Source organism: Coralloluteibacterium stylophorae (genome assembly GCF_018122625.2).
In the GTDB taxonomy this organism is placed as follows: domain Bacteria; phylum Pseudomonadota; class Gammaproteobacteria; order Xanthomonadales; family Xanthomonadaceae; genus Coralloluteibacterium; species Coralloluteibacterium stylophorae.
Genome location: NZ_JAGQFT020000004.1, coordinates 221,980 through 279,650, shown reverse-complemented (window position 1 = coordinate 279,650; position 57,671 = coordinate 221,980). Strand labels below are relative to the sequence as shown.

At 72.5% G+C, this 57,671-nt stretch carries 41 protein-coding genes and 1 pseudogene (2 of these 42 only partly in view); 28 read left to right on the top strand and 14 right to left on the bottom strand.

Annotation, left to right across the window (positions count from 1 at the left end):
* The 3 genes in view from KB893_RS07960 to KB893_RS07950 are tightly spaced (at most 10 nt apart) and all read left to right on the top strand, a layout consistent with a single transcriptional unit that may run on beyond the window.
* Positions 1 to 1,389, top strand: partial view of a DUF1800 domain-containing protein gene (locus tag KB893_RS07960; protein ID WP_213173600.1) — the 3' portion only. 360 nt of this gene lie to the left of the window's left edge; the window shows 1,389 of its 1,749 coding nt (coding positions 361-1,749); its start codon lies off the left edge, out of view; the stop codon is at positions 1,387 to 1,389.
* 10 nt (positions 1,390 to 1,399) lie between these two features.
* Positions 1,400 to 2,707, top strand: coding sequence for a DUF1501 domain-containing protein (locus KB893_RS07955; RefSeq protein WP_211925763.1), 1,308 nt, complete (start codon positions 1,400 to 1,402; stop codon positions 2,705 to 2,707).
* On the top strand, positions 2,707 to 2,976 hold the full coding sequence (locus KB893_RS07950; protein WP_211925738.1) for a YkgJ family cysteine cluster protein: 270 nt from the start codon (positions 2,707 to 2,709) through the stop codon (positions 2,974 to 2,976). Before KB893_RS07955 ends, KB893_RS07950 begins: the two co-directional genes overlap by 1 nt.
* Here the strand turns inward: KB893_RS07950 and KB893_RS07945 are convergent.
* Positions 2,925 to 3,497, bottom strand: a complete 573-nt coding sequence (locus KB893_RS07945) for a gamma carbonic anhydrase family protein (RefSeq protein ID WP_211925737.1) — start codon at positions 3,495 to 3,497, stop codon at positions 2,925 to 2,927. The genes KB893_RS07950 and KB893_RS07945 overlap by 52 nt on opposite strands.
* Before the next feature lie 193 nt (positions 3,498 to 3,690).
* Between KB893_RS07945 and KB893_RS07940 the strand changes: the two genes are divergently transcribed.
* The 3 genes and pseudogenes from KB893_RS07940 to KB893_RS07930 all read left to right on the top strand — a co-directional run.
* Entirely contained in the window at positions 3,691 to 5,769 is a 2,079-nt protein-coding gene (locus tag KB893_RS07940) for a M3 family metallopeptidase (RefSeq protein ID WP_213173599.1), read from the top strand.
* A 206-nt stretch (positions 5,770 to 5,975) separates the two neighbouring features.
* The gene (locus KB893_RS07935) at positions 5,976 to 7,406 is read left to right on the top strand and encodes an MFS transporter (RefSeq protein ID WP_211925625.1); all 1,431 of its coding nucleotides are present in this window, start codon (positions 5,976 to 5,978) and stop codon (positions 7,404 to 7,406) included.
* Between the two features lie 106 nt (positions 7,407 to 7,512).
* Positions 7,513 to 8,004: pseudogene (locus KB893_RS07930) on the top strand (DUF6496 domain-containing protein); the annotation flags it as partial.
* Between the two features lie 381 nt (positions 8,005 to 8,385).
* On the opposite strand, the gene KB893_RS07925 reads toward KB893_RS07930, so the two are convergent.
* The 5 genes from KB893_RS07925 to ltaE form a co-directional block, all read right to left on the bottom strand.
* Complete coding sequence (locus KB893_RS07925) at positions 8,386 to 9,060, bottom strand: SDR family oxidoreductase (protein ID WP_211925624.1); 675 nt, start codon at positions 9,058 to 9,060, stop codon at positions 8,386 to 8,388.
* Between the two features lie 68 nt (positions 9,061 to 9,128).
* Entirely contained in the window at positions 9,129 to 9,731 is a 603-nt protein-coding gene (locus tag KB893_RS07920; protein ID WP_211925623.1) for a DedA family protein, read from the bottom strand.
* A 23-nt stretch (positions 9,732 to 9,754) separates the two neighbouring features.
* Entirely contained in the window at positions 9,755 to 10,309 is a 555-nt protein-coding gene (locus KB893_RS07915; RefSeq protein WP_211925622.1) for a GNAT family N-acetyltransferase, read from the bottom strand.
* A gap of 7 nt (positions 10,310 to 10,316) precedes the next feature.
* Positions 10,317 to 11,777 (bottom strand): phospholipase D-like domain-containing protein, encoded by a 1,461-nt coding sequence (locus KB893_RS07910; RefSeq protein ID WP_211925621.1) that lies wholly within the window; start codon positions 11,775 to 11,777, stop codon positions 10,317 to 10,319.
* A 107-nt stretch (positions 11,778 to 11,884) separates the two neighbouring features.
* Positions 11,885 to 12,892 (bottom strand): low-specificity L-threonine aldolase, encoded by a 1,008-nt coding sequence (gene ltaE, locus KB893_RS07905; protein ID WP_211925620.1) that lies wholly within the window; start codon positions 12,890 to 12,892, stop codon positions 11,885 to 11,887.
* 210 nt (positions 12,893 to 13,102) lie between these two features.
* On the opposite strand from ltaE, the gene xth reads away from it, so the two are divergent.
* The 5 genes from xth to mdoH all read left to right on the top strand — a co-directional run bounded on the left by xth (position 13,103) and on the right by mdoH (position 21,102).
* Complete coding sequence (gene xth, locus KB893_RS07900) at positions 13,103 to 13,870, top strand: exodeoxyribonuclease III (protein WP_211925619.1); 768 nt, start codon at positions 13,103 to 13,105, stop codon at positions 13,868 to 13,870.
* A gap of 158 nt (positions 13,871 to 14,028) precedes the next feature.
* On the top strand, positions 14,029 to 14,598 hold the full coding sequence (locus KB893_RS07895; protein ID WP_211925618.1) for a biliverdin-producing heme oxygenase: 570 nt from the start codon (positions 14,029 to 14,031) through the stop codon (positions 14,596 to 14,598).
* Complete coding sequence (locus KB893_RS07890) at positions 14,595 to 17,168, top strand: HWE histidine kinase domain-containing protein (RefSeq protein WP_211925617.1); 2,574 nt, start codon at positions 14,595 to 14,597, stop codon at positions 17,166 to 17,168. The genes KB893_RS07895 and KB893_RS07890 overlap by 4 nt, the downstream gene beginning before the upstream one ends.
* 77 nt (positions 17,169 to 17,245) lie before the next feature.
* The gene (locus tag KB893_RS07885) at positions 17,246 to 18,784 is read left to right on the top strand and encodes a glucan biosynthesis protein G (RefSeq protein WP_211925616.1); all 1,539 of its coding nucleotides are present in this window, start codon (positions 17,246 to 17,248) and stop codon (positions 18,782 to 18,784) included.
* Between the two features lie 74 nt (positions 18,785 to 18,858).
* Positions 18,859 to 21,102 (top strand): glucans biosynthesis glucosyltransferase MdoH, encoded by a 2,244-nt coding sequence (gene mdoH, locus KB893_RS07880; RefSeq protein WP_211925615.1) that lies wholly within the window; start codon positions 18,859 to 18,861, stop codon positions 21,100 to 21,102.
* A 21-nt stretch (positions 21,103 to 21,123) separates the two neighbouring features.
* On the opposite strand, the gene KB893_RS07875 is transcribed toward mdoH, so the two are convergent.
* Together KB893_RS07875 and KB893_RS07870 are read right to left on the bottom strand one after the other, a co-directional pair.
* Entirely contained in the window at positions 21,124 to 23,370 is a 2,247-nt protein-coding gene (locus KB893_RS07875; protein WP_211925614.1) for a S9 family peptidase, read from the bottom strand.
* A 29-nt stretch (positions 23,371 to 23,399) separates the two neighbouring features.
* Positions 23,400 to 24,095 (bottom strand): glutathione binding-like protein, encoded by a 696-nt coding sequence (locus KB893_RS07870; RefSeq protein ID WP_211925613.1) that lies wholly within the window; start codon positions 24,093 to 24,095, stop codon positions 23,400 to 23,402.
* Positions 24,096 to 24,261: 166 nt separating this feature from the next.
* Here KB893_RS07870 and KB893_RS07865 point away from each other — a divergent pair, with 166 nt between their 5' ends.
* The 5 genes from KB893_RS07865 (at position 24,262) to KB893_RS07845 (ending at position 32,430) form a co-directional block, all read left to right on the top strand.
* A complete protein-coding gene (locus tag KB893_RS07865; protein ID WP_211925612.1) occupies positions 24,262 to 25,323 on the top strand; it encodes a saccharopine dehydrogenase family protein in 1,062 nt (353 codons plus the stop codon).
* 64 nt (positions 25,324 to 25,387) lie between these two features.
* Entirely contained in the window at positions 25,388 to 25,609 is a 222-nt protein-coding gene (locus KB893_RS07860) for a hypothetical protein (protein ID WP_211925611.1), read from the top strand.
* A 176-nt stretch (positions 25,610 to 25,785) separates the two neighbouring features.
* Positions 25,786 to 29,091 (top strand): EAL domain-containing protein, encoded by a 3,306-nt coding sequence (locus KB893_RS07855; protein WP_211925610.1) that lies wholly within the window; start codon positions 25,786 to 25,788, stop codon positions 29,089 to 29,091.
* 43 nt (positions 29,092 to 29,134) lie between these two features.
* A complete protein-coding gene (gene uvrD / locus KB893_RS07850) occupies positions 29,135 to 31,309 on the top strand; it encodes a DNA helicase II (protein ID WP_211925609.1) in 2,175 nt (724 codons plus the stop codon).
* Complete coding sequence (locus KB893_RS07845; RefSeq protein ID WP_211925608.1) at positions 31,306 to 32,430, top strand: TRAP transporter substrate-binding protein; 1,125 nt, start codon at positions 31,306 to 31,308, stop codon at positions 32,428 to 32,430. The genes uvrD and KB893_RS07845 overlap by 4 nt, the downstream gene beginning before the upstream one ends.
* Before the next feature lie 13 nt (positions 32,431 to 32,443).
* Here the strand turns inward: KB893_RS07845 and KB893_RS07840 are convergent, their stop codons facing one another.
* Positions 32,444 to 32,899 carry a DUF2782 domain-containing protein gene (locus KB893_RS07840; protein ID WP_246505500.1) on the bottom strand — a complete coding sequence of 152 codons (456 nt, stop codon included), beginning with the start codon at positions 32,897 to 32,899 and terminating at the stop codon, positions 32,444 to 32,446.
* Positions 32,900 to 33,001: 102 nt separating this feature from the next.
* Here KB893_RS07840 and polA point away from each other — a divergent pair, with 102 nt between their 5' ends.
* Together polA and KB893_RS07830 are read left to right on the top strand one after the other, a co-directional pair.
* Entirely contained in the window at positions 33,002 to 35,761 is a 2,760-nt protein-coding gene (polA, locus tag KB893_RS07835; RefSeq protein WP_211925607.1) for a DNA polymerase I, read from the top strand.
* A 424-nt stretch (positions 35,762 to 36,185) separates the two neighbouring features.
* Entirely contained in the window at positions 36,186 to 36,359 is a 174-nt protein-coding gene (locus KB893_RS07830) for a DUF1328 domain-containing protein (RefSeq protein ID WP_211925606.1), read from the top strand.
* Positions 36,360 to 36,366: 7 nt separating this feature from the next.
* Here KB893_RS07830 and hemF read toward each other — a convergent pair whose 3' ends face one another.
* On the bottom strand, positions 36,367 to 37,278 hold the full coding sequence (gene hemF, locus KB893_RS07825) for an oxygen-dependent coproporphyrinogen oxidase (RefSeq protein ID WP_211925605.1): 912 nt from the start codon (positions 37,276 to 37,278) through the stop codon (positions 36,367 to 36,369).
* A gap of 218 nt (positions 37,279 to 37,496) precedes the next feature.
* The gene (locus tag KB893_RS07820; protein WP_213173598.1) at positions 37,497 to 39,854 is read right to left on the bottom strand and encodes a S9 family peptidase; all 2,358 of its coding nucleotides are present in this window, start codon (positions 39,852 to 39,854) and stop codon (positions 37,497 to 37,499) included.
* A 189-nt stretch (positions 39,855 to 40,043) separates the two neighbouring features.
* On the opposite strand from KB893_RS07820, the gene KB893_RS07815 reads away from it, so the two are divergent.
* The 5 genes from KB893_RS07815 to KB893_RS07795 all read left to right on the top strand — a co-directional run bounded on the left by KB893_RS07815 (position 40,044) and on the right by KB893_RS07795 (position 47,106).
* A complete protein-coding gene (locus KB893_RS07815; protein ID WP_338026901.1) occupies positions 40,044 to 41,450 on the top strand; it encodes a cytochrome ubiquinol oxidase subunit I in 1,407 nt (468 codons plus the stop codon).
* 2 nt (positions 41,451 to 41,452) lie between these two features.
* Positions 41,453 to 42,463, top strand: a complete 1,011-nt coding sequence (gene cydB / locus KB893_RS07810; RefSeq protein ID WP_211926472.1) for a cytochrome d ubiquinol oxidase subunit II — start codon at positions 41,453 to 41,455, stop codon at positions 42,461 to 42,463.
* Positions 42,464 to 42,721: 258 nt separating this feature from the next.
* Complete coding sequence (locus KB893_RS07805) at positions 42,722 to 42,976, top strand: YcgL domain-containing protein (RefSeq protein ID WP_211926463.1); 255 nt, start codon at positions 42,722 to 42,724, stop codon at positions 42,974 to 42,976.
* Positions 42,963 to 46,244, top strand: a complete 3,282-nt coding sequence (locus KB893_RS07800) for an ankyrin repeat domain-containing protein (RefSeq protein ID WP_211926464.1) — start codon at positions 42,963 to 42,965, stop codon at positions 46,242 to 46,244. The genes KB893_RS07805 and KB893_RS07800 overlap by 14 nt, the downstream gene beginning before the upstream one ends.
* A gap of 223 nt (positions 46,245 to 46,467) precedes the next feature.
* Complete coding sequence (locus KB893_RS07795) at positions 46,468 to 47,106, top strand: DedA family protein (protein WP_211926465.1); 639 nt, start codon at positions 46,468 to 46,470, stop codon at positions 47,104 to 47,106.
* Here the strand turns inward: KB893_RS07795 and KB893_RS07790 are convergent.
* The 3 genes from KB893_RS07790 to trxA form a co-directional block, all read right to left on the bottom strand.
* Positions 47,097 to 48,911 (bottom strand): monovalent cation:proton antiporter-2 (CPA2) family protein, encoded by a 1,815-nt coding sequence (locus tag KB893_RS07790; RefSeq protein WP_211926466.1) that lies wholly within the window; start codon positions 48,909 to 48,911, stop codon positions 47,097 to 47,099. The genes KB893_RS07795 and KB893_RS07790 overlap by 10 nt on opposite strands.
* 89 nt (positions 48,912 to 49,000) lie before the next feature.
* Entirely contained in the window at positions 49,001 to 50,827 is a 1,827-nt protein-coding gene (gene rho / locus KB893_RS07785; protein WP_425491139.1) for a transcription termination factor Rho, read from the bottom strand.
* A gap of 222 nt (positions 50,828 to 51,049) precedes the next feature.
* Positions 51,050 to 51,376: a thioredoxin TrxA gene (gene trxA, locus KB893_RS07780; protein ID WP_211926468.1), complete on the bottom strand. Its 327-nt coding sequence runs from the start codon at positions 51,374 to 51,376 to the stop codon at positions 51,050 to 51,052.
* A 310-nt stretch (positions 51,377 to 51,686) separates the two neighbouring features.
* On the opposite strand from trxA, the gene rhlB reads away from it, so the two are divergent.
* From rhlB to KB893_RS07755, 5 genes are all read left to right on the top strand, one after another.
* Entirely contained in the window at positions 51,687 to 53,507 is a 1,821-nt protein-coding gene (gene rhlB / locus KB893_RS07775; protein WP_211926469.1) for an ATP-dependent RNA helicase RhlB, read from the top strand.
* Positions 53,508 to 53,562: 55 nt separating this feature from the next.
* Complete coding sequence (locus tag KB893_RS07770) at positions 53,563 to 55,458, top strand: M61 family metallopeptidase (RefSeq protein ID WP_211926470.1); 1,896 nt, start codon at positions 53,563 to 53,565, stop codon at positions 55,456 to 55,458.
* Positions 55,459 to 55,555: 97 nt separating this feature from the next.
* Positions 55,556 to 56,242 (top strand): cell division ATP-binding protein FtsE, encoded by a 687-nt coding sequence (ftsE, locus tag KB893_RS07765; RefSeq protein WP_211926471.1) that lies wholly within the window; start codon positions 55,556 to 55,558, stop codon positions 56,240 to 56,242.
* A 5-nt stretch (positions 56,243 to 56,247) separates the two neighbouring features.
* Positions 56,248 to 57,231: a permease-like cell division protein FtsX gene (gene ftsX / locus KB893_RS07760; RefSeq protein ID WP_213173610.1), complete on the top strand. Its 984-nt coding sequence runs from the start codon at positions 56,248 to 56,250 to the stop codon at positions 57,229 to 57,231.
* A 42-nt stretch (positions 57,232 to 57,273) separates the two neighbouring features.
* Positions 57,274 to 57,671, top strand: partial view of a response regulator gene (locus KB893_RS07755; RefSeq protein ID WP_211926077.1) — the beginning only. 448 nt of this gene lie beyond the right edge of the window; the window shows 398 of its 846 coding nt (coding positions 1-398); it begins with the start codon at positions 57,274 to 57,276; the stop codon falls past the right edge of the window.

Genomic DNA, 57,671 nt, shown 5'->3' with positions numbered 1-57,671 from the left:
GGCTACGTCACCCTCGACAAGTCGCGGAGCGCGCTGTGGACGGAGCACCTGCGCTCTTCCGACTATAACACGCGGATGCGCCCCGGGTGGGAGGTGCAGCGTGCCAAGTTCGTGCGTGCGACCTTCTCGGAGCGTCAGCTGCTGGAGGTCATGACCGACTTCTGGCACGACCACTTCAACGTGTACGGCAGCTCCTACGACTACGCCCCCATGTTCCCCCGCTACGACCGCATCATGCGGAAGTACGCGCTGGGAAATTTCAAGCAGATGCTCGAATCCGTCGCGACCAGCAACGCGATGCTCTACTACCTGGACAACGTCTACAACAGCAGGTCCGGGCCGAACGAGAACTGGGCCCGGGAACTGCTCGAGCTTCATACGCTCGGCTCGGCGAACTACTACGGCTTCATGAACCCGTTCGAGGTGCCGCCGGATGCCGACGATCCGTCCTTTCCGGCCGGCTATACCGACATCGACGTCTACGAAACGGCTTCTGCCTTCACCGGATGGACTGTGAAGAACGGCCACTGGCAGTACCCGGCGGAAGACGACGGCAACTTCGTCTACCGCGCCGCCTGGCATGACACCGGTCCGAAGTTCGTACTCGGCATGTTGCTCAATCCGGAGCAGCCGGCGATGGCGGATGGGCGGCAGATCATTTCTCGCCTCGCACAGCATCCTGCGACTGCCCGCTCGATCTGCAGGAAGCTCATCAGTCGTCTCGTGGGCGGGGCCGCCCCGGGCTCGCTGGTGACGAGCGCGGCGCGGGTATTCCGCGCCAACGTGTCCTCGTCAACCCAGTTGGCGAAGGTCGTCCGCCACATCGTCCTGTCCACGCACTTCCGCAACACCTGGAGCGAGAGCGTTCGACGGCCGTTCGAGAGCGTCGTCGCGGCGATGCGCGCGATATCGCCAGGCTTCACCATCCGCCTCGACCACGCCCGCAGCAACGACCTCATGTGGCGCATGGGCTTCACCGGGAACGTCCCCTTCGCCTGGCCGGCTCCCGACGGATGTCCGGACGAGAAGGAGGCGTGGCTGGGGTCGAACTCGCTCGCGATGAGCTGGAAGCTCCTGAACTGGATGACGGAGGCAGCGGACGGAAGCACTGCCCTGCTCCCCATCGTCCAGATCTCGCGATCCAAGGTCGCCAAGTGGACCGCGCCCGCGCTCGTGGATTACTGGTCGAAACGCCTGCTGGGCTTCACCCTGACCTCATCGCGCCGCTCGGCACTGATCCAGTTCATGGCGCAGAACGGGTCATCGTCGTACGTGATCGAAGACACCGACGCCTGGTCCGGCAACGACCTCAAGCGCCACTACAACCACCAGAGGCTCAAGAGCATGGTCTCCCTGATCATGATGAGCGTCGACTTCATCCGCCGCTAGGAGCCCAACCATGTCGACCGTCTCGCGCCGGGACTTCCTCAAGGGCTGCGGCGCCGCGTTCGCGCTTGGCTCCATCAGCCCAGGCATGCTGATCGCGGCACCGTCCTCGGATCAGCACGACACGCTCATCCACGTCTTCCTGCGCGGTGGATTCGATGGGCTGAATCTGGTTCTGCCCGTGAGCGGGGATGATCGGGTGCATTACGAACAGGCGCGGCCGTCGCTGTCGATCGCGACCTCGGGCGCATACGGGGCCCTCGCGCTGACGACCTCCAGCGGACAGGCCACGGGATTCGGGCTGCATCCCTCCGCGCAGGGCCTGCATGACATCTGGAACGACGGCAAGCTGGCTATCGTGCACGCTGCGGGGCTGCGGACCGTCGAGTCCCGCAGTCACTTCGACACCCAGGCCTATCTCGACCTCGGCACGCCCGGCAGCAAGACGACCGCCTCGGGGTGGATCACGCGGGCCTGGGCGAATTCCACGGAAAACAAGGCGGCGGCCGATCTGCCGCTGTTGGCGGTGATGAACGGCCTCCCGCAGAACCTGATGGGGGCCACCAACGCGGTCAGTCTGTCGAGCCCCTCGGACTTCCAGCTCAACGCCGGGCCGTGGCAGTGGCAGCAGACGCGGAGCAACTCGCCTGCGGGGCTGGTGGGCGTCAACGAGACGCTGATCAAGCTCTGGCAGGGCAGCGGTCCGCTGGCGCGTGCGGGCCAGGCCGCGGATCACGCGCTCAAGGTCGTACAGGCGGCGGCGATCCCATCGGCACCATCGGGCTGGCCGACGTCGACGTTCGCGAAGCAGCTCTGGACGGTCGCAGAAGGTATCCGCACCGGGCTCGGTGTCCGCTTCGCGACCATCGACCTCGGCGGCTGGGATACGCACGAGGGGCAGGGTACGGCTGGCAGCGGCTACCACTACTGGCAGAACAAGATCGCCGAGCTGTCGGCCGGTCTGTACGCCTTCTACGAGGAGCTCGAGCGCGACGGACGTCTCGGAAGGGTGACCGTCGTGGTGCAGTCCGAGTTCGGTCGACGTGTCCGCCAGAACGCTAACGGCGGCACCGACCATGGCTACGGCAATCCGTTGCTGGTGATCGGTGGCAATGTCAACGGCAGGCGCTTCTTCGGCCGCTGGCCGGGGCTGGATCCGGAGATCCTCTCGCCCTACTACGGGGACGTGCCGGTGACCACCGATTACCGACAGGTGATGGCGGAGATCCTGGCGCGACGCCTCGGGGTGCACAGCTCGCGATTCCCGGCGATCTTTCCTGGCTATACCAGCCACACGGCGATCAACGTCATCAATCGCTGATGGACTGCCGTTCCGGCTGCGCTGCGTGCTGCATCGCGCCGTCGATCTCCACGCCCATTCCCGGCATGCCGGAGGGCAAGCCGGCGGGGGTGCCCTGCGTGCAGCTGGATGCGGCCGGGCGCTGCCGCCTGTTCGGCCATCCGGAGCGGCCGGCGGTGTGCGGGTCGCTGCGGCCGCAGCCGTCGATGTGCGGACGCTCGCGCAGGCAGGCGCTGGACTACCTCGGCGCGCTCGAGGCGGCCACTGCGCCCACGCCCATGCCGAGGTAGCGGTCCTTCAGCCGCGCGTAGTGGGCGGCCGAGTAGTGCAGGTTCTCGATCTCGCGGTCGGAGAGCAGGCGCACCTTCCTGGCGGGATTGCCGAGCCACAGCTCGCCCTCGCCGACCGTCTTGCCCGGCGGCACCAGGGCGCCGGCGCCGACGAAGGCGTGCCGCTTCACCGTGACCCCGTCGAGCAGGCTGGCGCGCATGCCGATGAGGCAGGCGTCCTCGATGGTGCAGGCGTGCAGGATCACGCCGTGCCCGACGGTGACGTCGGTGCCGACGATCGTCGGGATGCCACCCGGGCGCGTGTACGGTCCCTCGTGGGTGACGTGCACGATGCTGCCGTCCTGGATGTTGGTGCGTGCCCCGATCTCGATGCGGTTGACGTCGCCGCGCAGTACGCAGCCCGGCCACACCGAGACGTCGTCGGCCAGCTTCACCCGGCCGATCACGGCCGCCATCGGATCGACGTAGACCCGCTCGCCGCACTGCGGCAGGTGCTCGAGGAAGGGGCGGATGGGTGGCATGGCGGGCTCGGCGGTGACGGTGCGGGCGATGCTACCGGGTCCAAACGGGGCGGGCGGGGCTCGGGGCTCGGGAATCGGAGATGGCGACGCACCCGTGTGCGTGCCCGCTTCCCATGCGCCATGCCCGGCCGGATGCCCCTCGCCCGGTGCCTCCACCCTTGAATTGCCCCGCCTTCCCCGCCACCTTCGGGCGATGACGACCCCAACGCCCAACCCGCTCCTCGCCGCCGGCGCACTTCCCGCCTTCTCCGCGATCACCCCGGCGCATGTGCGGCCGGCGGTGGATGCGGTCCTCGCCGACTACCGCTCGGCGGTCGAACGGCTCGTTGCCGACCCGCAGGCGCGCAGCTTCGAGACCCTGATGGCGCCGCTCGAGCGCTGGGATGCACGACTGGAGCACGTGTGGTCGCCGGTCGGCCACCTGCACGGGGTCAAGGATTCGCCCGAGCTGCGCGAGGTCCATGCCGATGCCGAGGAGGCGCTGACCGACTTCGCCACCGAGCTGGGCCAGAACCGGGCGCTGTTCGAGGCGGTGCAGGCGCTGCGCGGGAGCGGGAGTTTCGCCGCGCTCGACCGCGCCCAGCAGACCCTGGTCGAGGACAGCCTGCGCGATTTCCGTCTCTCCGGCGTCGCCCTCGAAGGCGACGCGCGCGCGCGCTTCGCCGAGATCGAGAACCGGCTGTCGAAGCTGTCCACCGAGTTCGGCGAGGCGGTGCTCGACGCCACCGACGCCTGGACGCGGCCGGTGACCGCGGCCGAGCTCGCCGGGCTGCCGGACTCGGCGCGCGCCATCCTCGCGCAGGCGGCGAAGGACAAGGGCAGCGACGGGCATCTGGCGACACTCAAGGGCCCGGCGGTGCAGGCGGTGATGACCTATGCCGACGACCGCGACCTGCGCCGCGAGGTCTACACCGCCTCGGCCACGCGCGCCTCCGACCAGGGGCCGCACGACGCGAAGTACGACAACTCGCAGCGTATCGAGGAGATCCTCGCCCTGCGCCACGAGTCCGCTCGGCTGCTCGGCTTCGAATCCGCCGCGCACCTCTCGCTCGCCGACAAGATGGCGGTGATGCCCGAGCGCGTGCTCGGCTTCCTGCGCGAACTGGCGGCGAAGGCGAAGCCGGTGGCCGAACGCGAGCTGGCCGAACTCGCGCAGTTCGCGAAGGACGAGCTCGGCCTGGACCGGCTGGAGCCATGGGACGTGGCCTGGGCGTCGGAGAAGCTTCGCGCCAGGCGCTTCGACTTCAGCGACGAGGACATCAAGCCCTACTTCCCGCTCGACGCCGCCATCGCGGGACTGTTCACCGTCGCCGAGCGCGCCTTCGGGGTGCGCCTGCGCGAGCGCGAGGGCGTCGACCGCTGGCATCCCGACGCGCGCTACTACGACGTGCTCGACGCCGACGGCAGCGTGCGCGCCGGCTTCTACGTCGACGTCTACGCGCGCGACGGCAAGCGCGGCGGCGCCTGGATGGACGTGTGCCGCGGCCGCATCCGCGGCGACGTCGAGGATCCGCAGGGGCCCGAGCAGAAGCCGGTTGCCTACCTGGTGTGCAACTTCGCGCCGCCGTCGGGCGGGCGCCCGGCGCTGCTGACCCACGACGACGTGCTGACCCTGTTCCACGAGTTCGGCCACGGCCTGCATCACCTGCTGACCGAGGTGAGCTGGCCGAGCGTAGGCGGCATCGGTGGCGTCGAGTGGGATGCCGTCGAACTGCCGAGCCAGTTCCTGGAGAACTTCGCCTGGGCACGCGAGACGCTCGACCTGTTCGCGCGCCACCACGAGACCAACGAGCCGCTGCCGCAGGCGCTGTACGACAAGATGCTGGCGGCGCGGCACTTCCACGCCGGCCTGTTCCTGGTGCGCCAGCTCGAGTTCGCGCTGTTCGACTTCCGCGTGCACCTGGAGTTCGACCCGGCGCGCGGCGCGCGTGCGCTGGAGATCCTGGATGCGGTGCGCGAGGAGGTGGCGGTGATCCGGCCGCCGGCGTGGCACCGCTTCCCGCACGCGTTCACCCACGTTTTCGCCGGCGGCTACGCGGCGGGCTACTACAGCTACCTGTGGGCCGAGGTGCTGTCGGCGGACGCGTTCGCCGCGTTCGAGGAGGCCGCGGCCGCGGGCGGGCAGGTGCTGGACGCCGAGACCGGCGCGCGCTTCCGTCGCGAGATCCTCGCCGTCGGCGGCTCGCGGCCGGCGCTGGAGAGCTTCGTCGCCTTCCGCGGCCGTGAGCCGGAGCCCGGGGCGCTGCTGCGCAGCTACGGTCTGGCCGCCTAGCCCGCGGAGCCGGCGCCTTCCGTAGGAGCGGCTTCAGCCGCGACCGCGCCCGGTAATCCAAACGACGAGGTCGCGGCTGAAGCCGCTCCTACCAACAGCCGCGCGCATGCCGGTTCCGTCGGTCCAAGGGCGGCTGCAGCGGCGACATCCTGCGTGCACGCCGGCCCTGGGATGATGCGCGGCCCCCTGCCGAGGATCGAGTATCGATGAGGCCCGCACGGCTGCTGCCCCTGATCGTCGCCTGCGCGCTGTTCATCGAGAACATGGACTCGACGTCGATCGCGACGTCGCTGCCGGTGATCGCCGCGGACCTCGGCACCGAGCCGGTCGCGCTCAAGCTCGCGCTCACCACCTACCTGCTCGCGCTGGCGGTGTTCATTCCCGCCAGCGGCTGGGTCGCCGACCGCTTCGGCGCGCGCACCACCTTCATGCTCGCCATCGGCACCTATCTCGCCGGCTCGCTGTGCTGCGCGGCGAGCGGCACGCTGCCGGAGCTGGTCGCCGCGCGCTTCCTGCAGGGCAGCGGTGGCGCGCTGATGGTGCCGGTCGGGCGCCTGGTGCTGCTGCGCACGGTGCCCAAGAGCGAACTGGTGCAGGCGCTGAGCTGGCTGACCGTGCCGGCCCTGGTCGGGCCGATGCTGGGGCCGGTGCTCGGCGGCTTCATCTCGACCTACGCGCACTGGCGCTGGATCTTCCTGATCAACCTGCCGATCGGCATCGCCGGCATCTGGCTGGCGCGCCGCTACATCCCCGACCTCCGCCAGCCGCCGCCGCCGCTGGACTGGCTCGGCTTCGCCCTCTCCGGCGGCGGCCTGGGCCTGGCGATCTTCGGCTTCTCCACCCTCGGCCAGCACCTGGTGCCGACGACGCTGGCCGCCGGCTGCCTCGGCGTCGGCCTGGTCGCGCTCGCGGGCTACTTCGTGCACGCGCGCCGGCATGCACATCCACTGATCGACCTCGGCCTGTTCCGCCTGCCGACGCTGCGCGCGGGCGTGCTCGGCGGTTCGCTGTTCCGCATCGGCATCGGCGCAACGCCGTTCCTGCTGCCCCTGATGCTGCAGCTCGGCTTCGGCCTGAGCCCGTTCGAGGCCGGCCTGCTGACCTTCGCCTCGGCGGCCGGCGCGCTGTTCATGAAGACCATCGCCGCGCGCGTGCTGCGCACCTTCGGCTTCCGCCGCATCCTGGTGGCCAACGCGATCGTCGCCTCGGCGATGCTGGCCGGCTACGGCCTGTTCCGGCCGGACACGCCGCATGCGCTGATCATCGCGGTGCTGCTGGTCACCGGCTGTTTCCGCTCGCTGCAGTTCACCAGCTTGAACGCCATCGCCTACGCCGAGGTCGATCCGCCGCGGATGAGCCAGGCCTCCAGCCTGGCCGGGATGCTGCAGCAGGTCTCGCTGGCCACCGGTGTGGCGCTCGGCGGTTTCGCGCTGCAGACGGCCGGCGCCGTGACCGGCACGCCGGCGCACGCGCTGGTCAATTTCGAGATCGCGTTCGCGGTGGTCGGGCTGGTGTCGGCGACGTCGGTGCTGATCCTGTGGCGGCTGCCCGCGGATGCCGGTGCGGAGATGGCCGGGCGCGGCGAGGCGGGCAGGGAGATCGCGCCGCAGAAGGCCGAACAGCGCTCCGCGACCTGAGCGCGATCACGTCATGGTGATGGCGCGCGTCCTGCAATGGGCCGCGGTGCATCCGCATGCGATGCGTGCACCGACCAATCCGAACACGAGACGGAGGGCTCACCAGATGCCGGAGAAACGCACCCGCGAGCGCGCGGCCAAGGACAAGCGCGAGGGCAAGTCCGCCAGCACCCAGGCGGGCGAGTACGTGCGCGAGCAGATCGATCACGTGCGCGAGGGCAAGCACGGCGCGCGCAGCAGCAAGCAGGCCATCGCGATCGGCCTGTCGGAAGCGCGGCGCGACGGCGTCGACCTGCCGCCGCCGAAGAAGGGCGCGTCCAAGAGCACCCGCAAGAAGGCGACCCAGGATCGGGCGGCGAGCAGGAAGAGCAGCAAGACCTCCGCCAAGCGCTCGCGCGCGACCACCAAGGCGCTCAAGCGCGAGGGGCATTCCGCGGCGTCGAAGAAGTCGCTGTCGAAGCAGGCGCGGAGCGCGGCCGCCAAGCGTTCCGCATCGAGCCGCTCCGCCGCCGCGAAGAAGGCAGCGAAGACGAAGGGCGCCGGCACGCGTTCGGCGGCGGCGAAGAAAGCGGCCACGACGCGCGCAGCCAAGAGTGCCGGCACGCGCAGCACGGCGAAGAAGAGCGCGGCAAAGAAGGCGACTGCGAAGAAGGGTGCGGCCAGCAAGAGCGCCGCGAAGAAGGGCACGGCGAAGAAGAGCGCCAGCCGCAAGAGCGCGGCGAAGAAGGCGACTGCGAAGAAGGGCGCGGCCAGGAAGAGCGCCGCGAAGAAGAGCGCGGCGAAGAAGGGCGCCGCGAAGAAGAGCGGCAGGACCGCCGCGCGCACGTCGTCTGCGAAGAAGACAGCGAAGTCGGGTACGAAGACGTCGACGGCGAAGAAGTCGACGGCGAAGAAGTCGGCATCCGGGCGCTCGACCGGCACCGCGACGGCCAGGAAGCGCTCGCGCTGACGCGGACGCCGCGGCACCGGTCGCCTGCGATCAGTGCCGCGGCGAGCTGAAGGCCCAGTGCGAGCGGGTGGCCTCGCCGATCGCCGCCTTGATGGCGAGGCCACCGAAGGTCACGTCCCACTGCCGGCAAACCGTCTCCGGACGGTCCAGCGTCTCCGCCAGCGTGGCCGCGAGGTCGGCCCGACCGAGCGGCGCGCGCGGCAGCTGCGCCGACAGCGCGATGCGGCCCACCGCCGGAGTGTCGGTCAGGGGGCCGGCGCGGAGGATGGTGTAGTCCAGGCCGCTGGCGCGCAACGCGGCATCGGCCTCGGCGCGGGCGCGAAGGTAGGCGGCGGCGACGCCGTGGCCGTGCCCGTGCCTGTCGGCCCCCAATGCGCCGACCAGCACGAAACGGCGGATGCCGGTGCGGCGCACGGCGGCGATGAGCCGAAGCACGCAGTCGCGGTCCATCGCGTGCCGCTCGAGGCGATGGTCGTCGGGCCCTGCGCCGGCCGCGCAGACCACCGCCTCGCAGCCGGCGGCGGCCCCGTCGATCCCATCGCCGGCGTCGAGGTCGACCACCACCGGCTCGACTCCGAGCGCCTGCAGCGCAGCCGACTGGCGTGGATCGCGGACCAGGCCGCGTACCGCGTGGCCACGCGCAAGCAGGAGCGGGTGCAGCAGTCGCGCAGTCCGGCCGTGCGCGCCGGCGACGAGGACGTGCATGCGGACCTCCGGACGGGCGGGAGGATCGAGGCTAGCCGCTCCTCCGGCGCGGCGCGTGAAGCGCGCTGCTAGTGCGCCTTGCGACGGAAGGTCACGACCCGGTAGACGTAGGCCAGGACGATCAGCACCAGCACGCCCTTGGACACCGGGTCCATGTAGTCGGCGACCTTCTCGTACTGGCTCTGCAGGAAATAGCCCGCGAGCGCGAGGGCGGTAGCCCACAGGGCGCTGCCGAGCGTGGTCCAGAACAGGAACTTCGCCAGCGGCATCTTCGCCACGCCCGCCGGCGCCGAGATCACGGTCCGGATCGCCGGCACGAGCCGGCCGAGGAACACCGCCAGTACGCCATGCCGGCGGAAGCTCTGCACCGCACGGTCGGCGTCGTCCTCCGACAGTGTCAGCCAGCGGCCGTGGCGCCGTGCCATCCAGTGCAGGCCCTTCTCGCCGAAGCGGTGGCCCAGCCAGTACCAGGGCAGGGTGCCGGCGACGGTGCCGGCGACGCCGGCGACCACCACGCCGACGATGTTGAGATCGCCGCGGGCGGCGACGAAGCCGGCGAGCGGCATGATCACCTCCGACGGCACCGGCGGGAACAGGTTCTCCAGCAGCATCAGCAGGGCGATGCCGATGTAGCCGAGATTGGCGATGACGTCGGTGATCCAGTCGAACATGGGGCGGCTCCGGCAGGTGCCGGTCACGCTAGCCGCGCGAGTGCGCGCAGGCCGTGAGCGGCCGTCCACTCCAGCCGATGCAGCAGGTCGCCCCCCGCGGGCGCGCGCCAGACGCCGGCGGCGGCGAAGCCCAGCCGCGCGAGCAGGGCGAGCGAGGCGACATTGCCCGGCGCCACGACCGCGAGCACCCGGTCGAGTCCGAGCCGCCGGTGCGCGTCGCGCAACACGGCCGCCGCGCATTCGCGGCCAAAGCCCCGGCCCTGCCAGGGTTCGAGGAAGGCGAAGCCGAGATCCGGCGCGTCCAGGCCGTCGCGCCGCAGCAGTCCGCAGATGCCGATCGGGGTGCCGTCGTCGCGCAGGGCGACGCGGTCCAGGCCGAAGCCGTGGCGCGCGTGGCTGGCCATCGGACCCTGCGCGATCCAGCGCAGCGCGTCGGCGCGGTCGCGGACGCCGCGGTCGCCGATGAAGCGCAGGAACGAGGGCGCGTTGAGCAGGGCGACGACGAAGTCCGCATCCGTCGGCCGCAGCGGCGCGATCCGCGTGCGCGGGGTGTCGATGCCGTCGGCGGCGCTGCCCATGCCTGGCTCAGAAGGTCGACAGGCCGGTCGCCTCGGCGAGCCGGTACCACGCTCGTCTCAGCCAGGACTCGTCGGCGTAGGCCGCGTACGGCAGGCTCAGCCGACGCCCGTCGGCATTGCTCCAGGCCTGGTCGAACCAGGCTGCAGCGTCCACGAACGCGGGCGTGTTCGCGTCGCCGATCAGGCGCACCGAGGTTTCCAGGTTGAGGTCGTCGAGGTTGCGGCGCGTGTAGTTCGCCGAGCCCAGCAGCAGCACGTCCACGCCGTCGTCGCGGTGCTTGAGCAGGAACTTGGCATGGCACTGCTCTCCATGCGTATCGCACCAGCGCACGGGGACCCCGGCGGCGTGCAGCTCCGCAGCGACCTGGCGGTTGGGGATGCCGTTCTTGCTGCGCCCGAAGGCGTCGCGGTTCGGATCGAGCAGGACGCGCAGGGCGACGCCGCGGCGCTGTGCGGCGAGGAGCTCGCGCACGAGGTCCCGGTGCGCGATGTAGAACACGCCGACGTCGATCCGGTCGCCGGCCTGCGCGCGGCGCAGGCTGTCGAGCAGCGCCTCGCGGATGCCCGACTCGGTGAGCACCTGCAGGCGCACCGCGGCGTCGGCGTCCGCCGCGTCCGCAGGCTGCGGACCGGGAATGGCCACGCCCGCCCAGTGCGCGACGGTGCGCTCGGTGGCGAGCAGGTCGATCGCGGCCGCGCCGCTGAAGCGCAGGGCGACGTTGCCGTGCGCGGCGCTGGCGCCGTGGGGATTGGCCGAGGTGACCAGCGCGGCCCAGCCCTCGCCGTCGTCGGCGACGAGGGTCTTGCGGTGGTTGGCGCGAAAGTTCGCCAGCGCCAGCCAGCTGCGCAGGGTGACCTCGCCGGCGCCGAAGGGGTTCGGCAGCCAGCCGCCGCGGGTATCGTTGCCGAGCCAGCTGCAGCAGGGATGCCACAGCCCCGACCACAGCGGGTTCGATGCGCGCAGGCGGTCGAGGTCGGTGGTCACCACGCGCACGCCGACCGCCTCCAGGTCGGCCAGGTGCCTGGCCTCGACGCCGCCGTACACCGTGTTCACCGGGTCGGTGATCAGCACGATCTCGATGTCGGGCAGCGCCTGCCGGCGACGGATCAGGGCGTCGGTCAGCTCCCGGGCGAGTGGCCGCAGCGGCCGCGTGTCGGCACCGGCGAAGGTGTTGAACAGGAACATGTCCACCACGATCAGCCGCTGCGCGTGGTCGATCATCGCCAGCGCCTCGTCGAAGATCGCCTGCTCGCTGTGGCGGTTGCCGTCGGGGTCGGTCCAGGTGGTGTCGGCGAGGAAGCGGACATCGCCGACGGCGCGCAGCGGCGCAGTCACGGCGAGGCCGTCGGGAAGGGGCTTGAACGCCTGCCACAGCGCCGAGGCCAGCCACAGCAGGGCGAGGACGGCGACGAGGCGCCACAGCCAGCGCCGGCGCGGCGGTCGGTGCAGCGATCCGCGGTAGTGCAAGGCGTGCGTCTCCGGATGCAGGCGGGCCTGCGGGATCGGCGATTCTGGCCCAGGCGGGGGGCGCGATGCGCGCGCCGGTCGGGCCCGCGCATCCGGCCGTCGCCGGCTCAGCCCGCGTCGAAGGCGCGCAGCACGGCGACCGAGCGCTCGACCGCGGCGTCGTCGATGTCCAGGTGGGTGACCAGCCGGATCTGCGGCAGGGTGCCGACCGACAGGCGCAGGCCGTGCGCCTCGACGTGCGCGCGGAAGGCCTCGAGCCGCTCCGCCGGCAGCTCGATGAACACCATGTTGGTGTGCTGCGCGGTCACCGCCAGGCCGGGCGCATCGCGCAGCCCGGCGGCCAGCCACGCGGCGCGGCGATGGTCGTCGGCCAGGCGCGCTACGTGGTGGTCGAGCGCGTGCAGCCCGGCGGCGGCGAGCAGTCCCGCCTGGCGCCAGCCGCCGCCGGCGACCTTGCGCCAGCGCCGGGCGCGCTCGATGAAGCCGGCCGCGCCGAGCAGGACCGAACCCACCGGTGCGCCCAGGCCTTTCGACAGGCAGATCGAGACGCTGTCGACGTGCCGGGTGATCTCGCGCAGCGGCACCCCGAGCGCGACCGCGGCGTTGAACACGCGCGCCCCGTCCAGGTGCAGCGCGAGCCGGTGCCGCGTGCGGAAGCCTGCAGCCTCGGCGAGGTAGTCGAGCGGCAGCACGCGGCCGTGCCAGGTGTTCTCCAGGCACAACAGTCGCGTGCGTGCGAAGTGCGGGTCGAGCGGCTTGATCATCGCCGCCGCGACATCGAGCGGGATGCGGCCGTCGGTGCCCTGCGGGATCGGCTGCGGCTGGATCGCGCCCAGCACCGCCGCGCCGCCGCCCTCGTACCGGTAGGCGTGCGCGTCCATGCCCACGAGGTACTCGTCGCCGCGCTCGCAGTGGCTCATCAGCGCCAGCAGGTTGGACTGCGTGCCGCTCGGTACGAACAGGCCCGCCTCCAGCCCGGCCTCCGCCGCCAGCCGTCGCTCGAGCGCGGCCACGGTCGGATCCTCGCGGTACACGTCGTCGCCGACCTCGGCCGCGGACATGGCCTCGCGCATGGCGCGGGTGGGACGGGTGACGGTGTCGGAGCGGAAGTCCATGGGCGAGCCGGGAATCGGGAAGCGGGAATGGGGACCTGCACCGCGGCATGGTAGCGGCGGCCGGTGCACCGAACGCGGCCTTCGAGGGATGCGAGCCCTGCGACTCGCGGCAACCCTCCATTCCCGATTTCCCATTCCCGAATCCCGCCTTCGCGAACGCAGGGATCGCCACCTTTCCGACCTCGCCCTCCGCCCGCCACAATCCCGGCCATGAAAATCGCCACCTGGAACGTCAACTCCCTCAACGTGCGCATGCCGCACCTCAAGCAGTGGCTGGTCGAGGCGCAGCCGGACGTGGTCGGGCTGCAGGAGACCAAGCTCGACGATCCGCGCTTCCCCGATGCCGACATCGCCGCGCTCGGCTACCGCAGCGTGTTCTGCGGGCAGAAGACCTACAACGGGGTGGCGCTGCTGTCGCGGGTGCCCGCCGGCGAGTGCGTGGTCGCCATCCCTGGCTTCGAGGACGAGCAGAAGCGCGTGATCGCGGCCACCATCGACGGCGTGCGCGTGGTCAACCTGTACGTGGTCAACGGCAAGGCGGTCGGCGATCCCAAGTACGACTACAAGCTGCGCTGGCTCGCCGCGGTGCGGGACTGGCTCGCGGAGGAGATCCGGGCGCATCCGGAACTGGTGGTGCTCGGCGACTTCAACATCGCCCCCGACGACCGCGACGTGCACGACCCGGCGGCCTGGCACGGGAAGATCCTGTGCTCGACGCCCGAACGCGACGCGCTGCGGGCGCTCCTCGACCTCGGCCTGCACGACAGCTTCCGCCTGCACCAGCAGGAGGCGGGGCATTTCTCGTGGTGGGACTACCGGCTCGGCGGCCTGCGCCGCAACCTCGGCCTGCGCATCGACCTGGTGCTGGTATCGGAGGCGCTGCGCGCGCGCTGCGCGGCGGCGGGCATCGACCGCGAGCCGCGGACCTGGGAGCGGCCGTCCGACCATGCGCCGGCGTGGGTGACGCTCGCCCGCTGACGGGCGCGAGCCCGGGGCGCCGTGAAGGATCGCGTGAAGACCTGTGCCCGGATGCGCCGGCGAGCCGGGTACCATTCGCAGTCATTTCCGCGTCGGAGCGCGCCACGTCTCCCAGCCCCCAACAGCGCCATGTCGCCACGCCCGCAGCCGGAGACGGCGTGCGGCACGCGCGGCTGCGTGCGCAGACGCAGGCGCCGCACGAACGGGCGGAGGCGCTGGCCGACGCCCTCGGCGCCACGACCACGCTCGACGGTTACCGCGCCTTCCTGCGGGCGATGCATCGCTTCCACCGCCGCGCCGAGGCCGGACTCGATCGCGCGGAGGCCGAACGTCTGCTTCCGGGTTGGGCGCCGCAGCGGCGTGCGTCGCTGATCGCCGCGGACCTGCGTGCGCTGGGCGACGCCGATGACGACGCGCCGCTGCCGGCGCTCGCGATCGACGGCGCGGGCGCTGCGCTGGGCCTGCTGTACGTGGTCGAGGGCTCGGCCCTGGGCGCGCGCATGCTGCTGCCGCAGGTGCGCGCGCTGGGCGCGCCCGCGGACCGCGCGACGTCCTTCCTGGAGCGCCATGCCGCCGCGCCCGAGCGCTGGCGCGCCTTCCTCTCGCGCCTGGACGCGGCGGCGCTCGATGCGACCCAGGAGCATGCGCTGACGGCCTCGGCACGGGGCGCGTTCGCGGCGGTGATCGAGCATCTGCAGGAACAACAGGAACGGCGGGACGCGCGATGAACAGCGACCAGACGACGATGAACCTCGAAGCGGAGCTGCGGGCCTGCGCCCGCGCCCCGATCCATCTTTCGGGTGCGATCCAGCCGCACGGCTGGCTGGTCGCGGTGTCCATGCCCGAGTGGACGATCCGGCACGTCTCGCTGAATGCGACCGAGCTGTTCGGCGTGCCGCTGGACGAACTGGTCGGCAGCTCGCTGGCGAGCTGGCTGCCGCGCGAAGTGCTGCACTCGCTGGGCAACGCGGTGACCGCCGGCGGCGGCGAGCAGGCCGGGCAGCAGCGCGCCGCGCAGGCGAACTTCGGCCCCAGCGCGCGGCTGTGCGACATCTCGGTGCACCGCGCCGGTCCGCACCTGCACGTGGAGATCGAACCGGCCGAGCATTCGCACCTGCGCACGCAGTCGCCGCTGGTGCTGGCGCAGGCCATGATCGGACGCCTCGCCGGCACCCGGAACATGACCGAGTTCCATGCCCGCGCCGCGCAGCAGATGCGCGCGCTGCTGGGCTTCGACCGGGTCATGATCTACCGCTTCCTGCACGACGGCTCGGGCAAGGTCATTGCCGAGTCCAGGCGTGCCGGGCTCGACAGCTACCTCGACCTGCACTACCCGGCGTCGGACATCCCGCCGCAGGCGCGCGAGCTCTACCGCCGCAACCGCGTGCGCCTGATCCCGGACGCGACCTACGAGCCGGTGCCGATCGTGCCCGCGCGCGACCACGAGGACCGCCCGCTGGACCTCAGCTTTACCGCGCTGCGCAGCGTCGCGCCGGTGCACCTGGAATACCTGAAGAACATGGGCGTGACCGGCTCGATGTCGGTGTCGGTGCTGTGCGACGGCGAGCTGTGGGGCCTCATCGCCTGCCACCACGCCACGCCGCGGCGCCTGCCGATGGACGTGCGCGCGGCGGCGGACCTGTTCGGCATGTTCTATTCGATGCAGGTCGCCTCGCGCGAGCGCGCGGCCGACTTCGACTACGAATCGCGCGCGCGCATCGTCCACGACGAGGCGATGGTGGGGCTGAACGCGGCCGAGGACCCCTTCGGCGTGCTCGCCGAGCACCTGGACCTGCTGCAGCGGCTGGTGCCCTGCGACGGTGCCGGGCTGTGGCTCGGCGGCCGCTGGCACGGCAGCGGCAGCATGCCGCCGGAGGCGGCGATCCCGGGGATCGTGCGCGCGCTCGCGCAGGGTGGCGGCGACGAACTGCCGGCTTCGCACCGGCTCGCCGACCTGCTCGACGAGGCCCATGGCTGGGCGCACGCCGCCGCCGGCGCCCTCGCGATTCCGCTCGGCGCCGCGCCCGGCGACTGCCTGCTGCTGTTCCGCCGCGAGCTGGTGGAGACGGTGACCTGGGCCGGCGACCCGAACCGGCCCTACCAGACCGACAGCAGCGGCAAGCTGTCGCCGCGCGCGAGCTTCGGCGCCTGGAAGGAGACGGTGCGCGGCCAGAGCGCGCCGTGGACCGCGGCGGAGCGTCGCGTGGCCGAGCGCCTGCGCAGCGCCCTGGTCGCATTGCGCTCGCTGCGCTCGGACGAGGCGAGTTCGGCGCGCGTCGCCGCCGGCGAGAGCCAGAAACTCGTCATCGCCGAACTCAACCACCGGGTCAAGAACCTGCTGGCGCTGATGCAGTCGATGATCCTGCACAGCGCCGACACCGCCGGCGACGTGCAGGAGTTCGTGGAGACGCTCGAGGGCCGCATCCGCGCGCTGGCCTTCGCGCACGACCAGTTCGACCAGCGCGCCCAGGTCGGCGAGCTGCGCACCCTGGTCGAGGCCGAGCTGCGCCCCTACCACGGGCGTCCGGGTCGGTTCGAGATCGAGGGACCGACGGTGCTGCTCGATGCCAAGGCGCGCTCGGCGCTGGCGCTGGTGCTGCACGAGATGGCGACCAATGCGGCCAAGTCCGGCTCGCTGTCGCGGCCGGAAGGCCGGCTGCGCGTGAGCTGGGCGCTCACCGCGGGCGGCGACTGCCGCATCGCCTGGCAGGAGAGCGGCGGACCGGCGGTGTCGCCGCCGGCGGCGGAAGGCTTCGGCTCGACCCTGATCCGGCGCGCGATCCCGCACGAGCTGCAGGGCGAGGCCGAGGTGCGCTACCTGGCGGACGGCGTCGAGGGCGAGTTCGTGGTGCCGGCGCGCTACCTGCGCCAGCAGGCGCCCGCCGCCGCCGCGCCCGCACCGGAGCGTGCGCTGCCGGCGGTGGTCGAGGGCCTGTCGGTCCTGGTGGTCGAGGACAACATGCTGATCGCGCTCGACACCGAGCATGCGCTGCGCAGGCTCGGCGCGCGCAACGTCGAGATCGCCGGCAGCGTCGAGGAGGCGATGCGGATCCTCGACGCCGGCGGCATGCAGGCGGCGGTGATCGACGTGCACCTGGGTACGGAGAGCTCGAAGGAGGTCGCCGAGCGGCTGGCGCGCGAAGGGCTGCCGTTCGCCTTCGCCACCGGCTACCACGACCGGGTCATGATCCCGCCCGAGCACCGCGAGGTGCCGGTGATCCGCAAGCCGGGCACGGTCGAGAAGCTGGCGGAGGTCCTGGGCGACCTGCTGGAGGGGGCGGGCCGCACGCGCGGCTGAGCAGGCCGGCGACTTCATGATGCGTTGCCGCAACGCCCCGCTATAGTCTGGCGCTTCTCCGCCCGACGAGTCGCCGCATGCCAAGCCCCGCCCGCGTCCGTGCCGTCGCGCACCTCCTGATCGCCCTCGCGGTCTGCGCGGGCGCCGCCGGGCCGGCGGCCGCGTTCGGCCTGCAGGATGTCACCGAGCGCGCCCGCGAGCTGGCGGCCGAGCCCTACGCGGCGCCCGAGGCGACCATCAGCGACGCCCTGGCCGGCCTCGACTACGACCAGCTCCGCGACATCCGCTACCGCCCGGAGTCGATGCTGTGGCGGGCCACCGGCCTGCCGTTCGAGGTCGCCTTCTTCCACGCCGGTTCGCAGTACCGCGCGCCGATCCGGATCAACGAGGTCAGCGCCTCGGGCGTGCGCGAGATCCGCTACGCGCCGTCGCTGTTCGACTACGGCCGCAACCGCCTCGCGCCGGAAGCCCTCGAGGGCGCGGGCTTCTCCGGTTTCCGCGTGCACGCGGCGATGAACACGCCGGACTACAAGGACGAGGTCTTCAGCTTCCTCGGCGCCACCTACTTCCGCGGGATCGGCAGGGACCAGCGCTACGGCCTCTCCGCCCGCGGCCTGGCGCTCGATACCGCCGAACCCAGCGGGGAGGAGTTCCCGCAGTTCCGCGAGTTCTGGCTCGAGCACCCGGCCCGCGAGTCGGAGGCGATCACGGTGTATGCGCTGATGGACTCGCGCCGGGTCACCGGCGCCTACCGTTTCGTCGTGCGCCCGGGCGCCTCCACGGTGATGGAGGTCAGCGCGCGGCTGTTCCTGCGCGAGCCGGTCAGGGTGCTGGGCATCGCGCCGCTGACCAGCATGTTCTTCTTCGGCGACAACCAGCCGCCGCCGCGCGAGGACTACCGGCCCGCCGTGCACGATTCCGAGGGCCTGTCGGTCCACGCCGGCAGCGACGAATGGCTGTGGCGGCCGCTGGTCGACCCGGTGCACCTGCAGGTCTCGAGCTTCAGCACCACCAACCCGCGCGGCTTCGGCCTGATGCAGCGCGACCGCGCGTTCTCGCACTACCAGGATCTCGAGGCGCGCTACGAACTGCGCCCCAGCGCCTGGGTCGAGCCCAGGGGCGACTGGGGCGAGGGCGTGGTGCGGCTGGTGGAGATCCCCTCGCCCGACGAGACCAACGACAACGTGGTCGTGTTCTGGATGCCGCGCGCGCTTCCCGATGCGGGCGCCGAGGAGCCGCTGGCGCTGGACTACAGCATCAGCTGGCAGATGCAGGAGGAGGCGCGCCCGCCGGATGCCTGGGTGCTGCAGACCCGCCGCGGCACCGGGTACGGCCCGGTCGGCGAGAACGAGCATGCCTTCACGGTCGATTTCGTCGGCCCGGCGCTGGAGCCGCTCGATGCCGAGGCGCACGTCAGCGCCGACCTGTGGACCAACGACAACGGCCAGATCGTGGCGCAGAACGTGTACCGCAACGAGGTCACCGGCGGCTGGCGCCTGCATCTGCGCGTGCGTCACCTCGACCTCGCCCGCCCGGTCGAGATGCGCGGCCTGCTGCGCCTGGACGGCGAGCAGGTGTCGGAAACCTGGAGCTACCTGCTGCCGCGGCAGCAGTGAGCCGCCTCGCCCCATCCCGATCCGTCCGAACGAGGCCCGCCCTGAGCACCCCCGCCCCCCACGAGAGCGACGCCGTGCGCGACATCCGCGCCCGCCTGGACGCCGCGGCCGACCTTGCGCCGGTGCGGGACGAGGACGCGGCCGGGCGCCCGCTGCTGCGACTCGGACCGCGCCTCAACCGCGGCACGATGGTGGCGCGGACGTGGCCGCTGCGCACGATCTGGACCAGCCCGTTCAGCCGCCGCGGCGATCCGGTCGTGGATTCGCCCGACCCGCGCGGGCCCTGGCAGACCCAGGCGCGGCTGCGGCGCACCGTGCTGACCATCCTGACCCTGCTGGTGACCGCCTGGGGCGTGGTGGCCATGGCGCAGGCACTGCCCTACGGCGGCCGCCAGCCGCTGGAGATGGCGACGCTGGCCATGTTCGCGGTGCTGTTCCTGTGGCTGTCGGCGGGCTTCTGGAGCGCGGTGGCGGGCTTCGTCCTGGCCCTGATCCGCGGCGACGGCCTGTCGATGTCGAAGCAGGGCCACGAGGCGGGGGCGATCGCCGCCGACGCGCGCTGCGCGATCGTCATGCCGATCGCCAACGAGGACGTGGCGCGGGTGTTCGCCGGCCTGCGCGCGACCTACCGCTCGGTCGTCGAGGCCGGCGTGCTCGCGCACTTCGACTTCTACGTGCTCTCGGATTCCGGCGACCCCGACACCCGCGTCGCCGAGATCGACGCCTGGCGCCGCGCCTGCGCCGACCTCGACGCGCACGGCCGCCTGCACTACCGCTGGCGCCGGCACCGGGTGAAGAAGAAGAGCGGCAACATCGCCGACTTCTGCCGGCGCTGGGGCCGCGACTACCGCTACATGGTGGTGCTCGACGCCGACAGCATCATGACCGGCGACTGCCTGGCGACCCTGGTGCGGATGATGGAGGCCAGGCCCAACGCCGGCATCATCCAGACCGTGCCGCACCCGATGGGGCGCGAGACCTTCTATGCGCGCGCGCAACAGTTCGCTTCGCGCGTGTACGGGCCGCTGTTCACCGCCGGCCTGTGCTTCTGGCAGCTCGGCGAATCGCACTTCTGGGGCCACAACGCGATCATCCGGGTCAGGCCCTTCATGGACCACTGCGCGCTCGGGCGCCTGCCGGGCCGCGGCTTCCTGTCCGGCGAGGTGATGTCGCACGACTTCTGCGAGGCCGCGCTGATCCGCCGCGCCGGCTGGGCGGTGTGGATCGCCTACGACCTGGAGGGCAGCTACGAGGAGCTGCCGCCGAACCTGCTCGACGAGCTCGGCCGCGACAAGCGCTGGGCCGGCGGCAACCTCAAGAACATGCGCTTGCTGTTCGCGCGCGGCATCTATTCGGCGCACCGGGTGATGTTCGTGATCGGCGCGCTCGCCTACGTGTCGTCGCCGCTGTGGCTGCTGTTCCTGGCGATCTCCACCGGTCTGCTCGCGCACCAGGTCAACACCACGCCGGTGTACTTCACCGAGCCCAACCAGCTCTATCCGGACTGGCCGCACTGGGATGCGACCGCCGCCATCTCGCTGTTCACCGCGACGATGGTGCTGCTGTTCGCGCCCAAGGTGCTGGCGCTGCTGATGGTGGTGTTCCGGCGCTCGAAGGAGTTCGGCGGGCGCATGCGGCTGGCGCTGTCGATCGTGCTGGAGACGGTGTTCGCCGCGCTGCTGGCGCCGGTGCGGATGCTGTTCCATACCCAGTTCGTGATCGCCACGATCCTCGGCATCAAGGGCAAGTGGACCTCGCCCTCGCGCGACGACGCGGCCACGCCGTGGGGCCTGGCGATCCGCCAGCACTTGCCGCAGACGGTGATCGGCATCGCCTGGCTGGCCTACGCCATCCACCTCAATCCAGCGCTGGCGCTGTGGCTGCTGCCGGTGGCCGGCGCGATGGCGCTGTCGATCCCGCTGTCGGTGGTGTCGAGCAGCGTCACGCTCGGCCGCGTCACCCGCCGCTTCGGCCTGTTCCTGGTGCCCGAGGAGACCCGGCCGCCGAAGGAGCTGGGCTGGATGCGCGAGGAGCTCGCGCGCGCGCAGGCGCGGCCGGAGCCGGCGTTCGAGGACGCGGTCGGCGACGCCACCCTCAACGCCATGCTCTGCGCCGGGGCCAACGGGCGCCGACGTGGGCTGGACGCCCCGCACACGCGGCTGCCGGCGCTGGTCCAGACCGGCCGCGGCGACGGCCTGGGCGCACTCGATGCCGGCGCGCGCGGCGCCCTGCTCGGCGACCCGGGGGCGTTGTGGCGCCTGCACGCGCTGCAGTCCAGCCACCGCCCGCAGGCGGCCGCGGCGCCGGCGGAAGGCTGAACCCGCCGCCGGCGCGCCGCATCACTGCGGCGTCAGGCAGCGGTCGAAGAAATCCGCGGTCAAGCGCAGCCGGTGCAGGCTGTCGCTGCCGCGCAGGCCGTGCTTGGCGCCGGGATAGGTCATCAGCTCGAACGCGGTGCCCTGCTTCTGCAGCGCGCTCATCAGCTGGGTGGAGTTGGTGAACAGCACGTTGTCGTCGGCCATGCCGTGGATCAGCAGCAGCCGCGAGGTCAGGCCCGGCAGGTGCTCGAGCACGCGCGCCTCGCGGTAGCCGTCCGGATTGGCGTCCGGAAGGTCCATGTAGCGCTCGGTGTAGTGCGTGTCGTAGAGCGCCCAGTCGGTGACCGGCGCGCCGGCCACGCCGCAGGCGTAGTCGTCGGACGCGCGGGCCAGCAGCATCAGGGTCATGTAGCCGCCGTTGGACCAGCCGTAGACGCCGATGTGGGCGTCGTCGACCCAGGGCTGCGCGCGCAGCCAGGCCACGCCCGCGCGCTGGTCGTCGACCTCGACCGTGCCCTGGCGCCGGTGCAGCGCCGACAGGAAGGCCTGGCCGCGCCGTGGCGTACCGCGGTTGTCCAGCGAGAACACCACGTAGCCGTGCTGGGCCAGGTACTGGTTGAAGTCCGGCGCCCAGGTCCGGCGCACCGTCTGCGCGGCCGGGCCACCGTAGACCAGCACCACCACCGGGTACTGCCCGGCCGGGTCGAAGCCGGTCGGGCGGATCAGGCTGTAGTGCAGCGGCGTCTCGCCATCGGCCGCGGTGATCGTGCCGAACTCGACCGGCCGGTGCGCGGCGCGGAAGCGCGCGTAGGGATGCTCGGGGTCGTCCAGATCGTTGTCGACCAGGGTGTCGATCACGCGGCCGTCGGCGCGGTGGAGCACGGTCTGCGGCGGGGTCTGCGGATTCGACCAGCTGTCGACGTAGACGCTGGCGTTGTCGGCAAACTCGATCTCGTGCCAGCCCGGCTCCTCCGTGAGCCTCCGCGGTTCGCCGCCGGCCAGCGGCAGCGAATACGCGTGGCGCTCCAGCGGCGAGGCGCGGGTCGCGCTGAAGAACACGGTGCCGGCCTCGGCGTCGATGCCGAGCACGTCCTCGACCATCCACTCGCCCTCGGTGAGCTGGCGGCGCAGGCGGCCGTCGAGGCCGTAGACGTAGAGGTGCTGGAAGCCGTCGCGCTCCGAGCCCCACAGGAAGGTCTCGCCGCCGGCGAGCATGCGGAAGATGCCGTTGAGGTTGATCCAGGTGTCGCTGGTCTCGCTCAGCAGGGTGCGCTGGGTGCCGGCGTCGAGGTCGGCGAGCACGAGGTCGAGCCGGCGCTGGTCGCGGCTCTGGCGCTGGAAGGCGAGGCGGTCGCCGTCGATCCAGTCGACGCGGGCGAGGTAGATGTCCGGGTCCGGACCGAGGTCGACCGGGCGGATCGCGGCGGTGTCGCCGGCGTCGACCATGGCGATCACGTTCAGGCCGATCGCCACGTTCGGATCGCCCGCCGCCGGATAGCGCTGCTCCACGACCTCGGTGCGGTCGGGATAGATCTCGTAGCGCTTCTGCACCGGCACGCCGGACTCGTCGATGCGGGCGAAGGCGATGGCCGAATCGTCCGGAGCCCACCAGTAGCCGGTGTGGCGGTCCATCTCCTCGTCGGCGACGAACTCGGCCACGCCGTTGCCGACGGTCTCGCTGCCGTCCGTGGTGAGGCGGATCTCGCGGCCGGAGGCCAGCTCGATCACCCACAGGTCGCGGTCGCGCACGAAGCTCACCCAGCCGCCCTGCGGCGAGACCTTCGGGTCGGTGGCGAAGCCCTCGCCGTGGGTGAGCCGGCGCACCGCGCCGTCGCCGCGCGTGGCGAGATCGTAGAGGTAGAGCTCGCCGCCGAGCGGGAACAGCAGCCGGCGCGCGTCGGGCGCCCACTGGTATTCGACGATGCCGGAGTAGGCGGCGATGCGCTGGCGCTCGCGGCGCGCCTTCTCGGCATCCGAGAGCACTTCCTCGCCGGGCAGCACGACCTTGGAATCGACCAGCATCCGGGTCTGGCCGGAGGCGATGTCGTACTCCCACAGGTCGAGCCGGTTGCGGTCGTCGTCGCGGCCGCGCAGGAAGGTCACGCGCGAGCCGTCGGGCGCGATCCTCGGCTTCATCAGCGACGGGCCCGACAGCGAGGCGTCGCCGGTGATCGCCTCCAGCGTGAGGCGCTCGGGTTCGGCGGCGGGCGGGGCGGCGAGGGCGGAGGCGGCGAGGGTCATGCAGAGCAGCGGAAGGGCGAAGCGCATGCGGGGTGGAGTCTCCGGTCGATGGGCGGTCAGGGCCTGGGCGCGTTGCCGAACATCGCCTTCTGCGCCTCGGGGCTGCTGCTGGCGTGGCGGGGCGCGAGGCCCTCGCCGCGGGCGTAGGCGCGCTGCGTCGCCGGACGCGCGGCGATGGCCTCGAACCAGCGCTTCACCTCCGGGAAGTCGGCCAGGTCCTGCGCCTGCTTCTCGTGCGACACCACCCACGGGTAGGCGGCCATGTCGGCGATGGTGTAGTCGTCGCCGGCGATGAAGGCGCGGCCGGCGAGGCGGCGGTCGAGCACGCCGTACAGGCGCGCGGTCTCGCGCACGTAGCGGTCGATCGCGTACGGGATCTTCTCCGGCGCGTACTGGGTGAAATGGTGGTTCTGGCCGGCCATCGGCCCCAGCCCGCCCATCTGCCAGAACAGCCACTCCAGGGCCTGCACCCGCGTACGCAGGTCGCGCGGCAGGAAGCGTCCGGTCTTCTCCGCCAGGTAGAGCAGGATCGCGCCGGATTCGAACACGCTCACCGGCGCGCCGCCGCCGGGCGGGTCATGGTCGACGATGGCGGGCATCCGGTTGTTCGGCGCGATCTTCAGGAACTCCGGCCGGAACTGCTCGCCGGCGCTGATGTCGACCGGGTGGATCGCGTACTCGAGGGCGGTCTCCTCGAGCATCAGCGTGATCTTGTGGCCGTTGGGCGTCGGCCAGTAGTGCAGGTCGATCATGGTCGGCATCCGGAAGGGCGGCCTGCGACTTTACACCCCGCCGCCCGGGCCGCTGCCGGCGCGCTGCGGTCCGGAGCGCCGACGCTGCAGTGCACCATCGGCGCGCGGCGCGGCTATGCTCGATGCGCGCGCAGGGGGCGCGCCGGTTCGCCCGACGGAGAACCATATGGACTGGATGATCTATGGCGCCAACGGCTACGCGGGGCGCCTCGTCGCGGCGCAGGCGGTGCGGCGCGGCCTGCGCCCGGTGCTCGCCGGGCGCGGCGACGCGGTGCGGACGATGGCGCGCACGCTGTCGCAGCGCGACCGCGTGTTCGCGCTCGACGATGCGCCCGGGATGGCGCACGCCCTCGACGGGATCGGCCTGGTGCTCAACTGCGCCGGTCCCTTCGCCCGCACCTGCCCGCCGCTGCTGCGCGCCTGCCTCGAGCGCGGCGTGCACTACCTCGATCTCAGCGGCGAGATCGACGTCTTCGCCCATTGCCATGCGCTGGACGCGGAAGCCCGTGCCCGCGGCGTGGTGGTGCTGCCGGGGGTGGGATTCGACGTCACCGCCACCGACGGCGTCGGCGCCCGGCTGCACCGGGCGGTGCCGGCGGCGACGTCGCTGGTGCTCGCCTTCGAGACGCGCGGCCGGCCGAGCCCGGGCACCGTCGGCACCCTGATCGAGGGCCTCGCCGCGGGCGGACGGGTGCGGCGCGCCGGAGCGCTGTGCGAGGTGCCGCTGGCGGCGACGCTGCGCGAGTTCGCCTGTCCGCCGCAGGCGCAGGGGGAACCGGAGCGGCGTCGCTGCGCGATCAGCGTGCCCTGGGGAGACCTCTACACCGCCGGGGTATCCACCGGGATTCCCGACGTCGAGGTGTTCATGGCGACGCCGCCGCGGCGCGCGCGCTGGATCCGGCGGCTGCGGCCGCTGGCCGTGCTCGCGCGCGTGCCGGCCCTGCGCCGGATGCTGCACCGCCATCTCCTCGCGCGGCTGCGCGGGCCGGACGCGGAGGCCCGGCGCCGGCACGGCGCCATGGTCTGGGGCGAGATCCGCGACGCCGGCGGCAATGCCGCCAGCCTGCGCCTGCGCCTGCCCAACGCCTACGACTTCACCGTCGAGGCGGCCCTGGCCGCAGTCGGCCGCCTGCGCTGCGGCCTCGCGCACGGGACCGGCTTCCATACCCCGACGACGCTGTTCGGCGTGGACTTCGTGTTCGGACTGCCCGGCGTCGAGGCGGTCTGAGCGGCCGCTGGCAATGGCGCCGCACCCTGCCTAGGCTTCGCCGACCTTTCCCTCGGATCCTTCCATGCGCACCCTCGCACTCGTCCTCGGCGTCCTTCTCCTGGTGGCCGGAGGCCTGATCTCGGCCGGCATCGTCAACGTCCAGATGCAGGAGCAGGTGGCCAAGCTGGGTCCGCTGGAGATCAACCGGACGAAGACGGAGACGCCGGAACCTGCCATTGGCTGGGTGCTGCTCGGCGCCGGCGCGCTCTCGCTGGTGGTCGGGCTGGCGATGCGCAGGCGCTGAGCGCGATCCGTTACCGCCCGGGGCGTAGCCGGCGCGTCACGGCTATCCACGCCGGCGTCGCTTGACGTGTCCGCGCGCGAGCGGAGTAAATGGCGTGGATGGAAACCGATGCCGTCACAGGGGGGGTGACCGGCGGGGCGGGCACGGGCGGCCACCCACGACAGGGCGGCCACGTCGTGATCGTCCTCGCCGTGGTCGCGAGCGTGCTGGTCGCGCTCGCCCTGCTGCTGTGGCACACGCGCGCCGCGCGGCTCGAAGCCGGCGCGCACGAGGCCATGGCCGTGGCCGCGGGGCTGGAGCGCCAGATCGACCTCCAGGTCCGCAACCTCGACCGCGCGATGCGCGGCCTGCGCGCCGACGCGCTGCGCTTCGAGGCACTGCGGCCGGACGCGGCCGCGGAACTGACCGCGCATTCGGCCGGCGAGGTGGTGGCCCGCAACGACGAGCTCGCCGAGCTCCGGGTCGCCGGCGGCGCGGACTGCGCTGGCGCCCAGCGGCAGGAAGGGCTGGCGATCGGGCCGCCGGAGCGGCATGCCGTGGGCGCCGTCCTCCCGCTGGCGCTGGCCATGCCGGGCGGCCGCTGCGTGCTCGGCCTGCTGCGGGTGGCGCGGCTGGACGAGGCCCTGCGCACGGCGGAGCTGTCGGGCGGGCTGGCCACGCTGATGCTGGAGGGCGGCACCGTCGTCGCCCGCTCCGTGGAATCGTCGCGCTATCTCGGCGCCGATCTCTCCGCAACGCCGCTGTTCACCGAGCAGCTTCCGGCGGCCGGGCGGGGCAGCGGCGAGATCACCAGCAGCCTCGACGGCGTGGAGCGCGTGTTCGCCTACGTGCACATGCCCGAGTACCCGTTCGTGGTCGCCGCGGGCCTGCCGCGCTCCGCCCTGCTCGCGCAGTGGTGGACCTTCGCTCTGGCCGCGGCGGTGCTCAGCGCGCTGATGCTGGCGGGCTGGGGCCTGCTGGCGGCCAGCCTCAGGCGCGGCGCCCGGCGCCGGCGCGCGCACGAGGCGCAGTCGCTGGCGCAGTCGCAGCGGGTCGCGGACGCCGAGGCCGGCGAGCGCGCCGCGCAGGCGCAGTACCGCTTCCTGTTCGAGCGCCATCCGCTGCCGGTGCTGGTGTTCGACCGCGAGGACCTGCGCATCCTCGAAGTCAACGATTCCGCGGCCGTGCACTACGGGCACGGCCGCGAGGCCATGCGCACGCTGAGCCTGCTCGACCTGCTCCCTGGCAAGGAGCGGGAGCCGGCGCGGCGGGCCATGGCCGCGCCCGTCGACGATGCGATCTGGCGCGGCTCGCTGCGCCGGCACCTGCGTGCCGACGGCAGCGTGGTGGTCAACGAGGTCTACGGCAGCGACCTCGACTTCGACGGCCGGCCGGCGCGCCTGCTGCTGATGATCGACGTCACCGACCGCCTGCGCGCCGAGGCGGAGCTCGCGCTCAGCGAGGAGCGCTTCCGCCTCGTCGCGCGCGCCACCAGCGATGCGATCTGGGACCTCGACGTGGACTCCGGCGCACTGTGGTGGAGCGAGAGCTTCTTCCAGCTGTTCGAGCATGCGCCGCAGAGCGTGGCGCGGAACCTCGACGGCTGGGAGGCGCTGGTGCACGCGGACGACCGTGCGCGCGTGGCCGCCAGCCTGGAGGCGGCGATCGCGGATCCGCAGGTGAGCAACTGGGAAGCCCGCTACCGTCTGCGCTGCGGCACCGACGGCTATGCGCAGGTGGTCGACCGCGGCTTCATCCTGCGCGAGGCGGGCGGCCGCGCGGTGCGCGCGGTGGGCAGCGTGTCCGACATCAGCCAGCGCCTGCGCGACGAGGCCGACCTGCGGGTCCTGCGCAACGCGGTGCATTCGGCGGAGGACGGCATCGCCATCGCCGACGCGGCCGCGCCGGACCTGCCGCTGGTCTACGTCAACCCGGCCTTCGAGCGCATCACCGGCTATGGCGCGGCGGAGGTGCTGGGCCGCAACTGCCGCTTCCTGCAGGGCGCCGATACCGAGCAGCCGGCGCGCGACGCACTGGCGCATGCGGTGGCCTCGCAGCGCGAGGCGCGGGTGCTGCTGCGCAACTACCGCAAGAACGGCGAGATGTTCTGGAACGAGCTGCTGGTCGCGCCGGTGCGCGACGAGTCGGGCGCGATCACCCATTTCCTGGGCATCCAGAACGACGTGACCGAGCGCCAGCGCATCCAGGAGCAGATCGCGCACCGCGCGACCCACGACGAACTCACCGGCGTGCCGAACCGGCAGCTGCTCATCGACCGGCTGGAGCAGGCGATCCGCCTGGGCGAGGCGCAGGCGCATGCGGTGGGCGTGGCCTTCGTCGACCTCGACGACTTCAAGCTGATCAACGACAGCCTCGGGCATGCGGTCGGGGACGAGGTGCTGCGCACGGTGGCGGCGCGGCTGCTGGCCAGCGTCGGCCCCACCGATACCGTCGCCCGCTTCGGCGGCGACGAGTTCGTGCTGCTGGCGTCCGACCAGCCGCAGGGCGCGCTGGGCGAGGCGCTGGAGCGCGCCTACGCGGCGCTGGCCCAGCCGATCGAGGTGCAGGGCGCGCAGCTCTACGTCACCCCCAGCATCGGCTACGCCCGCTATCCGGACCATGGCGCCGCCGCCGACCTGCTGCTGCGGCGGGCGGATCTGGCCATGTACCAGGCCAAGCAGCGCGGACGGAACTGCATCGTCGCCTACGAGCAGGCGTTCGACCGCGGCGCCGGCGAGCGCCTGCAGCTGGTCCTGCAGCTGCGCGAGGCGCTGCGCCAGGAGCAGTTCGTGCTCGCGTTCCAGCTGCAGTTCGACCGCAGCGGCACGCCGGTGGGCGTGGAGTCGCTGCTGCGTTGGAAGCACCCGGAGCGCGGCCTGCTGGCGCCGGGCCATTTCATCGGCGTCTGCGAGGAGAGCGGCCTGATCGTGCCGATCGGGCGCTGGGTGCTGCGCGAGGCGGCGCGGCGCTGGCGGATGCTGGCCGATGCCGGCTTCGGCGACCTGCGCGTCGCGGTCAACGTCTCGGCGATGCAGTTCCAGCAGGGCATCGCCGACGACGTCGCCGCGGTGGTGCGCGAGTTCGAGCTGCCGCGCGGCGTGCTGGAGATCGAGCTCACCGAGAGCGTGGTGATGTCCAATCCCGAGGCCGCCGTCGCCAGCATGCAGCGCATCCGCGGCGACGGCGTGTGCATCGCCATCGACGACTTCGGCACCGGCTATTCGAGCCTGGCCTACCTCAAGCGCCTGCCGCTGCACCGGCTGAAGATCGACCGCGCCTTCGTCCGCGACCTCGGCACCGGCGCCGACGACGAGACCATCTGCAGCGCGATCATCCGCCTCGCCCAGAGCCTGGGCCTGAAGGCGATCGCCGAAGGCGTGGAGACCGAGGCGCAGTGGCGCTGGCTGCAGGACTGGGGCTGCGACGAGGTGCAGGGTTTCCTGTTCGCGCGGCCGATGGGCTTCGACGACCTCCTGCGCCAGCTGCGCCTGCGCGGCGGCTGAAGGCGCCGCGGCCGCCCGCGGGAGGGGCGGGTAGAATCGGCGGATGGATGTCTCCCACCTGCTCGACGCGCTGAACCCCGCGCAGCGCGAGGCCGTCAGCGCCGAACCGGGCCACGCCCTGGTGCTCGCCGGCGCCGGCTCCGGCAAGACCCGGGTCCTGACCCACCGCATCGCCTGGCTGACCGAGGTCGTCGGCGTCCCGCCGCACGGGATCCTGGCGGTGACCTTCACCAACAAGGCCGCGGCCGAGATGCGCCAGCGCGTCGAGGCGCAGATGGACGCCGGCCCGCTCGGCCTGCGCCGCGGCATGTGGATCGGCACCTTCCACGGCATCGCCCATCGCCTGCTGCGCCTGCACTGGCAGGAGGCGAAGCTGCCGGAAGGTTTCCAGGTCATGGATTCCGACGACCAGCTGCGCCTGGTCAAGCGCGTGGCCGCCGACCTCGACATCGCCGAGGACCGCCACCCGCCGCGGCAGATCATGTGGTGGATCAACGCGCAGAAGGACGAGGGCAAGCGTCCGCAGCACATCCAGCCGGCCGGCGGCGACCTCTACGGCCAGACCCTGCTGCGCGCCTACGCCGCCTACCAGGAGCGCTGCGACCGCGCCGGCCTGGTCGACTTCGCCGAACTGCTGCTGCGCGCGCACGAGCTGCTGCGCGACAGCGAGGCGCTGCTGGTCCACTACCGGCGCCGCTTCCGCGAGATCCTGGTCGACGAGTTCCAGGACACCAACGCGGTCCAGTACGCCTTCGTGCGGCTCCTGGCCGGGGACGGCGGGCATGTGATGGTGGTCGGCGACGACGACCAGTCGATCTACGGCTGGCGCGGCGCGCGCGTCGAGAACGTGCAGCAGTTCCTCGAGGACTTCGCGGGCGCACGCACCATCCGCCTCGAGCAGAACTACCGCTCCACCGCCAACATCCTCGGCGCCGCCAACGCGGTCATCGCCCACAACCCCTCGCGCCTGGGCAAGAAACTGTGGACCGACAGCGGCCAGGGCGAGCCGGTCGACCTCTACGCCGCCTACAACGAGATCGACGAGGCACGCTACGTGATCGAGCGCATCCGCCAGTGGGTGCGCGACGGCGGCGCCTTCGGCGAGTGCGCCATCCTCTACCGCTCCAATGCGCAGTCGCGGGCCTACGAGGAGCAGCTCATCGCCGAGAGCGTGCCCTACCGCGTCTATGGCGGGCTGCGCTTCTTCGAGCGCGCCGAGATCAAGGACGCGCTGGCCTACCTGCGCCTGGTCGCCAACCGCGCCGACGACGCCGCCTTCGAGCGCGCGGTGAACACGCCGCCGCGCGGCATCGGCGGCAAGACCCTGGACGAGGTCCGGCGCCTGGCGCGGGCGGAGTCGCTGCCGCTGTGGCAGGCCGCGGTGCGGCAGAGCGCGGGCGGCACGCTCGCCGCGCGCGCGCGCAACGCGCTGCGCGGCTTCGTCGAGCTGGTCGAGGCGCTGTGCGCCGACTGCGGCGACGCGACGCTGTCGGAGCAGGTCGACCACGTCATGGCCCGCTCGGGCCTGCGCGAGCACTACGCTGGCGAATCGAAGGGGCAGCTCGACTCCAAGGTCGAGAACCTCGACGAGCTGGTCTCCGTCGCCTCGCGCTTCGCGCGCGCCGAGGACGACGAGGGCATGCCGGAACTGGTCGCCTTCCTCGCCTACGCCTCGCTCGAGGCCGGCGAGGGCCAGGCGGAGGCCGGTGCCGAGGGCGTGCAGCTCATGACCCTGCACAGCGCCAAGGGCCTGGAGTTCCCGATCGTGTTCCTGGGCGGGCTCGAGGAAGGCCTGTTCCCCAGCGTGAAGTCGGCCGAGGAGGGGCGGCTCGAGGAGGAGCGTCGCCTGGCCTATGTCGGCATCACCCGCGCCCGCGAGAAGCTGGTGCTGTCCTATGCCGAGTCGCGGCGCATCCACGGCTCGGAGATGTACGGCGTGCCGTCGCGTTTCCTGCGCGAGATCCCCGGCGAATTCCTCAACGAGGTGCGGCCGCGGGTGAACGTGTCGCGGCCGGTGTTCGCCGGCCGCTTCGCGCAGCCGGCGCTGGCCGAGGCCGCCGCGTTCCAGCTCGGCCAGGCGGTGACGCATCCGGTGTTCGGCCTCGGCACGGTGATGGACTGCGAGGGCTCCGGCCCGCATGCGCGCATCCACGTCAACTTCGAGGACGCCGGGCCGAAGTGGCTGGTGCTGGCCTACGCCAAGCTGGAGGCGGCGTGAGCGAGCGCGCTCGAGGCGCGCCGCCGCTGGACCGCCGGGGCGTGCTGAAGGCCGCCGCCGGCGCGGCGCTGGCCGCCGGCCTGGCCGCCTGCGGTGCCGATCCGGCCCCCGCCACGGCGCCCGCCCCGCGCACCGCGCTGCGCTGGCGCATGGCGCTGGCGTGGCCGCTGGATTTCCCCGGTCTGGGCGAGGGTGCAGTGTGGCTGGCCGAGGCGATCGGCCGCGCCTCCGGCGGCCGCCTGCAGGTCGAGGCGCTGGGCGCGGGCGTGGCGGTGCCGGCGTTCGAGGTGTTCGATGCGGTCGCGCGCGGCGCGGTGCAGATGGGGCACGCGGCGAGCTGGTACTGGGAGGGTCGCGCGGCGGCCATGCCGCTGTTCACCGCGGTGCCGTTCGGACTCGATGCCGCCGAGACCGACGCCTGGCTGCACGAGGGCGAGGGCCTGGCGCTGTGGCGCGAGCTGTACGCCCATTTCGGCCTGCACGTGCTGCCGGCCGGCAACACCGGCATGCACATGGCCGGCTGGTTCCGTCGCGAGGTGCGCGGGCTGGCCGACCTGCAGGCCCTGCGCATCCGCATGCCCGGCCTTGCCGGACGGGTGATCGCCCGCGCCGGCGCGCAGGTGCGGTCGGTCGCCGGCGCGCGCCTGGTCGAGGCGCTCGCCGACGGCGAACTCGATGCCGCGGAGTGGATGGGGCCCTACAACGACCTCGCCCTCGGCCTCGATGCCGCCGCCGGCGTCTACCACTATCCCGGCTGGCAGAAGCCGCAGATGACCGCCGAGTGCCTGGTCAACCGGGAGCTCTGGGCGGCCCTGCCGGGCGAGCTGCAGGCGGTGGTCGAGGCCTGCTGTCGCGCGCTGGACGTGGGCATGCGCGCCGCGTATGCGCGGCACAACCAGGACGCACTCGGGCGTCTGGTGCAGGACGGCAAGGTCGCGCTGCGTCCGCTGCCGGCCGAGGTGCTGGCCGCGCTGCAGGGCGCGGCCGCGGACGAACTCGACGATCTCGCCGCCGCCGATCCGTTCGCGCGCCGGGTGATCCAGTCCCAGCGCGGCTTCCGCGCGCGCAGCCGCGACTGGCGGACGCTGTCGCAGGACGCCTATGCCGAGGTGCGCGACTGAGCGCGCGCGGGCCTCAGTCCCAGCTGTAGAGCTCGTAGAGCACCGGCGAGACCGGGGCGGCGCCGTCGGCCTGGTCGAGGCTGCCGTCGCCGTTGCTGTCGACCAGGGTGTAGGGCACGCCGTTGACGGGCGTCACCTTGAGCATGGTGATCTGCCCGCCGACGCGGTACTCCTCGACCACGTCGCCGTTGTCGAGGGTGCGGATGGCGACGGTGGGCGCCGAGGCGTCGTCGGGCCGGTTGCGCACGGGGCCGCCGGTGAGCCGGTCGCGCGCGCGGTCCTCGTCGGACACCGCCTCGTCGACCTCCTCCGCCACCGATTCGCCGGGGATCTCGACGTTGCGCGGCAGCGGGGCGGCGGGTTCGACGCCGGGATCCTCCATCGCCGGCGGCGGCAGCGGTTCGGGCAGCGGCGGCTGCGCGGCGGCGAGCGGGGCGACCAGCAGCAGGGGAACGATGAGGGCACGCATGGCGGGCGGTCCGGAAGGCGGGTGGGCGAGCATTGCAGCCGATGCGTGCAGGCGCGGGCAAGGGCGACGGGGCCGCCACGTCGCGCCGCTACACTAGCGGGCATGCCTCGCCTCGTACTGATCGACGGGTCCTCGTACCTGTATCGCGCCTTCCATGCGCTGCCGCCGCTGACCAACGCACAGGGAGAGCCGACCGGCGCCCTGTTCGGGGTGGTCAACATGCTGCGCGCGACGCTGAAGGAGAAGCCCGACTACGCCGCCTTCGTGGTCGACGCGCCCGGGCGGACCTTCCGCGACGACCTCTACGCCGACTACAAGGCCAACCGGCCGCCGATGCCGGACGACCTCGCCGCGCAGGTCGGGCCGATGTGCGAGATCGTCGCCGCGCTGGGCTTCCCGATCCTGCGCGAGGCGGGGGTGGAGGCCGACGACGTGATCGGCACCCTCGCGGTGGCGGCCTGCCGGCAGGGCATCGAGGTGACGGTCTCCACCGGCGACAAGGACTTCGCGCAGCTGGTGCGGCCGGGCATCACCCTGGTCAACACCATGACCGGCAGCGTGCTCGACCCGGCCGGCGTGGTCGAGAAGTTCGGCGTGGCGCCGGAGCGGATCGTCGACTACCTCGCGTTGATGGGCGACAGCGTCGACAACGTCCCCGGCGTGGAGAAGTGCGGGCCGAAGACCGCGGCCAAATGGATCGACGCCTACGGTTCGCTCGACGGCGTGATCGCCGCGGCGCCGGAGATGAAGGGCAAGATCGGCGAGAACCTGCGCGCCGCGCTCGGACGCCTGCCGCTCAACCGCGAGCTGGTCACCATCCGCACCGACGTGGCGATGCCGCTGGGCCCCGCTGAGCTCGTCCTGCGCGGGCGCGACGCCGATACGCTGCGCGGCCTGTACGCGCGGTACGGTTTCACCCAGGCGCTGCGCGAGCTCGATGGCGGCACCGCGGCCGACGCCGCGGCCGAGGGCACGCTGCGCAACACCGCCGCCGGCTACGCGCGCAGCGGCGGGGGGCAGGCCGAGGCGGCGGATCCCGCGCTCGCCGCGAAGGGCGAGTACCGCTGCGTGACCACGCGCGAGGACCTCGATGCCTGGACCGCGCGTGCGAAGGCGGCGGAGCTGGTGGCCTTCGACGTCGAGACCGATGCGCTCGACGCCCTGCGCGCACGCCTGGTCGGGCTGAGCCTGGCGGTGCAGCCGGGCGAGGCCTGCTACATCCCGCTCGCCCACGACTACCCGGGCTGCGCGCCGCAGCTGGACTTCGACGAGGTGCTGGCCGCGCTGCGACCGGTGCTGGAGGACCCGGCGGTGGCCAAGGTCGGCCAGCACGGCAAGTACGACCTGCACGTGATGCGGCGCCACGGCATCGCCGTGCGCAACTACAGCCAGGACACCATGCTCGAGTCCTTCGTGCTGAATTCGACCGCCAGCCGGCACGACATGGATTCGCTGGCGGCGCGCTACCTCGGCTACACCACCACCCGCTACGAGGACGTCTGCGGCAAGGGCGCCAAGCAGATCGCCTTCTCGCAGGTCGAGCTCGAGCACGCGACCGGCTACGCCGCCGAGGACGCCGACGTGACCCTGCGCCTGCATCGGGCGCTGCATCCGCGACTGGAGGCCGAGCCGGCGCTGCTGGCGGTGTATCGCGACATCGAGGTGCCGCTGATCGAGGTGCTGGCGCGGATCGAGGCCAACGGCGTCCTGGTCGACGCCGAGGAACTGCGCCGGCAGAGCCACGACCTCGCCAAACGCATGCACGAGGCCGAGCAGAAGGCGCATGCGCTGGCCGGCCGCGCCTTTAGCCTCGAGTCGCCCAAGCAGCTGCAGGCGATCCTGTTCGACGAGCTGAAGCTGCCGGCCCTGGTCAAGACGCCCAAGGGCCAGCCCTCCACCAACGAGGAGGCGCTCGAGGCGATCGCCGACCAGCACGACCTGCCGCGCCTGATCCTCGACTACCGCGGTCTGGCCAAGCTGCGCGGCACCTACACCGACAAGCTGCCGGCCTCGATCAACCCCGACACCGGGCGGGTGCACACCAGCTACCACCAGGCCGGCGCAGCGACCGGGCGCCTGTCCTCGTCGGATCCCAACCTGCAGAACATCCCGATCCGCACCGAGGACGGCCGCCGCATCCGGCGCGCCTTCGTCGCACCCGAGGGTCGGCGGATCGTGGCCTGCGACTATTCGCAGATCGAGCTCCGGATCATGGCCCACCTGTCCGAGGACCCGGGCCTGGTGGCGGCCTTCGAGGGCGGCATGGACGTGCATCGCGCGACCGCCGCCGAGGTGTTCGGCGCCGGCTCGCCGGAGGCGGTCACCGGCGAGCAGCGCCGTGCGGCCAAGGCGATCAACTTCGGCCTGATGTACGGCATGAGCGCCTTCGGCCTGTCGCGCCAGCTCGGCATCGCCCGCGGCGAGGCGCAGGACTACATCGCCGCCTACTTCGCCCGCTATCCGGGCGTGCGCGACTTCATGGAGCGCACCCGCGAGCAGGCGCGCGAGCGGGGCTACGTCGAGACCGTGTTCGGGCGTCGGCTCTACCTCAACGACATCACCTCGCGGAACCAGGGCCTGCGCGCCGGCGCCGAGCGCGCGGCGATCAACGCGCCGATGCAGGGCACCGCCGCGGACATCATCAAGCGCGCGATGGTCGAGGTCGACCGCTGGCTCGACGGGCAGGGCGCGCGCGCGGCGATGATCATGCAGGTGCACGACGAGCTGGTGTTCGAGGCCGACGAGGGCTTCGTGCCTACGCTGGTGGCGGAGGTCACCACGCGCATGCAGGCGGCGGCCGCGCTGCGGGTGCCGCTGGTGGTCGATGCGGGCGTCGGGAACAACTGGGACGAGGCGCATTGACCCGCGCCGCTCGTCGGGTGCCGCGGCGCCATTCCGCCATTTGCCGACACCCATGCAACACAGCGGCGACGCGCGCGAAATACACGCATGGAAACGTTTTCGACGCAATGAATCGCCGTTGAATCCAACAGTTTATTAACGGGTTCCTTCACGATTCGTGCAGCCGCCGGCTGTTGAACTGCACCTCGACGGATGCAAGGTCCGTCGCGGATCTCCATTCACTCCCCTTGGATGGAATCCCCGGAAGGCCGGTCCCTCCCCAGACTGTCCTTCCACCGAGCCCCGCAGGCTACCCCCTGGCCTGCGGGGTTTTTTTATGCGCGCGAATCGGGCCGCGCGTGGCGGACGACGGACACCCCGCTCACGGCGCGCCTGCTGTCATGGCCGCTCCCGCGCGTGAGCGCGCGTCCCATTCGAGGTGTCCATGCTCAAGCTCGCCCTGATCCTGCTGGTGATCGGACTGATCGCCGGCGCACTCGGATTCACCGGCGTCGCCGGCGCTGCGATCGGCATCGCCAAGGTGATCTTCTATATCGCGATCGCGCTGTTCCTGATCTTCCTGGTGCTGATGCTGCTGGGCATCAACCTGTTCACCTAGCTCAGGCTCAGGCCAGCTCCGCCAGCCAGTCGCGCGGGCGCAGGTAGTCGCCGAGTCCGGCTTCCGGCGAGCCGGGCTGCGGACTCCAGGCGTATTCGAAGCGCACCCGCGGCGGCAGGCTCATCAGGATCGATTCGGTGCGGCCGCCGGACTGCAGGCCGAACAGCGTGCCGCGGTCGTAGACCAGGTTGAACTCGACGTAGCGCCCGCGCCGGTAGAGCTGGAACTCGCGTTCCCGCTCGCCCCAGGGCGTGTCGCGGCGCCGCTCGACGATCGGCAGGTAGGCGTCGAGGAAGCCGTCGCCCACCGCGCGCTGGTAGCCGAAGCAGGCGTCGAAGCCGTCGGCGTTGAGGTCGTCGAAGAACAGCCCGCCGACGCCGCGGGTCTCGCCGCGGTGCTTCAGGAAGAAGTACTCGTCGCACCAGCGCTTGTGCGCGGCATAGCGCGCCTCGCCGCCGAAGGGCGCGCACAGCGCGCGCGCGGTGCGGTGCCAGTGCAGCACGTCCTCGTCGATCGGATAGAAGGGCGTGAGGTCGAAGCCGCCGCCGAACCACCAGACCGGCGCGCGGCCGTCGGGCCGCGCCTCGAAGTAGCGCACGTTGGCGTGCGTGGTCGGCAGGTAGGGGTTGCGCGGGTGGAACACGAGCGAGACGCCGCAGGCGGTCCAGGGCGCGCCTGCGAGTTCGGGGCGGTGCGCGGTGGCCGAAGGCGGCAGGGTGGCGCCCTGCACCTCGGAATAGCCGATGCCCGCCTGCTCGAACACGGTTCCCTCCTTCAGCACCCGCGAACGCCCGCCGCCGCCTTCGGGCCGCGTCCACGCGTCCTCGGCGAAGCGCGCATCGTCGAGGCCTTCGACCGCCGCGCAGATGCGGTCCTGCAGCGAGCGGAGGTAGGTCTGGACGGCGGCGAGGTCGGGCATGGGCTTCTCGGGTGAGGCGGGAAGGGTGGGGCGGGAAGCGGGACTCGGAAATGGTGGCGGAGCGTGGGCTTGTGGCCTCGGGCTTCAGGGCTCAGGCCCAGAGTTCGTGGCCCCGAGCCCGTCCCCGCGGCCCGCCGCGGCCGGAGCGAAGCGTCGTGGACGCGGGAAGAGCGCCAGTTCCCTGTTCCCGGTTCCCCGTTCCCGCTTCATCCCCCAGCTCAATCCTTCAACGCGCGCTCGAACAGCTTGTAGATCCGGCGGTACTCGTCGAACCAGGCATCGGACTCGACGAAGCCGTGCCGCTCCAGTGGATAGGCGGCCATCTCCCAGTTGTCCTTGCGCAGCTCGATCAGGCGCTGCGACAGCCGCACCGAATCCTGGAAGAACACGTTGTTGTCCATCATGCCGTGGGCGATCAGCAGGTGGCCCTGCAGCCCCTCGGCGTACTCGATCGGCGAGGAGCGGTCGTAGGCCTCCGGGTCGATGTCGGGCGTGTTGAGGATGTTGCTGGTGTACTCGTGGTTGTAGGCGGTCCAGTCGGTGACCGGGCGCAGCGCGGCGCCGGCCTCGAACGCCTCCGGCGCACGGAACATCGCCATGAAGGTCATGAAGCCGCCGTAGCTGCCGCCGTAGATGCCGACGTTGTCGCGGTCGCCCTGGTGCTCGGCGACGAGCCAGTCGATACCTTCGAGGTAGTCCTCGAGCTCGGGATGGCCCATGTTGCGGTAGATCGCCGTGCGCCAGTCGCGGCCGTAGCCGGCCGAGCCGCGGTAGTCGAGGTCGAGCACGATGTAGCCGGCGTCGACCAGGACGTTGTGGAACAGCTGCTCGCGGAAATAGTTCGGGTAGTTGGCGCTGGTGTTCTGCAGGTAGCCGGCGCCGTGCACGAACATCACGATCGGGTAGCGGCGGCCCGGCTCCATCGTCTCCGGCGTGTAGAGCTTGCCCCAGATGCTGCCGGCGCCGTGCTGCGACGGCACCTGGACGAACTGCGGCTGGATGAAGTCGTAGGCCCGATAGTCGGTGGTGCGGGTGTCGGTCAGGCGCCGTGCCTGGCCGCCCGCGGCCGGCACCACGGCGAGCTGCGGCGGCACGTAGCTCGACGACCAGTGCACCAGGAGGTCGTCGCCCTGCGGGGCGAGGGTGTAGCTCTCCACGCCGTCGAGCGCGGTCAGTTCGCGCACCTCGCCGCCGGCCAGCGGCGCATCGCAGACCTCGTAGTCGCCCGGCCACTCGCGGTTGCAGACGAAGAGCATGCGGCTGCCGTCGGCCGACACGTGCGGCTGCGAGACTTCCCACTCGCCGCGGGTGAGCTGGCGCGGCGCGGCGCCGGCACGCTGGGTGTAGAGATGCGAGTAGCCGGACTCCTCGGACAGGAACCACAGCGTGTCGTTGTCGGGCAGCCAGCCGAACTCGTTGAACGACCAGTTGATCCAGGCCGCGTCGTGCAGGCGGTGCGCGGGCACCAGTTTTCCGCCGGCCAGGTCGACCGTCGCGATCCAGCGGTCCTTGTTGTCGACCGCACGCAGCATCACCGCCACGCGGGTGCCGGCGTCGTTCCAGCGGATGCCGTCCACGCGCACCGCACGGTTGCCCTCGAGCGCGGGTTTGCCGGCCTTCTCGCGGAGCGCGGCCAGCGGGTCGGTGGCGATGCCCGGCAGCGGGTCCAGCGCCAGCGGCGTCTGGGAGCCGGTCTGCAGGTCGACCAGGACGAGCTTCTGCCCCTCCGGGGCGTTGCGGCCGACGCGGGTGCGCGCGTCCTCGGATTCCTCGTAGCCGGACTCGGTGACGTAGATCGGCATCTTGCTGCCGCGCCCGCCGTCGGCCTTCTCGCCCCTGTCGGTGACGACCACCAGCCAGCGCCCGGCCGGCGACAGCGCGTGCTCGGCCGCGGCGACGTCGGCGCCCAGGTACACCGGCCGCGGCGCGCGCGTCGGATCCACCGCACGCAGCGCCTCGTCCCGCTCGCGCTCGGCCTCGCGGTTGGTGCGGCGGTCGGCGAGCGTCGAGCTCAGGCGCAGCTGGCGCTCGCGCAGATAGTCGGCCTCCGGGGCGGCGGCGGGATCCTTCTCGGCGCGGATCTCCGCGCGCGGGGCGGCCGGGCCCTCGGCGCTCCAGCCGTACCAGGTATCGCCGCTGCGCCAGATCAGGCCGCGACCGTCGGCGGTGAAGCGGACGTCGGCCGCGCCCTCGTTGCTGCGCCAGACCTGGGTCAGCGCGCCGTTGCGCAGGTCGCGCAGGAACACGTTGCCATCGCGGACGAAGGCCTCGCGGCTGCGGCTGGCGTCGTAGACCGGATCCGGCGCGTCGATGGTCGCCAGCGCGGCGTCCTCCACCCGCGCCGCACTGCCGCCGGCGGCCGGCTGCGTCCAGACGTCCTCGATCGGCGAGCCCGCGCGCTTGAGCCGGTAGTAAACGCTGTCGCCGTCCCAGCTCCACCAGGCGTCCTCGACCGGCGGGCCGATCCAGTCCGGGTCGGCCATGGCCTGTTCCACGTCGAGGTCGGGCGCCTGGGCGTTCGCCGCCAGGGGCAGCAGGAGGGCGAGGGGCAGCAGGGCGGACACGGCGTTGCGCATGGGCAGGATCCGGATGGGCGTGATCGAACCGGCAAGCCTAGCAGCCGCGACGGCGGCGGTTGATGTGTCGGAAGGCCCGGCGCACCGCCGCGCGCGGCGGGCGGGTGCGACAACGGGTCGCACCCGTGTCCACGCGATGACTTCACGCCGCCCACCTACAATGGCCGCCGGACTTTCCGGAGCATGCCGGTGGATCTCGATCCTCTCCTGCTGTCGCGGATCCAGTTCGGGTTCGTCATCTCGTTCCACGTGCTGTTTCCCGCGATCACCGTCGGCCTGGCGAGCTGGCTGGCCTTCGTCGAGTGGCGCTGGCTGCGCACGCACAACCCGCTCTGGCGCGAGCTCTATTTCTTCTGGACCAAGATCTTCGCCGTCACCTTCGGCATGGGGGTGGTGTCGGGCATCGTGATGAGCTTCCAGTTCGGCACCAACTGGTCGGGGCTGTCCTCGGCGGCCGGCGCCATCCTCGGCCCGCTGCTGAGCTACGAGGTGCTGACCGCCTTCTTCCTGGAGGCGTCCTTCCTCGGCGTGATGCTGTTCGGCTGGAATCGGGTCAAGCCGGGCCTGCACTTCCTGGCGACCTGCATGGTCGCGCTCGGCACGCTGATCTCGACCTTCTGGATCCTCTCGGCCAACAGCTGGCTGCACAGCCCGGCCGGCTACACCCTGGTCGACGGCGCCTTCCATCCGGCTTCGTGGATGGAGGTGATCTTCAACCCCTCGTTCCCCTACCGCCTGGCGCACATGGTGCTGGCGGCCTTCATCAGTACCTGCTTCATCGTCGGCGGCACCGCGGCCTTCTACCTGCGCCGCGGCCGTCACGTCGAGGAGGCCACGCGCATGCTGCGCCTGGCGGTGGCGTTCGCCGCGATCACGGTGCCCGCGCAGATCGTCGTCGGCGACCTGCATGGCCTAGAGGTCCACGAACTGCAGCCGAGCAAGCTCGCGGCGATCGAGGCGCACTGGGAGCGCGAGGAGGAAGGCGCGGGCGTGCCGCTGGTGCTGTTCGCGCTGCCCGACGCCGAGGCCGAGCGCAACCGCGCCGAGCTCGCCATCCCGCGGCTTGGCAGCATCATCCTCACCCACAGCTGGGACGGCGGGATCGCGCCGCTGAGCGAATTCGCGCCGGAGGACCGCCCGCCGGTGTGGCCGGTGTTCTGGGCGTTCCGGGTGATGGTGGGCCTGGGCTTCGCGATGCTGGGCCTGGTCGCCTGGTCGCTGTGGCAGTGGAAGCGCGGGCGCCTGTTCGACACGCCGCTGCTGCTGCGGGCCTGGTCGTGGATGTGGCCCAGCGGCCTGGTGGCCGTGCTGGCCGGCTGGATCACCGCCGAGATCGGCCGCCAGCCCTGGGTGATCTACGGCCAGCTGCGCACCGCGGATGCGGTCAGCGCGGTATCGGGCGCCGCGGTCGCGGTCTCGCTCGCGGCGTTCGTGCTGGTGTACCTGTTCGTGTTCGGCATGGGCGGCTACTACATCGGCGTGATGGTGCGCCGCGGGCCGGCACGCGTGCATCCGCCCGAGCACGACGCCGAGCGCAAGAGCGCATCGCGCCCGATGTCGGCCGCCGACGACGAGCCGCTGGAGGTGGACGCATGAACATGGACATGGACACCGTGCTGCCGGTGGTGTGGTTCGGCGTGATCGGCTTCGGGATCCTGATGTACGTGCTGCTGGACGGCTTCGTGCTGGGCATCGGCGTACTGGCGGTGTTCGCCGAGAGCGACGATCAGCTCGACATCAGCATGAACACCGCCGCGCCGATCTGGGACGGCAACGAGACGTGGCTGGTGCTGGGCGGCGTGGCCCTGTTCTCGGCCTTCCCGCTCGCCTACTCGGTGCTGCTGTCGGCGCTCTACCTGCCGGTGCTGGCGATGCTGCTGGCGCTGATCTTCCGCGGGGTGGCGTTCGAGTTCCGCTTCAAGGCGATCCGCTGGAAGCGGTTCTGGGGCGTGTGCTTCGCCGCGGGTTCGCTGGTGACGGCGTTCGCGCAGGGCACGATCCTGGGCGCGGTGGTCGAGGGCATGCCGCTGCAGGAAGGCCGCTACGCGGGCGGCGTGTTCGGCTGGTTCAGCCCGTTCTCGATGCTGACCGGGACCGCGGTGGTGTTCGGCTATGGGCTGCTCGGCAGCACCTGGCTGATCCTCAAGACCGAAGGCCGCACGCAGGAGATCGCCTATGCGCTGACCCGGCCGCTGGTCGGCGTCACCATCGCCTTCATGGGCCTGGTCAGCACCTGGCTGCCGTTCCTGGACTCCGACATCATGGCGCGCTGGTTCGAGGGCACCAATTTCCTGTGGCTCTCGCCGATCCCGCTGCTGGCGGTGGCCAACGCGGTGGCGCTGTGGGTGGCGGTCCTGCGCAAGGCCGAGGTCGCGCCGTTCGTGCTCGCGCTGAGCTTCTTCGGGCTCGGCTTCGTCGGCCTGGTCATCGGCATGTGGCCCAACCTGATCCCGCCGAACCTCGACATCTGGCAGGCCTCCTCGCCGGCCTCCAGCCAGGGTTTCGTGCTGGTGGGCCTGGCGATCCTGCTGCCGGTGATCCTCGGCTACACCTGGTGGTCCTACACGGTGTTCCGCGGCAAGGTGACGGCGGACGTGGGGTATCACTGATGTGGGTGAGGCGGTTGGGGTGAGGCGGTTGGGGTGAAGCGGTCGGGGTGAAGCGGGAACGGGGAACCGGGAACTGGAGGGTGCGGTGACCGGGGGCGTCCTTCCCTGGACGATGCCCCGTTCCGATCCCGATCCCCGATCCCCGAATCCCAATTCCCGTTCCCCGTTCCCCATCCCCTCCCGCTTCACCCGACCGCTTCACCTCCACCCCCTTTCCCGCCAGAATTCCCGCCTGTCACACACGCCTGAGAGCACGCCATGCAGGCGTACGTCTACAAGAGCCGCAGGAAGGCGGACACCTACGTCTACCTGCGCGAGCGCGACGGCTTCGCCGTGCTGCCCGAGCCGGTGCTGGCGCAGCTGGGCGCGCTCGACTTCGTGCTGGAGGTCGCGCTGACCCCGGAGCGGCGGCTGGCGCGGATCGACGCCGCGCGGGTGCGCGAGAGCCTGGCCGCACGCGGCTACCACCTGCAGTTCCCGCCGCCGCCCGGCGCGCCACGTGACTCCGACTGAGGCGCCGCGCCCGCGTCGAGGGCTGGCCGCCGCGGGCGCCGGCCTGCTGCTGGCGCTGCTGCCTGTGGTCCTGGCGCACCCGGCCGCGGCGCTGGCGCTGGTCCCCGCGCAGGCCGGCTTCGCGCTCGCCTGGGGCTGGCTCCGGGGTACCCGCCGCGGCCCCGACGGCGCGACACGCTGGCTGCGCGACGCCGCGGCGCTGCTGCTGCTGTGGGGCGGCGGCGCCTGTACGCTCGGCGCGGTCGCGGCCTGGCCCGCCGGGGCGCTCGCGGACGGCGGTCGGCTGTCGGCGGCGCTGGCCCTGAGCGCCGTCGCCGGCCTGGCACTGGTCGCGCTCTGGCGGCTGTGGCCCGCGTTCACGCGGGCGAGCCGCGAGGGTGGCGGCCTGGCGACGCTGCTGGAGGCGGTCGGCGAGACGGATCCGGCCTCGTTCCGGGGTCTGGCGGCGGCCACCGCGGTGCTGGTGGTGCTGGCGCTGGTCGACCTGCTCGCCTGGCCGGCCACGACGGCCTGGCGCCTGCCGCTGGCCCTGGCCCATCTCGTGCTGGCGCCGCTGGCGCACGGCCTGGTGCATCGCACGGGCGCCGCGCCGGCGCAGCCGGCGGCGGTGGCGCCGCCCGAGGCCGACGCCGAGCCGGCACCGGCGCCCACCGCGGCGGCCATGGCCGATCCCGACGCCGAGCTGTATCCGGCCGCGCGCGCGGGCCGCATCGAGCGCGCGCTCGATGCGCTGGCCGCCGGCGCCGATCCGCACGCCCTGCCGGCGGAGGACGAACGCGACCAGCGCACCCTGGCCATGCTCGCCGCGCTGCACGCCGACCTGCGCCTGCTGCGCGAGCTGATCGCGCGCGGCATCGAGGTCGACCGCCGCCACGGCGGCCTCACCGCGCTGCTGGTGGCGACCCGGGACAGCTGGCATGGCCGTCCCGAGGCGGTCACCACCCTGCTGGCGAACGGAGCCGATCCGCGCCTGACCGACGCCCACGGGCAGACGCCGCTGCACCATGCCGCGCGCAGCAGCGATCCGGGTGTCGCCGCCCTGCTGCTGGACGCGGGCGCGCCGCTGGACGCACTGGACGCGGACGGTGCCAGTCCGCTCGCTGCGGCCTGCGCCGCGGGCAGCTGGCGGCTGGCCCGGTTCCTGCTCGAGCGGGGGGCGCGGCCGGAACCGGTCGGCGGCCGTCCGGCGCTGCTGGGCGCGGCCGCGGGCGACGACGATGCCGCCGGGGTCGCCCTGCTGCTGCGCCACCGTGCGCGCGTCGATGCGGCCGACCGCGACGCGCGCACCGCGCTGATGGCGGCCTGCGCGGCCGGCAACCTCGACATCGTCGATGCCCTGCTCGACGCCGGCGCCGGCGTCGACCGCCGCGACGCCGCCGGCCGCACCGCACTGATGGAGGCCGTGGGCTGCGGCCGCATCGAGGTGCTGGAGCGCCTGCTCCGCGCGCAGCCGGATCCCGACGCGGCCGATGCCGGCGGCCGCACCGCCCTGATCCACGCTGTCGACCGCGGCGCCGGTCCGGACGTCCTGCGGCGGCTGCTGGAGCACGGCGCCGATCCCGCGCTGGCCGATGCGCAGGGCCGTCGCGCGATCGAACACGCGCTGGCCTCCGGCCGCTGGCACCAGGTGGCGGTGCTGGATCCGGGCTTCCCGCTGCCGGCGAGCCTGGCGGACGCGGCGCTGCCGGATGCGCGCGCACCGGAGCTGCTGATCGACGAGGCGCTGGCCGCCGGCCGCTTCGACCTCGCCTCGAGCCTGCTCGAGGCGCAGCCGCCCTCCGCGCGCGTGGACCTGCTGTCGGGCCTGCTGCCGGCTTTCGCGGGCGAGGGCGACCCGGCGCGGCTGGACTGGCTGCTGGCGCGGGGGGCCGATCCGGAGCGGCCACTCGAAGACGGCGACGACGCGCTGTTCCGCCTGCTCGGGCGCGGCGGCGCGGCGGCGCCCGGCATCCAGCGCCTGCTCGACGCCGGCGCCGCGCCGGCCGGGCGGGGCGGGCTGATGCGCTACCTGGCGGCCTGCTTCGAGCAGGAGCACGTCGCGCGCGGCTATGAGCAGCTCGCGCTGGCGCTGCTCGAACGCGGCGCGGACCCCTTCGGCGGCGCCGGCGACCCGCCGCTGTCCCTGGCGGTGCGCCTGGGTTGGCTGCGGCTGGCCGAGGCCCTGCTGCAGGCCGGCGCCTGGACCGAGGCACGCGACGGCGCCGGCATGACCGCCCTGCACCTGGCCTGCGGCCTCGGCCGCGGCGCCGCGGTGCGGCTGCTGGTGCGCTACGGCGCCTCCCCGCAGGCGGTGGCGCCGGACGGGCAGAGCCCGCTCGGCATCGCCCTCACCGACAGCCGCCGCGACCTCGCGGTGTGGCTGGAATGGCGCGACTGGCCGTTGCCGCCGCGGCCGCTGCGCGGCGACGACGTGCCCGCCGCGGCCATGGCCGGCGACGCCGGCGCGGTGGAGCGCCTGCTCGATCTGGGCTTCGCGGTCGATGCGACCGACGCGCAGGGCTGCACCGCACTGCTGCGCGCGGCCGGCGGCGGCCAGCTCGCCCTGGTCGAGCGCCTGCTCGCCCGTGGTGCCGATCCCGCCCATGCCGCGCGCACCGGCGCCACGCCGCTGTCGGCGGCGCTCACCGCCGGCCACGCCGCGGTGGTCGAGCGCCTGCTGGCCCACGGCGCCCGGGTCGACCAGCGCCTGCCGGCCGGGGTGACGCCGCTGATGCTGGCCGCGGCGCTGGGCCAGCCGGACATGGTCGGACGCCTGCTGGCACACCAGGCCGATCTCCACGCCCGCGACGAGCGCGGGCAGACCGCCCTGCACGTGGCCATGCTCTACGCCTTCGGCGCCGGCCAGCGCGCGCGCGTGCTGGCCCTGTTCGACACCCTGCTGCTGGCCGGCGCGGACGCCGGCGCGGCCGCGGACGAAGGCCACACGCCCCTGCTGCTGCTCCTGGGCTCACGCGCCGAGCCCGACGCGCCGCACGACGAGGAGGTGCTGCTGGCCGCGCTGGAACGCCTGCTGGAGGAGGACGGCGTGGACCTCGACGCGCGCGAGGGGAGAGGTTTCGGGCCGCTGCACGTGGCCGCCCTGCACGGCCTGCGCGGCGTGGCCCAGCGCCTGCTGCGCGCCGGGGCCGACCGTGCCGCCCGCGACGCGCTCGGGCGCACGCCCTACGAGATCGCGATCCAGCGCGGCTTCGTCGACGTCGCCGCCGAATTCGAGCCGGTCCGCTCCAGCGTCTCGCTCGCCCGCTTCCTGCGCACGCCGGAACGGTGAGCCGTCATCGTTCCGACGCGGACCGGCTGAATACTCCCGGCTCCCGGGCTCGCCATCCCCGGGGACGGCTCTTACACTCGCAGACCGCCCTGCGGGCGGAGCCAGGTCCCGGCCGGACGCGCGCATCCCCCGGGTGCCGCCGCATCCGGGTTCGGGGCCGGGTCGCCGCCCGCCGCCAAGAACGGAGCGCGCCTCGCGGCCGCGCGTCCACCTGATCCACTCGATGGACATCCTCAGCCTCCTCGTCGACTTCTTCTCGGACTACGGCTACCTGGCGGTCTTCCTGATCCTGCTGGCGTGCGGGTTCGGCGTGCCGATTCCGGAGGACGTGACCCTCGTGGCGGGCGGCATCATCTCCGGCCTCGGCTACGCCAACGTGCACCTGATGTTCGGCGTGTGCATGGTCGGCGTGCTGCTCGGCGATTCCACGATGTTCCTCATCGGCCGGCACTTCGGCGTGCGCGCACTGCGCTGGCGCTGGGTGAACTGGCTGCTGACGCCGGCGCGCTACGCCCGGGTGCAGCAGAAGTTCGAGCGCTACGGCACGCGGCTGCTGTTCATCGCGCGCTTCCTGCCGGGGCTGCGCTCGCCGATCTTCCTGACCGCGGGCATGACCCGGCGGGTGTCCTACCTCAAGTTCCTGATGCTCGACGGCCTCGCCGCGCTGATCAGCGTGCCGATCTGGGTCTACCTCGGCGACTACGGCGCCGACAACCACGAATGGCTGCTGCTGTGGCTCAAGCGCGGGCAGACCGGGCTGTACGTGGTGCTCGGCGTGGTCGGGCTGGCCATCGTCTGGTACCTGGTCCGCAAGCACCTGCGCCGGCGCTCGCTGCGCCGCCGGCGCACGCGTCAGGCCTGAGGCCGGCGCGGCGCGGCCCGCCCGTCCGCCTCGGCCGCCATGTCGGCGGCGAACAGCTCCTCGAGCTGGATCTGGGCGTCGCGGGTGGAGGCCACCAGCGCGCCGTCGTCCTCGTAGAGCGCCTGCTGCCGCGCCAGGAGCGCCTCGTCGTGGTCGTGGAAGCGGCGCCGGCAGCTCGCCGCGCGTTCGGCCGGCATGCCGAGCGCGGTGAGGACCCGCTCGCCCATCTCGAGGCTGGAGTGGAAGCTCTCGCGGACCTGCTCCGCACCGAGGTCCATGAGCCGGAACGCGTGCTGGCGGTTGCGCGCCCGCGCCAGCACCCTGAGGTGCGGGTAGTGGCGCTTGACCAGCCGCGCCACGCGCAGGTTGGAGTCCGGGTCGTCGATGGCGACCACGAACACCTCGGCGCGACCGACGTCGGCGGCGCGCAGCAGCTCGATCCGCTCCGGATCGCCGTAGTGGATCGGGTTGCCGTAGCGGCGCGACACCGCGACCTGCTCGACGCTGTGCTCGAGCGCGATGAAACCGATGCCGGCCGCGCGCAGCATGCGCCCGATCAGCTGGCCGACGCGGCCGAACCCGGCGATGACCACCCGCGGCGTGGCGAAATCGTCCGGCAGCGGCTCGGCGGGCGGCGGCGCCTGGCGGCTGCGACGCCGCAGCCAGCCGCCGACCGCGATCAGGGCCAGCGGCGTCGCCGCCATAGACAGGCCGACGATGGCGATCAGGCGCACGCGCATCGCCGCGTCGATCAGGCCGGCCTCGAGCGCCTCGGAGAACATCACGAAGGAGAACTCGCCGCCCAGGGCCAGCGCCGCGGCGAGCATCAGTGCGCCGCGGCCGTCGAGGCCGAACAGGCGCCCGATGGCCCACAGCAGCAGCGCCTTGGCGGCGAGCAGGCCGAGCACGCCGCCGGCGATCAGCCACGGCTCGGCGGCGATGGCGGCCAGATCCACGCTCATGCCGACGGCGATGAAGAACAGCCCGAGCAGCAGGCCCTTGAACGGCTCGACCTGGGATTCGAGCTCGTGCCGGAACTCCGAATCCGCCAGCAGCACGCCGGCGAGGAAGGCGCCCAGGCCCATCGACAGGCCGGCCTGCTCCATCAGCCAGGCGTTGCCGACCACGACCAGCAGCGCGGTGGCGGTGAGGAGCTCGCTGGTCCGCGCGCGGGCGACGATGCGGAACACGTAGCGCAGCACATAGCGTCCGCCGACCACGACCAGGGCGATGACCCCGACCGCCAGGCCGACCTCGTGCCACGACGGCGCCAGCTGCGCGGCGGCCTTGGCCGAGCCGAGCAGGGGGATGGCCGCCAGCAGCGGGACGGCGGCGAGGTCCTGGAACAGCAGGATGGCGAAGGCCAGCCGGCCGTAGGGCGAGGTGAGCTCGCGGCGCTCGGCGATGAGCTGCAGGCCGACGGCGGTGGACGACAGCGCCAGGCCGAGCCCGATCACCAGGTCCGTGCGCCAGCCGAAGCCGCCCAGCAGCGGGACCATGCCCAGCACCAGGCCGCAGGCCAGTACCTGCAACGCGCCGGCGCCGAACACCGCGCGCCGCATCAGCTTCAGGCGGGCGAGGGACAGCTCCAGGCCGATGACGAAGAGCATCATCACCACCCCGAGTTCGGAGGCGGCCATGACCCGCTCGGGATCGCCGACCACGCCCAGCCCCGAGGGTCCGATCGCGATCCCCGCCACCAGGTAGCCCAGCACCGCGCCGAGCCCGAAGCGGCGGAACAGCGGCACCATCACCACCGCGGCGATGAGGAAGACGAGCGCGAGTTCGAGGGAGTCGCCGTGCATCCGCGCAACGATAGCGGCTGGACCCGGGCTCCGGAACGAAAACGCCGGCCATGGCGGCCGGCGTCTTCATGCGGCGGATGGGGTGCGCGTCAGCGCTTCATCGAGCCGAAGAACTCGTCGTTGGTCTTGGAGTTCTTCATCTTGTCGAGCAGGAACTCGATCGCGGCCAGCTCGTCCATCGGGTGCAGCAGCTTGCGCAGGATCCAGACCTTCTGCAGCAGGTCCGGCTCGATCAGCAGGTCCTCGCGGCGGGTGCCCGAGCGGTTGATGTTGATCGCCGGGTAGACGCGCTTCTCGGTGATGCGGCGGTCCAGGTGCACCTCGGAGTTGCCGGTGCCCTTGAACTCCTCGTAGATCACCTCGTCCATCTTCGAGCCGGTGTCGACGAGCGCGGTGCCGATGATGGTCAGCGAGCCGCCCTCCTCGACGTTGCGCGCGGCGCCGAAGAAGCGCTTCGGGCGGTGCAGGGCGTTGGCGTCGACGCCGCCGGTCAGCACCTTGCCCGAGGAGGGCACGACGGTGTTGTAGGCGCGCGCCAGGCGGGTGATCGAGTCCAGCATCACCACCACGTCGCGCTTGTGCTCGACCAGGCGCTTGGCCCGCTCGATCACCATCTCGGCGACCTGCACGTGGCGCGCGGCCGGCTCGTCGAAGGTCGAGCTCACCACCTCGCCGCGCACGGTGCGCTGCATCTCGGTCACCTCCTCGGGCCGCTCGTCGATGAGCAGCATGATGAGGTGGGTGTCCGGATGGTTGGTGGTGATCGCCGTGGCGATCTGCTGCAGCATCATGGTCTTGCCGGCCTTCGGCGGCGAGACGATCAGCGCGCGCTGGCCCTTTCCGATCGGCGCGATCAGGTCGAGGATGCGGCCGGTGATGTCCTCGGTGGAGCCGTTGCCGCGCTCCAGGTGGAAGCGCTTGCGCGGGAACAGCGGCGTGAGGTTCTCGAACAGGACCTTGTTCTTCGACGCCTCCAGCGGCTCGCCGTTGATGGTGTCGAGCTTGAGCAGCGCGAAGTAGCGCTCGCCCTGCTTGGGGTCGCGGATGCGGCCGGTGATGTGGTCGCCGGTGCGCAGGTTGAAGCGGCGGATCTGGCTCGGCGAGATGTAGACGTCGTCCGGGCCCGCCAGGTAGCTGGCGTCCGGCGAGCGCAGGAAGCCGAAGCCGTCGGGCAGGATCTCCAGCACGCCATCGGCGGCGACGCCGTCGGGCGCGCGGGTGAGGATCTTGAGCAGGGCGAAGATCACGTCCTGCTTGCGCATCCGCGCCACACCCTCGTGGATGTTCAGCTGCTCGGCGATCTCCAGCAGCTTGTGCGCGGGCATGCGCTTGAGGTCGGCCAGCGAGTAGGCCGGGAAGTCCGGCGGCAGGGTCGGCGCCGGGCGCGGATCGTAGCGCTCGCCCTCGTCGCCGCTCGGCTCGCCCTGGGAGGCGCGCTCGGCGCGCTGCTGCTCGCGGCGCTCGCGGCGGTCGCGGAAGCGACGGTTGCGGTCGCGGCGGCCGCCGCGCTCCTCGCGGTCGCCGCCGGCATCGCCGCCGTCGCCGCCGGAATCGCCCTGCGCGTTCGCGCCGTTCGGGGTGTTCTGCTGGGGTGCCGCCGCTGGCGCGCCCTCGGCGGTGGCCTGCGCGGCGGCGGGTTCGGGCTTCGCCGGTGCGGGCGCGGCGGCCCTGGGTTCGGCTGCTGGCGCGGCGGGCGCGGCGGTCTCGGCGCTGGGCGCGGGCGCGGGCGCCTTGGCCGGCGCGGCCTCGGCATCGGCCTTGGGCTCGGCGCGGCGCGCGGCGGTCTTGGCCGGGGGCGCGTCGGCGATCGGCAGTTCGGCCTGTGCGGAGGTGTCGGCCCGCGGCTTGCGCGTGCGCTTCTCGGCGACTTCGCCGGTCGGGGTATCGGTTTCGGACAAGGGATGCACCTCGCGGATGCGAGCGTGGGAGGGGAAGAGTTCGGAGAGTGCGTTGCGACGCGTTGCGCCGTGCGGGGCTCGGCAGAGGAGCGCGACGGGCACGGTCCACTAACGCTACCACCGCCGGTCCGTCATCGACAAGACGCGGCGCGGCGGCCACGGCGGCCGTTCAGGCGGGCGGGCCGGGCGGGAGGACGGGGAAGGCGGCCGCCGGCGCGGTGCGCGGGCGGCCGCGTGCGCTCAGAGCGCGCTTTCGACGAACTGCGTCAGCTGGCCCTTGCCGAGGGCGCCCACCTGGCTGGCGGCGACCTTGCCGTCCTTGAACATCAGCAGGGTGGGGATGCCGCGGACGCCGTACTGCGCGGGCGTCTGCTTGTTCTGGTCGACGTTGACCTTGACCACCTTGACCCGGCCGGCGTGGGTCCGGGCCAGATCGTCGACCAGCGGGCCGATCATCTTGCAGGGGCCGCACCACTCGGCCCAGAAATCCACCAGGACCGGCTCCGACGACTCCAGGACCTGGGTCTGGAAGTCGCTGTCGCCGACATGCAGCACGCTGTCACTCACGGGAAACTCCTGTGTTCGGGGAGGGATCGGAGCCGCTGGCGGCACCGGAGCGGGCGATGGCCCGGGCATGCGCTAAACTGGGGAGGTTTACGCGCGCTTTCAAGCAGTGCACGCGGCATGCGGCGCCACCCGAGGGGCCGCCCGGCACGCCCTCTGCGGGTGCGGCCGCGGGGACCTGCACGGTCCGTTCCGACGCCGCAACGGCGGCCGCGATGCCACGCGGCCGGGCGCGCCCCGTCCCGTCGACCATGACGGACTTCCTCCTCCAGCGCGGGCCGCATCGCTCCCCGCGCGACCGATGCGACACATCATGTCCGACAAACCACTGACCGACGTCTCGTTCTCCTCCTTCGACCTCCATGCCTCGCTGCAGTCCGGCCTCGAGGCCGCGGGTTTCACCCGCTGCACACCGATCCAGGCGCTGACCCTGCCGGTCGCGCTGGCCGGCCGCGACGTCGCCGGCCAGGCCCAGACCGGCACCGGCAAGACCCTGGCCTTCCTCGTCGCGGTCATGAACCGCCTGCTGACCAGGCCGGCCCTGGCCGAGCGCAAGCCCGAGGACCCGCGCGCGCTGATCCTGGCGCCGACCCGCGAGCTGGCGATCCAGATCCACAAGGACGCGGTCAAGTTCGGCTCCGACCTCGGCCTGCGCTTCGCCCTGGTCTACGGCGGCGTCGACTACGACAAGCAGCGCGCGCTGCTGCAGGAGGGCGTGGACGTCATCATCGCCACGCCCGGACGGCTGATCGACTACGTCAAGCAGCACAAGGTGGTCTCGCTGCACGCCTGCGAGCTGTGCGTGCTGGACGAGGCCGACCGCATGTTCGACCTCGGCTTCATCAAGGACATCCGCTTCCTGCTGCGGCGCATGCCGGTGCGCACCGAGCGCCAGACCCTGCTGTTCTCGGCGACGCTGTCGCAGCGCGTGCTCGAACTCGCCTACGAGCACATGAACGACCCCGAGAAGCTGGTGGTCGAGACCGAGTCGGTCACCGCCTCGCGCGTGCGCCAGGTCGTGTACTACCCGGCCAACGAGGAGAAGCTGCCGCTGCTGATCGGCCTGCTGTCGCGCTCCGAGGGCGCGCGCACCATGGTGTTCGTCAACACCAAGGCCTGGGTCGAGCGCGTGGCGCGGGCGCTGGAGCGGGCCGGCTACCGGGTCGGCGTGCTGTCGGGCGACGTCCCGCAGAAGAAGCGCGAGACCCTGCTGGCGAAGTTCCAGAAGGGCCAGCTCGAGCTGCTGGTCGCCACCGACGTGGCCGCGCGCGGCCTGCACATCGACGGCGTCAGCCACGTCTACAACTACGACCTGCCGTTCGACGCCGAGGACTACGTGCACCGCATCGGCCGCACCGCACGCCTGGGCGCCGAGGGCGACGCGATCAGCTTCGCCTGCGAGATGTACGCGATGGGGCTGCCGGACATCGAGGCCTACATCAAGCAGAAGATCCCCTCCGCGCCGGTCGAGCCGGAGCTGCTCAAGCCGCTGCCGCGCCCGGAGCGCGAGAAGGTCGAGGGCGAGGAGGCCGAGAGCGTCGGCGAGATCTTCCGCGAGGCGCGCGCCGAGGCCGAGGCCACCGGACGCCGCCGCGGCGGCGGCGGGCGTGCCGGCGGTCGCGGCGAGGGCGCTCGTGGCGAAGGCGGTCGTTCGCGCGACGGTGCGCGGCGTCGCGGGCCGCGCCGCGAGGACGCGGCCGCGCCGGTCGCGGAAGGCGGTCGCGATGCGGCGCTGGCACAGGCGCGGATCGAGGCCGCCGAAGGCGCGCCGGCCGCCGCCGCGACGCCGGCGGAGCCGAGCGTGGAGGCCGCGGAGGGCAGCGAGGGCGGTGCACCCAAGCGCAGGCGTCGGCGCGGCGGCCGTGGCCGCAAGCGCAACGGCGAGAACGGCGCCGGCGCCGGCGCCGAGGCCGCGGCCGATGCCGGCGAGACCGCGGCCAAGCCCGCCGAACGCGCGCCGCGCGGCGGCGACCGGCCGCCGCGTCCGCGCACGCCGCGCGCTGGCACCGGAACCGCGCCCCAGGCCGAGCCGCGCCCGCAGCGCCAGAAGGACACGGCCGCACCGGCTGCGACCGAGGCGCCGTCCCTGATCGGCCGCCTCAAGCGCGGGCTGCGTTCCATCTTCGGAAGCTAACCTCCGCACGCGGCGGCGGTACCATCGGGCGTTTCCCGTCCGAGACCGCCGCCGCATGTCGAAGTCGCCCCGTACGCTCGCCGCTTCCGTCTTCCTCGCGCTGTCCGCGCCCGCCGTGGCGCAGACGCCGCCGCCGCAGGACCGGCCGTACCCGGGCACGCTGGCGATCGAGGTCGACGCCACCGACCTCGACCGCCGCATCTTCCACGTCCGCCAGACGATCCCGGTCGCGCCGGGTCCGCTGACCCTGCTGTACCCGCAGTGGATCCCCGGCAACCATTCGCCGACCGGCCCGATCAACAAGATCGCCGGCCTGCACGTGCGCGCCGACGACCGGGCCCTGGCCTGGTCGCGCGACCCGGCCGACGTCTATGCCTTCCGCGTCGACGTGCCGGAAGGGGTGTCGGAGCTCGAGCTCGAGTTCGACTTCCTCTCCCCGACCGCCCGCGACCAGGGCCGCATCGTGATGACGCAGGAGATGCTCAACCTGCAGTGGAACACGGTGGCGATGTATCCGGCCGGCTACGAGGCCGACGACATCCGCATCCGCGCGAGCGTGGCGTATCCGGCGCAGTGGACGGCGGCGACCGCGCTGGAGGTGGCCTCGCGCGAGGGCGACACGATCCATTACGCGCCGGTGGCCTTCGAGACGCTCATGGACTCGCCGATCTACGCCGGGCGCCACGCCCGCGTGATCGATCTCGATCCGGACGGCGCGAGCCCGGTGCGGCTGAACGTGTTCGCCGACGCGCCGCGCTACCTCGAGGCCAGCGACGAGCAGATCGCCAGGCACCGCAGCCTGGTCGAGCAGGCCGACCGCCTGTTCGGCGTGCGCCACTTCGACCACTACGACTTCCTGTTCTCGCTGTCGGACCGGCTCAGCGGCAACGGCCTCGAGCACCACCGCTCCAGCGAGAACGGCAAGCAGCCGGGCTATTTCACCGACTGGGACAACCTGCCGGCGCGCGACCTCCTCGCGCACGAGTACGTGCACTCCTGGAACGGCAAGTTCCTGCGCCCGGCCGACCAGCTGGTCGGCAACTACAACCGGCCGGTGCAGGACAGCCTGCTGTGGGTCTACGAGGGCCAGACCCAGTACTGGGGCTACGTGCTCACCGCGCGCGCCGGGCTGTGGAGCAGGCAGCAGGCGCTGGACACCTTCGCCCGCGTCGCCGCGACCTACTCCATGGACCGCCCCGGCTTCTCCTGGCGCTCGATCCAGGACACCACCAACGATCCGATCATCGCCCAGCGCCGGCCGCAGCCCTACCGCAGCCAGCAGCTGTCCGAGGACTACTACGTCGCCGGCGCACTGACCTGGCTGGCGGTCGACGCGAAGCTGCGCGAGCTCAGCGGCGGCAGGCGTTCGCTCGACGACTTCGCCGCGCGCTTCTTCGGCGGCGACGACGGCACGTGGATGCCGCCGCGCGGCTACCGCTTCGAGGACGTGGTCGCCGCGCTGGAGGCGGTCGCGCCGCACGACTGGACGACCTTCCTGCGCAGCCGGCTGGACGCCAACGCACCGCCGCTCGACGGCCTCGCCGCGGCGGGCTGGCGGCTGGTGTTCACCGACACCCCGGGCGACATGGACAAGGCACTGGCCGCGGCCTACAAGGTCGCCGACTTCACCTATTCGCTGGGGCTGACGGTCTCGGCGGAGAGCAGCGAGGTTGGCGCGGTGCGCTGGGACGGACCGGCGTTCCAGGCCGGGCTGGTGCCGGGCAGCACCCTGGTGGCGGTCGACGGCGAGGCCTACACGGCCGAGCGCCTGGAGACGGCGGTGCGCGCCGCCGCCGCCGATCGGCAGCGCACGATCGACCTCCTGATCAAGGACGGCGAGCTCTACCGCACGGTGCGCATCGACTACCACGAGGGGCTGAAGTACCCGCACCTCGAGCGCATCCCCGGCGCGCCGGACCGGCTCTCGAAGATCCTCGCGGCCAAGGGCTGAGGCCCGGTCGGCGGCGGGCGCGTCGACTAGACTTGCCCGCCATGCCGCGCCCGACGATGCCCGCCACCTTCCATTCCTCCGCCGCGGGCGGTTCCGCATGAGCCTCCTGCGCTTCGACGGCGTGGGCAAGCGCTATGCGGGCGGCCACGAGGCGCTGGCCGACGTCAGCTTCCGCGTCGAGGCCGGCGAGATGGTCTTCGTCACCGGGCATTCCGGCGCCGGCAAGAGCACCCTGCTGCGCCTGGTCCACCTGTCCGAGCGGCCCAGCCGCGGCGCCGTGCTGGTCGACGAGCGCAACCTCGCCAAGGTGCGCGGCGCGCGCGTGGCACACCACCGGCGCCGGGTGGGCACGGTGTTCCAGGACCATCGCCTGCTCGCCGACCGCACCATCTTCGAGAACGTCGCGCTGCCGCTGGTGATCGCCGGCACGCCGCGCGCGGAGATCGGCAAGCGCGTACGGGTGACGCTCGAGAAGCTCGGGCTCGGCGGCCGCGAGCGTGCGCGGCCGGTGGAGCTGTCGACCGGCGAACAGCAGCGCGTCGGCATCGCCCGCGCGGTGGTCGCGCAGCCGCCGCTGCTGGTCGCCGACGAGCCGACCGGCAACCTCGATCCGCAGCTCGCCGCCGAGGTCATGCAGCTGTTCGCCTCGCTGCCGGCGCAGGGCACCACGGTGCTGGTGGCGAGCCACGACCTGGCGCTGATCAAGCGCATGCGCCGGCGCGTGCTGGTGCTCGACCATGGCCGGCTGATGGACGACATCGCGCCCGAGGAGCTGGCCGCGTGAGCGCGGTGCCCGAGCCGCGGAAGAAGCCCGGCGGCGCGCGCCAGAAGGATCCGCGCGCGAACGCGGGCGAGCGCCTGCGCGCCTGGCGCGAGCAGCACGTGTTCGGACTCGTCTCGAGCCTCGGCCGGATCGCGCAGCGACCCTGGGCGACCCTGCTCACGGTCGGGGTGATGGCGGTCGCGCTCGCCCTGCCGCTGGGGCTGTGGCTGTCGCTGAAGAACGTCGAGCGCTTCTCCGGCCACCTGCGCGACGCGCGCGAGATCGGGGTGTTCCTGCATCCGGAGGTGCCGCTCGACCGCGCCCGCGCGCTGGCCGGCGAGATCGCCCAGCGTGCCGATGTCGACGAGGTGCTGGTGACCACGCCGGAGGACGGCCTGGCGCAGTTCCGGCAGATGGACGAGCTGGCCACCGCGCTCGATGCGCTGGACGGCAATCCGCTGCCGGCGGTGCTGACGGTGGTTCCGGTCGCCGATGCCACCGACGGCGGCGCCGCGGTCGCCGCGGCGATGCAGGTGCTGCCCGAGGCCGAGATCGTGCAGCACGACGCGGTGTGGCGCGAGCGCCTCGACCGCTGGCTCGCGTTCGGCGAGCGGGTGGTGATCGTGGTCGGCCTGCTGCTGGGTCTCGGCACGCTGCTGGTGGTCGGCAATACCGTGCGCCTGGACATCGCCGCGCGTGCCGAGGAGATCGGCGTGCTGCAGCTCCTGGGCGCGACCGACCGCTTCGTGCGGCGCCCCTTCCTGTATCTCGGTGCCTGGTACGGCCTCGGCGCGGGCCTGCTCACGCTGGCGATCCTCGCCGGCGCGGGGCTCGCGCTGCGGCCGACGCTGGCGGCGCTGGCGACGAGCTACGGCAGCGCCTTCGCGCTGGAAGGGCCGGGTGCGGCCGGCGCCGCGACTGTGCTGGTCGTCGCAGTTGCGCTGGGATGGGTGGGCGCGCGGCTCGCCAGCGGGCATCATCTGCGGCTTCACCGCCCGGTCGAACTGTAGATGCCGTCCGCCACGCTCGCCGCGCCGGCATCGCTCCCGCCGATGGAATCCGCCAGCTTCCGCCATCTCGACGTCGATGCTCCGCGCGTGCTCGTGGTGGACGGCTCGCGCGTGGTGCGGCGGATGATCGAGAACGTGCTGCGCAAGGACCTGCCGGGCGTCGAGGTGATCGGCTGCGACAACGGCATCGACGCCCTCGTCGCCATCGCCGATGCGCCGGTGCACCTGGTGACCACGGCGCTGTCGCTGCCGGACATGGACGGGCTCGAACTCGCCCGTCGGGTGCGCGAGCATGCGCCGCAGGCCTACGTGCCGATCATCGTCGTCTCCGGCAACGCGCAGGAGCACCTCGAGCAGCGCCAGTTCACTGCCGACGTCACCGACTACTTCGACAAGTCGCTCGGCTTCGGCGCGCTCGCCGCCTTCATCCGCGGCTACGT

Excerpts from the sequence above, each read along its gene's own strand:
- KB893_RS07770 (WP_211926470.1), top strand. The coding sequence starts at position 53,563 with ATGTCGAAGTCGCCCCGTACGCTCGCCGCTTCCGTCTTCCTCGCGCTG.
- KB893_RS07955 (WP_211925763.1), top strand. The coding sequence starts at position 1,400 with ATGTCGACCGTCTCGCGCCGGGACTTCCTCAAGGGCTGCGGCGCCGCG.
- KB893_RS07925 (WP_211925624.1), bottom strand. The coding sequence starts at position 9,060 with ATGCACGTCCTCGTCGCCGGCGCGCACGGCCGGACTGCGCGACTGCTG.
- KB893_RS07945 (WP_211925737.1), bottom strand. The coding sequence starts at position 3,497 with ATGCCACCCATCCGCCCCTTCCTCGAGCACCTGCCGCAGTGCGGCGAG.
- KB893_RS07865 (WP_211925612.1), top strand. The coding sequence starts at position 24,262 with ATGGACTGGATGATCTATGGCGCCAACGGCTACGCGGGGCGCCTCGTC.
- hemF (WP_211925605.1), bottom strand. The coding sequence starts at position 37,278 with ATGCCCGACCTCGCCGCCGTCCAGACCTACCTCCGCTCGCTGCAGGAC.
- KB893_RS07805 (WP_211926463.1), top strand. The coding sequence starts at position 42,722 with ATGCAGGCGTACGTCTACAAGAGCCGCAGGAAGGCGGACACCTACGTC.
- KB893_RS07940 (WP_213173599.1), top strand. The coding sequence starts at position 3,691 with ATGACGACCCCAACGCCCAACCCGCTCCTCGCCGCCGGCGCACTTCCC.
- KB893_RS07795 (WP_211926465.1), top strand. The coding sequence starts at position 46,468 with ATGGACATCCTCAGCCTCCTCGTCGACTTCTTCTCGGACTACGGCTAC.
- KB893_RS07885 (WP_211925616.1), top strand. The coding sequence starts at position 17,246 with ATGCCAAGCCCCGCCCGCGTCCGTGCCGTCGCGCACCTCCTGATCGCC.
- KB893_RS07915 (WP_211925622.1), bottom strand. The coding sequence starts at position 10,309 with ATGGGCAGCGCCGCCGACGGCATCGACACCCCGCGCACGCGGATCGCG.
- uvrD (WP_211925609.1), top strand. The coding sequence starts at position 29,135 with ATGGATGTCTCCCACCTGCTCGACGCGCTGAACCCCGCGCAGCGCGAG.
- KB893_RS07875 (WP_211925614.1), bottom strand. The coding sequence starts at position 23,370 with ATGCGCTTCGCCCTTCCGCTGCTCTGCATGACCCTCGCCGCCTCCGCC.
- KB893_RS07790 (WP_211926466.1), bottom strand. The coding sequence starts at position 48,911 with ATGCACGGCGACTCCCTCGAACTCGCGCTCGTCTTCCTCATCGCCGCG.
- ltaE (WP_211925620.1), bottom strand. The coding sequence starts at position 12,892 with ATGGACTTCCGCTCCGACACCGTCACCCGTCCCACCCGCGCCATGCGC.
- KB893_RS07830 (WP_211925606.1), top strand. The coding sequence starts at position 36,186 with ATGCTCAAGCTCGCCCTGATCCTGCTGGTGATCGGACTGATCGCCGGC.
- KB893_RS07935 (WP_211925625.1), top strand. The coding sequence starts at position 5,976 with ATGAGGCCCGCACGGCTGCTGCCCCTGATCGTCGCCTGCGCGCTGTTC.
- ftsE (WP_211926471.1), top strand. The coding sequence starts at position 55,556 with ATGAGCCTCCTGCGCTTCGACGGCGTGGGCAAGCGCTATGCGGGCGGC.
- xth (WP_211925619.1), top strand. The coding sequence starts at position 13,103 with ATGAAAATCGCCACCTGGAACGTCAACTCCCTCAACGTGCGCATGCCG.
- KB893_RS07920 (WP_211925623.1), bottom strand. The coding sequence starts at position 9,731 with ATGTTCGACTGGATCACCGACGTCATCGCCAATCTCGGCTACATCGGC.
- KB893_RS07840 (WP_246505500.1), bottom strand. The coding sequence starts at position 32,899 with ATGCGTGCCCTCATCGTTCCCCTGCTGCTGGTCGCCCCGCTCGCCGCC.
- KB893_RS07950 (WP_211925738.1), top strand. The coding sequence starts at position 2,707 with ATGGACTGCCGTTCCGGCTGCGCTGCGTGCTGCATCGCGCCGTCGATC.
- cydB (WP_211926472.1), top strand. The coding sequence starts at position 41,453 with ATGGACATGGACACCGTGCTGCCGGTGGTGTGGTTCGGCGTGATCGGC.
- polA (WP_211925607.1), top strand. The coding sequence starts at position 33,002 with ATGCCTCGCCTCGTACTGATCGACGGGTCCTCGTACCTGTATCGCGCC.
- KB893_RS07820 (WP_213173598.1), bottom strand. The coding sequence starts at position 39,854 with ATGCGCAACGCCGTGTCCGCCCTGCTGCCCCTCGCCCTCCTGCTGCCC.
- KB893_RS07860 (WP_211925611.1), top strand. The coding sequence starts at position 25,388 with ATGCGCACCCTCGCACTCGTCCTCGGCGTCCTTCTCCTGGTGGCCGGA.
- KB893_RS07890 (WP_211925617.1), top strand. The coding sequence starts at position 14,595 with ATGAACAGCGACCAGACGACGATGAACCTCGAAGCGGAGCTGCGGGCC.
- KB893_RS07870 (WP_211925613.1), bottom strand. The coding sequence starts at position 24,095 with ATGATCGACCTGCACTACTGGCCGACGCCCAACGGCCACAAGATCACG.
- rhlB (WP_211926469.1), top strand. The coding sequence starts at position 51,687 with ATGTCCGACAAACCACTGACCGACGTCTCGTTCTCCTCCTTCGACCTC.